The sequence below is a fragment of the Nonomuraea sp. NPDC049028 genome, assembly GCF_043197735.1.
GTDB lineage: Bacteria > Actinomycetota > Actinomycetes > Streptosporangiales > Streptosporangiaceae > Nonomuraea.
On record NZ_JBICTR010000015.1, the window covers coordinates 169,764 to 226,370 of the forward strand.

At 70.8% G+C, this 56,607-nt stretch carries 52 protein-coding genes (1 of these 52 cut by a window edge); 28 read left to right on the forward strand and 24 right to left on the reverse strand.

What is annotated here, in order from left to right; genetic code table 11:
- The 3 genes in view from ACGFJ2_RS48350 to ACGFJ2_RS48360 are tightly spaced (at most 48 nt apart) and all read left to right on the forward strand, a layout consistent with a single transcriptional unit that may run on beyond the window.
- Positions 1 to 743 carry the 3' portion of an acyl-CoA dehydrogenase family protein gene (locus ACGFJ2_RS48350; protein WP_357953076.1) on the forward strand. Its footprint begins 448 nt before the window's first position, so 743 of the gene's 1,191 nt are visible here — the last part of the coding sequence; its start codon lies off the left edge, out of view; it ends in the stop codon at positions 741 to 743.
- Positions 740 to 1,741 carry a phosphotransferase family protein gene (locus tag ACGFJ2_RS48355; protein ID WP_393480169.1) on the forward strand — a complete coding sequence of 334 codons (1,002 nt, stop codon included), beginning with the start codon at positions 740 to 742 and terminating at the stop codon, positions 1,739 to 1,741. The genes ACGFJ2_RS48350 and ACGFJ2_RS48355 overlap by 4 nt, the downstream gene beginning before the upstream one ends.
- Positions 1,742 to 1,789: 48 nt before the next feature.
- A complete protein-coding gene (locus ACGFJ2_RS48360; protein ID WP_393480171.1) occupies positions 1,790 to 2,347 on the forward strand; it encodes a hypothetical protein in 558 nt (185 codons plus the stop codon).
- 262 nt (positions 2,348 to 2,609) lie between these two features.
- Here the strand turns inward: ACGFJ2_RS48360 and ACGFJ2_RS48365 are convergent, their stop codons facing one another.
- Both ACGFJ2_RS48365 and ACGFJ2_RS48370 read right to left on the reverse strand, forming a co-directional pair.
- Positions 2,610 to 3,266: a TetR family transcriptional regulator gene (locus ACGFJ2_RS48365; protein ID WP_393480174.1), complete on the reverse strand. Its 657-nt coding sequence runs from the start codon at positions 3,264 to 3,266 to the stop codon at positions 2,610 to 2,612.
- Positions 3,263 to 3,703 (reverse strand): hypothetical protein, encoded by a 441-nt coding sequence (locus ACGFJ2_RS48370; RefSeq protein ID WP_393480177.1) that lies wholly within the window; start codon positions 3,701 to 3,703, stop codon positions 3,263 to 3,265. The genes ACGFJ2_RS48365 and ACGFJ2_RS48370 overlap by 4 nt, the downstream gene beginning before the upstream one ends.
- Before the next feature lie 75 nt (positions 3,704 to 3,778).
- Here ACGFJ2_RS48370 and ACGFJ2_RS48375 point away from each other — a divergent pair, with 75 nt between their 5' ends.
- From ACGFJ2_RS48375 to aroQ, 11 genes are all read left to right on the forward strand, one after another.
- Positions 3,779 to 4,468 (forward strand): class I SAM-dependent methyltransferase, encoded by a 690-nt coding sequence (locus ACGFJ2_RS48375; protein ID WP_357953092.1) that lies wholly within the window; start codon positions 3,779 to 3,781, stop codon positions 4,466 to 4,468.
- A 368-nt stretch (positions 4,469 to 4,836) separates the two neighbouring features.
- Positions 4,837 to 5,112, forward strand: a complete 276-nt coding sequence (locus ACGFJ2_RS48380) for a zinc ribbon domain-containing protein (RefSeq protein WP_357953094.1) — start codon at positions 4,837 to 4,839, stop codon at positions 5,110 to 5,112.
- A gap of 144 nt (positions 5,113 to 5,256) precedes the next feature.
- On the forward strand, positions 5,257 to 5,913 hold the full coding sequence (locus ACGFJ2_RS48385) for an AmiS/UreI family transporter (RefSeq protein WP_357953096.1): 657 nt from the start codon (positions 5,257 to 5,259) through the stop codon (positions 5,911 to 5,913).
- Between the two features lie 82 nt (positions 5,914 to 5,995).
- Positions 5,996 to 7,243, forward strand: a complete 1,248-nt coding sequence (gene fmdA / locus ACGFJ2_RS48390) for a formamidase (RefSeq protein WP_357953098.1) — start codon at positions 5,996 to 5,998, stop codon at positions 7,241 to 7,243.
- Between the two features lie 19 nt (positions 7,244 to 7,262).
- The gene (locus ACGFJ2_RS48395; protein WP_357953100.1) at positions 7,263 to 7,412 is read left to right on the forward strand and encodes a hypothetical protein; all 150 of its coding nucleotides are present in this window, start codon (positions 7,263 to 7,265) and stop codon (positions 7,410 to 7,412) included.
- A gap of 285 nt (positions 7,413 to 7,697) precedes the next feature.
- A complete protein-coding gene (locus ACGFJ2_RS48400) occupies positions 7,698 to 8,126 on the forward strand; it encodes a hypothetical protein (protein ID WP_357953101.1) in 429 nt (142 codons plus the stop codon).
- Between the two features lie 115 nt (positions 8,127 to 8,241).
- A complete protein-coding gene (locus ACGFJ2_RS48405; RefSeq protein WP_357953103.1) occupies positions 8,242 to 9,042 on the forward strand; it encodes a hypothetical protein in 801 nt (266 codons plus the stop codon).
- Positions 9,043 to 9,073: 31 nt separating this feature from the next.
- Positions 9,074 to 10,174, forward strand: a complete 1,101-nt coding sequence (locus ACGFJ2_RS48410) for a hypothetical protein (protein ID WP_357953104.1) — start codon at positions 9,074 to 9,076, stop codon at positions 10,172 to 10,174.
- Positions 10,171 to 11,598, forward strand: coding sequence for a hypothetical protein (locus tag ACGFJ2_RS48415; RefSeq protein WP_357953106.1), 1,428 nt, complete (start codon positions 10,171 to 10,173; stop codon positions 11,596 to 11,598). The genes ACGFJ2_RS48410 and ACGFJ2_RS48415 overlap by 4 nt, the downstream gene beginning before the upstream one ends.
- Complete coding sequence (locus ACGFJ2_RS48420) at positions 11,595 to 12,899, forward strand: AAA family ATPase (protein WP_357953108.1); 1,305 nt, start codon at positions 11,595 to 11,597, stop codon at positions 12,897 to 12,899. The genes ACGFJ2_RS48415 and ACGFJ2_RS48420 overlap by 4 nt, the downstream gene beginning before the upstream one ends.
- A 27-nt stretch (positions 12,900 to 12,926) precedes the next feature.
- Positions 12,927 to 13,379, forward strand: coding sequence for a type II 3-dehydroquinate dehydratase (gene aroQ / locus ACGFJ2_RS48425; RefSeq protein ID WP_357953110.1), 453 nt, complete (start codon positions 12,927 to 12,929; stop codon positions 13,377 to 13,379).
- A gap of 50 nt (positions 13,380 to 13,429) precedes the next feature.
- Here aroQ and ACGFJ2_RS48430 read toward each other — a convergent pair whose 3' ends face one another.
- Entirely contained in the window at positions 13,430 to 14,308 is an 879-nt protein-coding gene (locus tag ACGFJ2_RS48430) for a ThuA domain-containing protein (protein WP_357953111.1), read from the reverse strand.
- Between the two features lie 172 nt (positions 14,309 to 14,480).
- Between ACGFJ2_RS48430 and ACGFJ2_RS48435 the strand changes: the two genes are divergently transcribed.
- Entirely contained in the window at positions 14,481 to 16,598 is a 2,118-nt protein-coding gene (locus ACGFJ2_RS48435; RefSeq protein WP_393480185.1) for a PQQ-binding-like beta-propeller repeat protein, read from the forward strand.
- A 25-nt stretch (positions 16,599 to 16,623) separates the two neighbouring features.
- On the opposite strand, the gene ACGFJ2_RS48440 is transcribed toward ACGFJ2_RS48435, so the two are convergent.
- The 3 genes from ACGFJ2_RS48440 to ACGFJ2_RS48450 are packed head-to-tail and all read right to left on the reverse strand — an operon-like array spanning position 16,624 to position 19,352.
- Positions 16,624 to 17,397 carry a citryl-CoA lyase gene (locus ACGFJ2_RS48440; RefSeq protein WP_393480188.1) on the reverse strand — a complete coding sequence of 258 codons (774 nt, stop codon included), beginning with the start codon at positions 17,395 to 17,397 and terminating at the stop codon, positions 16,624 to 16,626.
- Entirely contained in the window at positions 17,390 to 18,544 is a 1,155-nt protein-coding gene (locus tag ACGFJ2_RS48445; RefSeq protein ID WP_393480190.1) for a CaiB/BaiF CoA transferase family protein, read from the reverse strand. Before ACGFJ2_RS48445 ends, ACGFJ2_RS48440 begins: the two co-directional genes overlap by 8 nt.
- A gap of 34 nt (positions 18,545 to 18,578) precedes the next feature.
- Positions 18,579 to 19,352: an IclR family transcriptional regulator gene (locus ACGFJ2_RS48450; protein WP_357953119.1), complete on the reverse strand. Its 774-nt coding sequence runs from the start codon at positions 19,350 to 19,352 to the stop codon at positions 18,579 to 18,581.
- A 185-nt stretch (positions 19,353 to 19,537) separates the two neighbouring features.
- On the opposite strand from ACGFJ2_RS48450, the gene ACGFJ2_RS48455 reads away from it, so the two are divergent.
- From ACGFJ2_RS48455 to ACGFJ2_RS48480, 6 genes are all read left to right on the forward strand, one after another.
- Positions 19,538 to 20,986, forward strand: coding sequence for an aldehyde dehydrogenase family protein (locus tag ACGFJ2_RS48455; RefSeq protein WP_357953121.1), 1,449 nt, complete (start codon positions 19,538 to 19,540; stop codon positions 20,984 to 20,986).
- Positions 20,983 to 22,746, forward strand: a complete 1,764-nt coding sequence (locus ACGFJ2_RS48460; RefSeq protein ID WP_393480194.1) for a thiamine pyrophosphate-binding protein — start codon at positions 20,983 to 20,985, stop codon at positions 22,744 to 22,746. Before ACGFJ2_RS48455 ends, ACGFJ2_RS48460 begins: the two co-directional genes overlap by 4 nt.
- Before the next feature lie 106 nt (positions 22,747 to 22,852).
- A complete protein-coding gene (locus ACGFJ2_RS48465; RefSeq protein ID WP_393480196.1) occupies positions 22,853 to 23,998 on the forward strand; it encodes an ABC transporter substrate-binding protein in 1,146 nt (381 codons plus the stop codon).
- Positions 23,999 to 24,005: 7 nt separating this feature from the next.
- Positions 24,006 to 24,875 carry a branched-chain amino acid ABC transporter permease gene (locus ACGFJ2_RS48470; RefSeq protein WP_225292901.1) on the forward strand — a complete coding sequence of 290 codons (870 nt, stop codon included), beginning with the start codon at positions 24,006 to 24,008 and terminating at the stop codon, positions 24,873 to 24,875.
- Entirely contained in the window at positions 24,872 to 26,716 is a 1,845-nt protein-coding gene (locus tag ACGFJ2_RS48475) for a branched-chain amino acid ABC transporter ATP-binding protein/permease (protein WP_358182658.1), read from the forward strand. Before ACGFJ2_RS48470 ends, ACGFJ2_RS48475 begins: the two co-directional genes overlap by 4 nt.
- Positions 26,713 to 27,414, forward strand: a complete 702-nt coding sequence (locus tag ACGFJ2_RS48480) for an ABC transporter ATP-binding protein (protein ID WP_393480200.1) — start codon at positions 26,713 to 26,715, stop codon at positions 27,412 to 27,414. Before ACGFJ2_RS48475 ends, ACGFJ2_RS48480 begins: the two co-directional genes overlap by 4 nt.
- A 12-nt stretch (positions 27,415 to 27,426) precedes the next feature.
- Here ACGFJ2_RS48480 and ACGFJ2_RS48485 read toward each other — a convergent pair whose 3' ends face one another.
- The 6 genes from ACGFJ2_RS48485 to ACGFJ2_RS48510 all read right to left on the reverse strand — a co-directional run bounded on the left by ACGFJ2_RS48485 (position 27,427) and on the right by ACGFJ2_RS48510 (position 34,432).
- Positions 27,427 to 28,293, reverse strand: a complete 867-nt coding sequence (locus ACGFJ2_RS48485) for an N-acyl homoserine lactonase family protein (protein WP_393480203.1) — start codon at positions 28,291 to 28,293, stop codon at positions 27,427 to 27,429.
- Complete coding sequence (locus ACGFJ2_RS48490; protein WP_358182649.1) at positions 28,290 to 29,627, reverse strand: MFS transporter; 1,338 nt, start codon at positions 29,625 to 29,627, stop codon at positions 28,290 to 28,292. Before ACGFJ2_RS48490 ends, ACGFJ2_RS48485 begins: the two co-directional genes overlap by 4 nt.
- Positions 29,628 to 29,826: 199 nt before the next feature.
- Positions 29,827 to 30,492, reverse strand: a complete 666-nt coding sequence (locus ACGFJ2_RS48495; protein ID WP_357953133.1) for a TetR/AcrR family transcriptional regulator — start codon at positions 30,490 to 30,492, stop codon at positions 29,827 to 29,829.
- A complete protein-coding gene (locus ACGFJ2_RS48500; protein WP_393480207.1) occupies positions 30,458 to 32,440 on the reverse strand; it encodes a bifunctional sugar phosphate isomerase/epimerase/4-hydroxyphenylpyruvate dioxygenase family protein in 1,983 nt (660 codons plus the stop codon). Before ACGFJ2_RS48500 ends, ACGFJ2_RS48495 begins: the two co-directional genes overlap by 35 nt.
- Before the next feature lie 15 nt (positions 32,441 to 32,455).
- The gene (locus ACGFJ2_RS48505) at positions 32,456 to 33,310 is read right to left on the reverse strand and encodes a shikimate dehydrogenase (protein ID WP_393480210.1); all 855 of its coding nucleotides are present in this window, start codon (positions 33,308 to 33,310) and stop codon (positions 32,456 to 32,458) included.
- 159 nt (positions 33,311 to 33,469) lie between these two features.
- Positions 33,470 to 34,432, reverse strand: coding sequence for a GNAT family N-acetyltransferase (locus ACGFJ2_RS48510; RefSeq protein WP_393480212.1), 963 nt, complete (start codon positions 34,430 to 34,432; stop codon positions 33,470 to 33,472).
- Positions 34,433 to 34,500: 68 nt separating this feature from the next.
- On the opposite strand from ACGFJ2_RS48510, the gene ACGFJ2_RS48515 reads away from it, so the two are divergent.
- Positions 34,501 to 34,821 carry an STAS domain-containing protein gene (locus ACGFJ2_RS48515; protein WP_357953140.1) on the forward strand — a complete coding sequence of 107 codons (321 nt, stop codon included), beginning with the start codon at positions 34,501 to 34,503 and terminating at the stop codon, positions 34,819 to 34,821.
- Here the strand turns inward: ACGFJ2_RS48515 and ACGFJ2_RS48520 are convergent.
- Entirely contained in the window at positions 34,802 to 36,373 is a 1,572-nt protein-coding gene (locus ACGFJ2_RS48520) for an MDR family MFS transporter (RefSeq protein WP_357953142.1), read from the reverse strand. The genes ACGFJ2_RS48515 and ACGFJ2_RS48520 overlap by 20 nt on opposite strands.
- A 109-nt stretch (positions 36,374 to 36,482) precedes the next feature.
- Between ACGFJ2_RS48520 and ACGFJ2_RS48525 the strand changes: the two genes are divergently transcribed.
- Together ACGFJ2_RS48525 and ACGFJ2_RS48530 are read left to right on the forward strand one after the other, a co-directional pair.
- Positions 36,483 to 37,028 (forward strand): helix-turn-helix domain-containing protein, encoded by a 546-nt coding sequence (locus tag ACGFJ2_RS48525; protein ID WP_357953144.1) that lies wholly within the window; start codon positions 36,483 to 36,485, stop codon positions 37,026 to 37,028.
- Positions 37,029 to 37,101: 73 nt separating this feature from the next.
- Positions 37,102 to 37,536: an ATP-binding protein gene (locus ACGFJ2_RS48530; RefSeq protein ID WP_357953146.1), complete on the forward strand. Its 435-nt coding sequence runs from the start codon at positions 37,102 to 37,104 to the stop codon at positions 37,534 to 37,536.
- Between the two features lie 28 nt (positions 37,537 to 37,564).
- Here the strand turns inward: ACGFJ2_RS48530 and ACGFJ2_RS48535 are convergent, their stop codons facing one another.
- Positions 37,565 to 37,816, reverse strand: a complete 252-nt coding sequence (locus ACGFJ2_RS48535) for a hypothetical protein (protein ID WP_393480216.1) — start codon at positions 37,814 to 37,816, stop codon at positions 37,565 to 37,567.
- A 56-nt stretch (positions 37,817 to 37,872) separates the two neighbouring features.
- Positions 37,873 to 38,823 (reverse strand): Ppx/GppA phosphatase family protein, encoded by a 951-nt coding sequence (locus ACGFJ2_RS48540; protein ID WP_357953149.1) that lies wholly within the window; start codon positions 38,821 to 38,823, stop codon positions 37,873 to 37,875.
- Between the two features lie 98 nt (positions 38,824 to 38,921).
- On the opposite strand from ACGFJ2_RS48540, the gene ACGFJ2_RS48545 reads away from it, so the two are divergent.
- Positions 38,922 to 40,052: a UDP-N-acetylglucosamine--N-acetylmuramyl-(pentapeptide) pyrophosphoryl-undecaprenol N-acetylglucosamine transferase gene (locus tag ACGFJ2_RS48545; protein WP_357953151.1), complete on the forward strand. Its 1,131-nt coding sequence runs from the start codon at positions 38,922 to 38,924 to the stop codon at positions 40,050 to 40,052.
- A gap of 13 nt (positions 40,053 to 40,065) precedes the next feature.
- Here ACGFJ2_RS48545 and ACGFJ2_RS48550 read toward each other — a convergent pair whose 3' ends face one another.
- The 4 genes from ACGFJ2_RS48550 to ACGFJ2_RS48565 form a co-directional block, all read right to left on the reverse strand.
- Positions 40,066 to 40,953, reverse strand: a complete 888-nt coding sequence (locus ACGFJ2_RS48550; protein WP_393480219.1) for a hypothetical protein — start codon at positions 40,951 to 40,953, stop codon at positions 40,066 to 40,068.
- 91 nt (positions 40,954 to 41,044) lie between these two features.
- Entirely contained in the window at positions 41,045 to 41,944 is a 900-nt protein-coding gene (locus ACGFJ2_RS48555; RefSeq protein ID WP_357953155.1) for a hypothetical protein, read from the reverse strand.
- Positions 41,945 to 42,105: 161 nt separating this feature from the next.
- The gene (locus ACGFJ2_RS48560) at positions 42,106 to 42,939 is read right to left on the reverse strand and encodes an NAD(P)H-binding protein (protein ID WP_393480222.1); all 834 of its coding nucleotides are present in this window, start codon (positions 42,937 to 42,939) and stop codon (positions 42,106 to 42,108) included.
- 26 nt (positions 42,940 to 42,965) lie between these two features.
- The gene (locus tag ACGFJ2_RS48565) at positions 42,966 to 43,370 is read right to left on the reverse strand and encodes a hypothetical protein (protein ID WP_357953159.1); all 405 of its coding nucleotides are present in this window, start codon (positions 43,368 to 43,370) and stop codon (positions 42,966 to 42,968) included.
- Between the two features lie 153 nt (positions 43,371 to 43,523).
- Here ACGFJ2_RS48565 and ACGFJ2_RS48570 point away from each other — a divergent pair, with 153 nt between their 5' ends.
- Entirely contained in the window at positions 43,524 to 45,545 is a 2,022-nt protein-coding gene (locus tag ACGFJ2_RS48570; protein ID WP_393480224.1) for a sensor histidine kinase, read from the forward strand.
- Here ACGFJ2_RS48570 and ACGFJ2_RS48575 read toward each other — a convergent pair.
- Positions 45,471 to 46,076, reverse strand: coding sequence for a DNA-binding response regulator (locus ACGFJ2_RS48575; RefSeq protein ID WP_393480227.1), 606 nt, complete (start codon positions 46,074 to 46,076; stop codon positions 45,471 to 45,473). The two genes, ACGFJ2_RS48570 and ACGFJ2_RS48575, sit on opposite strands and share 75 nt — an antisense overlap.
- Complete coding sequence (locus ACGFJ2_RS48580) at positions 46,073 to 47,494, reverse strand: hypothetical protein (protein WP_393480229.1); 1,422 nt, start codon at positions 47,492 to 47,494, stop codon at positions 46,073 to 46,075. Before ACGFJ2_RS48580 ends, ACGFJ2_RS48575 begins: the two co-directional genes overlap by 4 nt.
- 155 nt (positions 47,495 to 47,649) lie before the next feature.
- Here ACGFJ2_RS48580 and ACGFJ2_RS48585 point away from each other — a divergent pair, with 155 nt between their 5' ends.
- Positions 47,650 to 48,306 carry a response regulator transcription factor gene (locus ACGFJ2_RS48585; protein WP_357953167.1) on the forward strand — a complete coding sequence of 219 codons (657 nt, stop codon included), beginning with the start codon at positions 47,650 to 47,652 and terminating at the stop codon, positions 48,304 to 48,306.
- Positions 48,303 to 49,460 carry an ATP-binding protein gene (locus ACGFJ2_RS48590; RefSeq protein ID WP_393480232.1) on the forward strand — a complete coding sequence of 386 codons (1,158 nt, stop codon included), beginning with the start codon at positions 48,303 to 48,305 and terminating at the stop codon, positions 49,458 to 49,460. The genes ACGFJ2_RS48585 and ACGFJ2_RS48590 overlap by 4 nt, the downstream gene beginning before the upstream one ends.
- A 23-nt stretch (positions 49,461 to 49,483) precedes the next feature.
- On the opposite strand, the gene ACGFJ2_RS48595 is transcribed toward ACGFJ2_RS48590, so the two are convergent.
- From ACGFJ2_RS48595 to ACGFJ2_RS48605, 3 genes are all read right to left on the reverse strand, one after another.
- Positions 49,484 to 52,579 (reverse strand): NACHT domain-containing protein, encoded by a 3,096-nt coding sequence (locus ACGFJ2_RS48595; RefSeq protein WP_393480234.1) that lies wholly within the window; start codon positions 52,577 to 52,579, stop codon positions 49,484 to 49,486.
- 90 nt (positions 52,580 to 52,669) lie between these two features.
- Positions 52,670 to 54,526 (reverse strand): propionyl-CoA synthetase, encoded by a 1,857-nt coding sequence (locus ACGFJ2_RS48600; protein ID WP_358182618.1) that lies wholly within the window; start codon positions 54,524 to 54,526, stop codon positions 52,670 to 52,672.
- A gap of 168 nt (positions 54,527 to 54,694) precedes the next feature.
- Complete coding sequence (locus tag ACGFJ2_RS48605; protein ID WP_393480491.1) at positions 54,695 to 56,569, reverse strand: amino acid transporter; 1,875 nt, start codon at positions 56,567 to 56,569, stop codon at positions 54,695 to 54,697.
- Positions 56,570 to 56,607: the final 38 nt, after the last annotated feature.

A 56,607-nucleotide genomic window follows, 5' to 3' on the forward strand; every position in this document is an offset into this window, starting at 1 on the left:
GCGAATGGGTGATCAACGGGCACAAGTGGTTCACGACCGGCGCGTCCCGGGCCGCGTACACCACCGTGATGTGCCGGACGGAGGACGGCGCGGCGCCGCACCGGTCCTTCTCCATGATCCTCGTGCCGACCGACACACCGGGCTACGACATCATCCGCGAGACACCGGTCCTGGGGCTGGACGGCGCGCACTGCGAGGTCCGCTACGACAACGTCCGGGTGCCCGCCTCGAACCTCCTGGGGGAGCGCGGCGACGGGTTCGTGATCGCGCAGCGGCGCCTGGGACCCGGACGGATCTTCCACTGCATGCGCTGGCTCGGCCAGGCGCAGCGGGCCTTCGACCTGATGTGCCGCCGGCTGCGCGAGCGGAGCGCGTTCGGTGAGCCACTGGCCGCCAAGCAGCTCATGCGGCAGCACGTGTTCGACTCCTACACCGAGATCCAGGCCGCGCGGCTGCTCACGCTCGACGCCGCGCGGGCCATCGACGCCGGCTCGGAAGCCCGGGTCGAGATCGGCGCGATCAAGGTGGTGGGCTCGCGCATGCTGCACAACGTGATCGACCGGGCCATCCAGGTGTACGGCGCGGCGGGGCTGACTCCGGACACCCCGCTGGACCGGATGTACCGGCACGCCAGGGCCGGGCGGATCTACGACGGCCCCGACGAGGTGCACATCGACTCCGTGGGACGGCGGATACTCGGCGCCTACGCGGCGGGCGGGAACTGGGAGTTCGGGCTGCGATGACGGAGCCGGTCCACTCGATGGTCCACTCGATCGTCCGCGAGGTCTTCGGGCCCGGCGCGTCGGTGCCCTTCAGCGCGCGGCTCCCCGGCGGGGCCTCGCGTGAGACGTGGGCGCTCGACGTGCTCGACGGGGACGAACGGCACGAACTGATCCTGCGCCTCGACTCCCCCGGCGCCGCCCTGGAGGCCGGTGGCAGCCTGGCGAGCGAGGCCACGCTGATGCGGGCCGCCGCCGAGGCCGGGGTGCCGGTGCCGCGGGTCGTGGCGGCCGGTGAGCCGTACATCCTCATGACGCGGGTGGCGGGCGAGACGATCCCGCGCAGGATCCTGCGTGACGAGGCGTACGCGGGGGTCCGGCCGCGGCTGGCCGCCCAGTGCGGCGAGGCGCTCGCGGCGATCCACCGGATGCCGCTGTCCGCGCTCCCCCCTGCTGGCGCCCCGGACCCGGCCACCGCTGCCGTGCCCACGGGCCTGACTGGCGTGCCCGTGACCGACCATCCGCTGCGGCAGTGGCGGGACGTGCTCGATCAGATCGGTGAGCCGCATCCGGTGTTCGAGCTGGCCTTCCGGCGGCTGGCGGCGACTCGGCCGGCGGCGGCGCGGCGGACCGTGGTGCACGGCGACTTCCGCAACGGCAACCTGATCGTCGGGTCCGAGGGGATCCGGGCGGTGCTCGACTGGGAGCTGGCCCACGCGGGCGACCCGGTCGAGGACCTCGGCTGGCTGTGCGTGAAGGCGTGGCGGTTCGGCTCGCCGCTGCCGGTGGGCGGTTTCGGCGGTTATGACGACCTGGTGAGCGCGTACGAGAAGGCCGGCGGGCAGCCCGTCGACCGGGACGCGCTGCGCTGGTGGGAGACGTTCGGCGTGCTCAAATGGGGCGTCATCTGCATGATGCAGACGATGCGCCACCTGCGCGGCGGCGCGCGTTCGGTCGAGCTGGCCGCGATCGGGCGCAGGGTGTGCGAGAACGAGTGGGACCTGCTGCGGCTGCTCGGCTGAGAACCCGTGCCACTGCCGCTCGGCCGAAAACCCGTTGCCGTTGATCGTATGCTGTTCTCGCTGGGCAAGGTGGTCTTCGCGGTCGCCGTGATGGCGGGTCTCGCCTTGGTGCTCTACGGGTTCGGGGTGACGAGCCTGGGCGTGGGGCTGGTGCCGTTCGCCGCGTTGAGCGCGGCCTACCAGGTCCTCGGTGTCGAACATGAGCGACTGTGCGCGCGCATCCGCAACCTGAACAAGGCGCTGGCCTGGTCGGCCGCCCGCTGGGCAGTCGACCAGGCCGTGGCCGCCGGGACGACGGTCATCTACCTGGAAGACCTGGCCACCCTGGAAGCACGCGGACGCCGAGGCAACGCGAACACGCGCCTGTCGGGGCAGATACGCGGGCAGATCGTCGAGGCGATCCGGCATCTGGCCGCCAAGCACGCCATCGCCGTGGTCACCGTCCCAGCCCGCGGCACCTCCCGATACTGCCCCCGGTGCGGGGACGGCACGTCGGTGCTCAAGCATTGCCCGGCCCCCGACCGGCAGCACGCGACAGAGCCAAGAACCGCCCCACCCCAAAACGGCCCACCCGCACCTCAGCCAACTCACGAAACAACCCGATGACGTCCAGCCGTGTGCCCGACCGGCGCACGGTGCCCGCCCCACCGCCCACCAGCGGTGGACAGCGTCCGGCGGGCCATGCACCCAAGCCGGGACGGCACCAGCCATACCGGACAGGACATGTCAGGAATTCTCACCACCGGACCGGCTTCCACCACGCCAAAGCCACCCCCGTGCTCATGCTCGCCAAGCACCGGGGCAGCCCAGGCCAGGCCAGGCCACGCCCGTCCGAGTTGCCTGATTCCTTCAGGGAACTACAGGGAATTCAAGACGCTCTCCCGCTTCGGTGACTGACGGCCGCGACGATCACGTCCACCAGCCCTTCGACGACCTCCGCCCGATCCACCTCCGGATGCTCCAGCCACCAGTCGCCGGTGGTCTGCACCATGCCGACGAACGCGTGACCGAGCACCTGGGCGCGTACGGGCTCCGGCACCACCCGCTGGGCGGCCAGCACCCCGCCCAGCTCCTCGCCCAGGCTGCGCACGAGCGCGGTCATGTGGGAGCGCATCCGGGTGTCCTCGGCGCTGGCCCGGTGGAACAGGAAACGGTAGAGGTTGCGGTTGGCCGAGATCAGGTCCAGGTAGACGGTGATCGTCGTCCTGGCCCGGCCGCGCAGGTCGGAGGCTGCCTCGGCGAACCCGGGCGGCAAGTCAGCCTCGGCCTCGGCGAACCCCGGCCGGACGTCGGACGCCGCCCCGGCGAACCCCGGACGCAGCTGGGCGATGACCGTGCGCACGTGGCGGTCGGCCAGCGCCTCGTAGAGGCCACTCTTGTCGCCGAAATGGCGGTAGAGGATCGGCTTGGTGATCCCGGCCTCGGCGGCGATCGCGGCCATCGACGCCTCGGGGCCCTCGCGCAGGATGACCCGGTCCGCCGCGTCCAGCAGCGCCTTGCGCCGATCCGGGTCCCGTCCGCTCATCCGCCCAGGATAGATCGCCGTCTGCGCGGCAGCAGCGCCGACAACACCAGCAGGACGCCGATGACGGCGTACAGGCCCGTCACCCCGGCCAGGGCGCCCGGCGGCTCACCGGCCAGGGTGCCCACCGGCTGGCCGGTGGGCACCGCGAAGCTCGGCAGCCGGCCCGCCAGGTCGAGCGCGACGTCGAGGTCGAACGCGAACAGCGCGGCGGCGGCGGTCAGCGGCAGCCCGCAGGCCAGCGCGGCCAGCGGCGACAGCCACGACCAGGCGGCGAGCAGCAGCACGATGGCCGCCACGGCCGTCAGGTAGCCGAGCCCGGCGGGCGCGGGCCGGAAGGCGGCGTACGCCGCTCGCAGGGCCCTGGCGCCCGCCTCGGTCAGGTAGTAGACGAGGGGCAGCGCGGCCGACCCGGCCACCGCGCCGATCAGATGACGCACCTGAGGGGACACAGCACCTTCGTCCCCGCGAGAACGGGATCCCATGTGCGCTCGCCCGGAGTTAGATTCGAAGGCATGACGATCATCCCCCGCTCCGGGACCGGCCCCGGCTCGATCACCCCTGACGGCTCCCCCGTCGAGTACTACACGCTGCTGAAGCCCCGCGGCGAGGCGGAGCTGGTCGCGGAGGTGGTGCCGCGCGGCGGCTCCGTCCTGGAGCTGGGCGCGGGCGTCGGCCGGGTGACGCACGCGCTGCTGGAGCACGGCTTCGAGGTGGTGGCCGTGGACGAGTCGGCCGAGATGCTGGCCCACGTGCGGGGCGCGCGGACCGTACAGGCTCGGGCGCAGGATCTGCGGCTGGAGCGGCGCTTCGACGCGGTCATGCTGGGTTCGTACCTGGTGAACACCTCCGACGAGGACGGCCGGCGGGCGCTGCTGTCGGCCTGCGCCCGGCACGTGGCGCCCGGCGGAGCCGTGCTGATCGAGTGGACGCCGCCCGAGACGCACGACGCCCGGCGGCCCGGCCAGGGCAGGACGGACGGCGACATGACGGTCACGCTGGCGGCCCTGGAGGCGGCCGGGCCGGACCAGTTCAACGCGACGATGCGCTACACGCACCGGGATCGGGTGTGGACCCAGTCGTTCACGTCCTGGCGGCTGACGGACGACGACCTGCGCGCGGCACTGGCCGAGTGCGGGCTCCGCCTGGACCGCTTCCTCACCGAGGACCGCGGCTGGGCACTCGCCGTCCCCGGCCTCCCGTAGCCGCGCGTTGACACCGGACGCGCCGCGACCTGCCCGCGGCCGTCGATGGCCGTGTCTTCGTTGTTGGTCAAAATCGTGAAATCCATCAAATGTCCGGCAAATTCTCCCAGCGGGTCAGGCAATTATGGGCGTGCCGACGTTAAAAGTCTGACCACGTTTATCGCCTCCGTGGACACCCTTCCGCTACTCTTACCCCCTTTTCCGCGCAGAGCTGGTTTTCCGGGAAATTGCCGCAGCATTCGACGACCTTGACATGGGCTTGGCGGCGGAGGTTACTTGAAGTATGCCTAGATCGCCGCAGGCCGGCGATGGCTCTGCGGCGCCGAGGGCCGGAGAAGATCGAGTCGGATCTCTGCGGAGGAATGCCTATGGCGACGTATGAGTATCGCTGCCCCGACTGCGGACGATTCGACGTGCATCTACCGATCGGGACCGCCGCGGCGGCCCGCGAATGCCCCGCGTGCCACCGCCCCTCCCGTCGAGTCTTCTCCTCGCCGTACCTCAGCCGGGTGCCTTCAGTAGTCAATGCCGCGCTCACCCGCGAGGAGCAGAGCCGGGAAGCACCCGAGGTGGTCACGAGCGTGCCTCACAAGCGGCGCGAACCGCCGCCGCACCCGGCGCTGCCACGCCTGCCTCGGCCTTGATCAACACAAACCTTGATCAACACAAACAACGCGGCGCGTGCGTGTGAACCGCTCACACACGCGGCTCCGCCGGTCCGGAGGCGGTGACAGGCCGCCCGGCGTGAGTGATGCCGCCACACGACAACACCAGGAGGTGCGTCGCTCATGGGAGCCGTCGGACTTCTCTACGTCGGCGCGGTGCTCTTCATCAACGGGATGATGCTGCTGAAGAAGATCGATCCACGCGCGGCGGCGATCTTCAATCTCTTCGTCGGCACCCTGCAGGTGATCACGCCCACTGTGCTGATCATCCTCAATCCCGGGGACCCGGCCCAGGTCCTCGGCGCGTCCGGGATCTATCTGTTCGGTTTCACCTACCTGTACGTCGGGATCAACCTGCTGGGCGGTTTCGACTCCACGGGAGTCGGCTACTTCTCGCTGTTCGTGGCCATCATGGCGCTCGGATACTCCTACGCGAACTTCCGGCTCCTGGGCGATCCGGCGTTCGGCGTCATCTGGCTCTACTGGAGTTACCTGTGGTTCCTCTTCTTCGTGCTGCTGGGTTTGAAACACGAGCAGATCACCAGGTACACGGGCTGGGTGACGGCGATCCAGGGGTGGGTCACGGCGGCGATCCCCGCGTTCATGATCCTGACGGGCTACTGGCGGAACACCAACCTCATCGCCTTCATCCTCGCCGTGTTCGGCGTGGTGGTCTTCATCGGACTGTGGCCGTTGACCCGTGGACGTGAACCCACGGCGGCGGCACCGGCCGATGCGATGGGCGCCGGCGACCGGACACATCGCCCTCGGTGGACCTGACGAGAAGACCCGCGACGCCTGCAAGGAGGTGGTCGATGCGTTTCATGCCTGACGGCATCCGTATTCAAGAAAGGCATTCATCATGCCGAACGTCGTATTCAGCATCGATCAATCGAGGTCAATGCGCGACCAGAAAATCCCGGGACACAATCGATGGCACCCGGATGTTCCGGTGGCCGAGATGGTCCGCCCCGGAGATGAGTTCCGAGTCGAATGCAGGGAATGGACCGACGCCCAGATAGGCAACAACGATTCCGCGAACGACGTGCGGGACGTCGACCTGACCGTCGCGCACGTGCTGAGCGGGCCCATCGGGGTGGACGGAGCCGAGCCGGGCGATCTCCTGGTCCTCGACATCCTCGACCTCGGCGCGGTTCCCCAGCAGGTCGGGCAGGCACCGGGACAGGGATGGGGCTACACCGGCGTGTTCGCCAAAGCGAACGGCGGCGGATTCCTGACCGACTACTTCCCCGACGCCTACAAGGCGATCTGGGACTTCCACGGCCAGGTGGCCACATCCCGGCACCTGCCAGGTGTCCGGTTCACCGGCATCACCCACCCAGGGCTGTTCGGCACCGCGCCGTCAGCCGAGCTGCTCGCCTCCTGGAACCGCAGGGAGCAGGCGCTCATCGACACCGATCCGCAACGGGTCCCACCGCTCGGCCTGCCACCGCTGGCCGACAACGCCATCGCCGGTACGGCGAGCGGCGATGTGGCGCGGCGGATCGCCGAGGAGGGCGCCCGTACCGTGCCGGCGAGGGAGAACGGCGGCAATCACGACATCAAGAACTTCACCCGCGGAGCCCGGGTCTTCTACCCGGTCCAGGTGAAGGATGCGAAACTTTCCGGAGGTGACCTGCACTTCAGCCAGGGCGACGGCGAGATTACCTTCTGCGGCGCGATCGAGATGGGCGGTTTCATCGACTTCCACGTCGACCTCATCAAGGGCGGCATGGAGAAGTACGGTGTCTCCACCAACCCGGTCTTCCTGCCCGGAAACGTCGAGCCGCGCTACTCCGAGTTCATGTCGTTCATCGGGATCTCGGTGGACCATGACACCGACACCAACTATTACCTCGACGCGACGGTGGCCTACCGCAGGGCATGCCTCAATGCCGTCGAGTATCTCAAGAAGTGGGGCTACACCGGCGAACAGGCCTACCTGATCCTCGGCTCGGCTCCGATCGAAGGGCGAATCAGCGGGATCGTCGACATTCCCAACGCCTGCTGCTCGCTCTACCTGCCCACCGCGATCTTCGACTTCGACGTACGCCCGAATGCCGAAGGACCTGTCAGGAAGGAGCGCGGACAGTGCGCCGTGACGAGCTGACCGCCACGGCATGACGCGTATGACGACCCTGGAAGTGATCTTCCTGGTCGAGCGGCGCCTGAGAACGAGAACGGCCACCGCGCATCGACGACCTGTCGTGGGAGAGAGGAACACGGATCGCGCGGTGGCCATCGCGATCACGGCCCGCCCGGCGCTCGGCGCCGGGTAATATCTTCCCCTATTTATCCCCATAAGTGGTTTACCGCGCCAGAGTGCGCTCCAATGGAGCGATCCCCCTTCCACGCCAGGCTTGCCGCCATTTCGACACACCCCGCGCAAAGGCTGTTCGACCGCCGCCGTCACTCCGCCAACGGTCAACCCCGCAGCCCTAGCCCGAAACTTGCGCAAACAGATGGTTATCCTCAGGTGTAGTCGCACAAACCCCTGACATGCCTCCCGACCTAGGGCAATTCCCAAACGGGTGGGTGCGCCTGCCACTCCGAAGGATTGATCAATGAACAACGACGCCGTGTGGGTCCGAAGCGTGACCGGCATCCAACTGCATCACACCACAGACCTCCAGGACGCCGGCCGATTCCTGGGCAATGCGGTGATGGCGCTGCGGGCCGCGCACGTACGAACCGGCGATGACAGGTACGCCGACCTCGCCGCCGAACTCAAGGCCATGGTGGCGGAGACGCGAACCCTGGAGACCCAGGCCCGGGAACGCATGCACGGCCTGCACTCGGAGGACCCCGAACAGTTCGTCCGCTGCCGCGAAGGCGAAGAGCCGTGGCCCGACGAGATCCAGGCGGGGTTCGTTCCGCGCCACACCTGCAATGATCGGTGCCTGTATCACGACCAGGACGTTCTCGACGCGATCATGCAGTGCATCTGCGCACGTCCCCCGTGCCGAGCATGCGCCATCGCCGGTACGCCGTGACGTGAGCCTTGCTTGGCGGGAAACCAGGACCGCACCCTTTACAATGTAGATCACGCGAACGTCTCGATGTCCTGAAAATACTGGGAAATACTGGAACTCTTGCTACGCTCGCGCCATGAGTGACCGGCTGGACGATCTCGAGAGGCGGATCGACGAGCTCCGAGCCGGTGTGCGCAGGGCCATGCGGGCCAAGGACACGGCCACGGCCAGGACCCTGCGCGCCGAGCTGCGCGGCGCCGAGCGCACCTGGGACGCCCTGGTGAGCACGGCCCCAGCGGATGATCGGAAAGACAGCGAACCCGAGCCCCCGGCGCCGCGGCTGGTGACCGTGCGCGAGCAGGTGCATCAGGGTCTCCTCCTGCTGGGCGCCTGCGCCCAGCCACGGCTGATCGTCGCCGTGGGCGCGGCCTTCTGTGGCGGCACGCTGAGAAGCAATCAGCTCACCAGCCTGCGCCGCGACGAGGAACGCTCGTTCAAGTCCTCCCCGTACGGCCGCCCGTACTACCTGTGCGCGGCCCTGACCGACCGCCTCTCCCCCGCCCGTGGCCTGCTGGCGGCCAGTACGTGGCCACAGGCGCGCCGGATGGTCGGCCCGCTCAGCCCCCGCGTCGACTTCCTCACCTGCGCCATAGCGGTGGCCGAGCAGGTGACCGACGCCCTCATTGAGCCCGGAGGGGCGCGGCTGCTGGCCAGGATGGCGCGCAACATCCCCGGCGCCGCCGACGGCGATCTGGGGCCACCCGACCCCGGCCGGGTCATCGAGGCGGCGCGTGCAGAGCTCGCGGTGCACGTGGAGCGCGACACGCAGGACCGCGCTGAGCTGGCCGAACGTGCGGCGACGCAGCTCGGTGACACAGCGCGGCTGTTCGGCGCCGCTACGCTGAGCACTGTCGCGAAGAAAAGGATCACTGGGTGAGAGCGCGCAACAGCGAGACGAGAGGCAGCCGATGAACCGGCTTGACGCGCTGCGAGGCACGACGCCACCGAAGCCGCACGACGCCCGCGCCATCGCCGCGCTCGCGGCGAACCCCGGCTGCTCACGCCGGGCGCTCATGGACGGCGCCGGGATCGACAAGGACGCCGCGGCCCGGCATCTGGGGTTTCCCGCGCCGTTCGGCCAGTCGCCGTTCGCGATCACCCGCGGGAACGTGTTCGAGGCGCTGGTGAAGGCCGACGGCTGCGCCGAGTTGCTGCGCATGCTGCGGGAGCAGCTCGGCCTGCCGATCGCCGAGGTGGCCTACCACGACGTGGAGAACGTCGGCGCGCACCTGCGCCACGCCCACACCCGGGCGCTGTTCGACCGGGCGGTGGCCGAAGGGCACGACGCGGGGACGGTCTACGACCATCCGCTGCTCGCCCTGGAGATCGCCGGGCACGCCGCCTACCTGGAGCCGGACGTGGTGGCCTTCCAGCTCGGCGGGCGCTTTCACATCGTGGAGATCAAGTCGTTCGCGGTGATCGACGGGCAGGCGGACCCGGCCGCGGTGGCCGCGGCGGCCCGGCAGGCGGCGGTGTACGTGCTGGCGCTGCGCAGACTGCTCGACGAGCTGGGACACGACCCGCTGCGGGTCTCGCACGAGGTCGTGCTGGTCTGCCCGGAGAACTTCGCCAACCGGCCGGTCGCGACGCTGGTGGACGTGCGCAAGCAGCTGGCCGTCCTGGAACGCCAGCTCGACCGGATGACGGGGCTCGACCGGCTGCTCGACGTCCTGCCCGACGAGGTCACGTTCGACCTGCTGCCCGGCGAGGACGGGCTGCCGACCCGGTCCGCCGCCGAGCTGGCCGACGCGCTGCGCCGCTCCGACGCCCGCTACGCGCCGGACTGCCTGTCGACCTGTGACCTGTGCTTCTTCTGCCGCGACGAGGCCCGGCAGGAGGGTGCTTCCGACCTGCTCGGCCGTAACGTACGCGACGAGCTGGGCGGCGTGGCCTCCGTCAGCGAGGCGCTCGGGCTGGCCGACGGCACCCGCGACCCGGCGCCGGGCCAGGAGGAGATCGCCCGGCTCCTGCGCAACGCCGAACGCCTGCGCAGAGAGTGCCTGACGTGAGCCTGCTCACCTCGCTCGCCCGGCTGCGGGCCCTCGACGAGGGCATCGCGCAGCCCATCGCGACCGTCCGGCACTGCCATCTGTCGGCGCGGCCGATGGTGTTCATCCCGCTCAAGCTCTCCGGTGAGGCCGCCGCGCCGCTGGCCGCCATGCTCGGCACCGACCGGGCCGAGCCCCGCCTGCTGGTGGTCACCCAGCCGCGTAACCGTGATCTGCGCTTCGCCTGGGCCGCCGAGCTGGCCGGGTTGCTGCTGCCGTACATCCAGGGCTTTCTGCGCGAGACGGAGACGGTGGAGCGCAAGAACGCCGACCCCTACGAGCGGGCGCTCGACGCGCCGCAGCTGATCGTGCCGAACCAGGCGGGGGTGGCATTCACCCGGCTGCTCGGCCGGTCCACCCGATTTCGCCGGGCCGACGGGCCCTACCCGGTGCCCACGGGGGTGCCGCTGCTGGGCAGGTGGCTGACCTGGTTCGCCGAGCGGGCCGGATATCCGGGGTCGTCGCTGACCATCGCGGCGACCGACGAGCTGGGCAGGCACTGGGCGAGCGGGCAGAGCGGCCTGGAGGACGCGAACCTGGCCGCGCTGCTCGCCTGGATCACCGAGGGACCCAGTGACGACGCGGAGGACCCGCTGATCTGGCCGCCCGCGGGACCGGTCACCGATCCGGGGTTCGACGCCGAGGTGCTGGCGCCGGCGATCGAGAAGGGCTCGGCCGAACGCGTCACCGAAGCCCTCCGATCCCAGCTCGAACCCACCTGGCGGCTCATGTGGCAGGCGATCGACCTGCTCGCCGGCCTGCCCGAGGGCAACAGTGTGGCGCAGCGGTGGGAACAGGACCGCGCCTCCTTCAGCGGCCTGGCCGCGCAGATCGAGGACGGCGCGCCGCCGCAGGCCAGGCATGACGGCGCGATCGCCGCCGCCGCGCGCCTGGCGCGCATGGAGCGCGCCCAGGCCGCCTACGAGGTGCAGCGCGCCTACGACGACCCGCTGGTCATGGCCGAATACCGGCTGACCGGCGAGGCGTTCGCGGGCGAGGTCGTGGAGACCGAGCCGGAGAACTTCGAGGGCGAGGGCCGCTCGCGCAAGCTGCGCCCGCTCGTGGTGGTCAAGACCGACGATCCCGTACGCCTGGCACCCGGCACCACGCTCGGCACCCCGCAGCGGCGCGGCCAGGGCGCCCAGCTGGTCGAGGCGAGCGACGGCCTGGTCACGCTGAAGATCACCAAGGGCATGGGCCGGGGCAAGACGCCCACTCCGGGCGCGGTGCCCGAGGTGGGCGAGCGGGTCTGTTACACCTCGCTCACCGACGACTTCCAGGGCGCGCCGAGCCTGCCCGACGCGGAGGCCACGCCGTGGACGCACGGCGGCCCGCCGCGCGAATACCGCCCCACCGACGAGGACGCCCGCGAGGAGTGGTCGTGACCGGCGAGGACGCCAGCCCGGAGCAGGCCATTAGTCCGGAGCAGGTCATCAGGAACGTGCTCGCCGACCTGCCCAGGAATCGCGGCGTGGTGGTCGACTCCCCGCCGGGGGCGGGCAAGTCCACGCTCGTCGTCCGGGCCGCCGCCCACCTGGCCGAGACCGGCGAGCCGCTGATGATCGTCGCCCAGACCAACGAGCAGGTCGACGACCTGGTGACGCGGATCTCGGAGCGGCACCCGCGGCTGACGGTCGGCCGGCTGTCGGCGAGCGGCTACGTGCCGCCGCTGCGGCTGCTGGAGCTGACCGGTGTCACGGTCGGCACGCGGATCCAGGATCTCGGCGACCCCGACATCACCATCGCCACGTCGGACAAGTGGGCGTGGATCTCCGGCCGTACCTGGCCGTGGGCGATCGTGGACGAGGCGTACCAGATGCGCTCGGACAAGCTGCTGCGCATCGCCGGGCTGTTCGAGCGGGCGCTGTTCGTGGGCGATCCCGGCCAGCTCGACCCGTTCTCGATCGTGGACGGCGACCGCTGGTCCGGACTGTCGTGGGACCCGCTGCAGAGCGCGGTCTCGGTGCTGCTGCGCCACAACCCCGACCTGCCGGTGCACCGGCTGCCGGTGTCGTGGCGGCTGCCCGCCTCGGCCGCGCCGGTGGTGTCGAAGGCGTTCTACCCGTTCACCGGGTTCCGGTCGGGCACCGGGGCCGGCGAGCGGCGGCTGGAGCTGGCCACCGGCGGCATGGGCACCGTGCACGACCGGGCGCTGGAGGAGGCGGCCCGCTCCGGCTGGGCGCTGCTGGAGCTGCCCAACCGCCACACCGTGCGCACCGACGGCGAGGCCGTGCAGGCGGTGGCGCTGCTGGCCGAGCGGCTGCTGCAGCGCGGCGCGGTGGCGGGCTCCGAGCAGGGCGAACGGCCGGTGACCGCCGACCGGATCGCGGTCGGCGCGGCGCACCGCGACCAGGTGGCGGCGATCAGGGCCGCGGGGCTGCCGCCGGAGATCACCGTCGACACCGCCAACCGGCTGCAGGGCCGCGAGTACGACGTGACGATCGTGCTGCACCCGCTGTCGGGCCGCCGGGACGCCACCGCCTTCCACCTGGAGTCGGGGCGGCTGTGCGTGCTGGCCTCGCGGCACCGGCACGCGTGCGTGGTGGTGGCCAGGGCGGGCATCGCCGAGCTGCTCGACGCCCATCCGTCGGCCGAGCCGGTACGGCTGGGCGTGCCGGTGAAGTTCCCCGACGGCTGGGAGGCCAACCAGTCGGTCCTGGAGCACCTGGCCCGCCACCGGGTGTAGCGGCGACGATCACGAAGTGAGGCATGTGTGACATCCGTGTACGTTCTCAACGGCCCGAACCTCAACCTGCTCGGCACCCGCAAGCCGGAGGTGTACGGCACGACGACGCTGGCCGACGTCGAGGAGATGTGCCGCCAGGAGGCCGCCGGGCTCGGCCTCGACCTCCGGTTCCGGCAGTCGAACCACGAGGGGCAGCTGATCGACTGGATCCACGAGGCCGGGGCCGAGGTCAAGGCCGGGCGGTGCGTGGGCGCGGTGTTCAATCCCGGCGCCTACACGCACACGTCGGTGGCCCTGCACGACGCCATCGAGGGCGTGGAGCTGCCGGTGGTGGAGCTGCACATCTCCAACGTGCACGCCCGCGAGCCGTTCCGGCACCACTCCTACATCTCGCCGGTCGCGCGGAGCATCGTGGTCGGGTTCGGCGTGCACGGCTACGTGCTGGCCATGCGCGGCCTGCACCACTCCGCCCAGAAGTGATCAGCGGCAAGAAGCGTTCAGCGGAAAGAAGCGTTCAGCGAGAGAAGTGATCAGCGGCAGAAGGGCGCCATGCCCATCGCCGACCGCAGGCCGCCGGTCAGGTGGCCGAGGAAGCGCTGGTCGCCGGTCCACGCCTGCACCTCGTGGCCGAGCGTGGTGACCCACGACCTGCCGCCGTCGTAGTACTGGCACCAGGAGACCGGGTGGTCCCTGCCGTGCCCGGGATGGCCGAGGTTGCCGCGGGTGCCCTTCAGCATGGTGCTCTCGTCGACCTGGGCCAGGACGCGGACGCGGGTGGGGGCCGGGACCAGGTTGTACCACTCGTCGCTGAACGTCCAGGCCGGCGGCAGCCCCGCGGTGGAGGCGTCGCGCCGATCGACCGTGCGCACGGTGGCGGGCTGGACGGGGCCGTGGTCGTAGAAGTTGGCCTCGCCGAGCAGCCCTTCGTACCAGGGCCAGTTGTACTCGGTGCCGAAGGCGTTGTGCACGCCGACGAAGCCGCCGCCCGCCCTGACGTACTGGCGCAGCGCGGTCTGCGCCGCGTCGTCGAGCGCGTCCCTGGTCGTGCTCAGGAACATCACCGCGTTGTACTTCAGCAGGCTCTGCGCCGAGGCGAGCTGGGTGACGTCCTCGGTGTAGTCGACCGCGAAGCCGTTGTCCTGACCCAGCTTGAGCACGGCCTTCACGGCCACGTTGTCGTCATTGAGCGGCGGGTTGAGCCCCGGCCCGAGCACGGTGCCCAGGTGGGCGTGGCGGGGGCCGGCCGTGCGCGTGTAGACGAGCAGGCGGTAGCCCTTGGCCGGGTCGAAGTTGCCCCAGTCGTGGTAGCAGCGGGCGTCGGTGCCCCGGCACACGCCGCCGGCGGGCGCGGGCTCGTTGGAGGCGGCTGAGGCGGGCAGGGCGACCGCCAGCAGAAGGGCGGCGGTCACGAGCGTAGAGGGTCTCACTGGCACCTCCGAAGTCCACCAGGTGGATCGATCGTTCCACAGCGTAGCCAGCGCACCGAAGCCCGGCAAGGTCTTGTCTTCACCGCGGCACCGGCTTATTGTGCGTCCGTTAAGCGGATCTATAGGTCCATCTAGTGGACCACAAGAAGGCGTGGTGCCAGTGGAACGACGCAACTTCCTCCTCGGCGCGGCCGCGACACTGGCCGCCGTACCCGCTCGTCCGGACACCTCTATACCGGAGCAGTCCGCCGCCTTAGGTGCGGCCGGCAAGGACTTCCCCAAGGTCTGCGGCAACCTCGGCAACCACAACCACTCGCCGCTCAAGAAGATCACCGCGCGCAACCTGGACCGCCTCGGCGGCGCCTGGCACCTGAACCTGGAAGGCGGCAGCACCGCCGCGCCCCAGCAGAGCACCTGCGTCGCGGAGAACGGCATCCTGTACGTCCAGACGACCCAGCAGAACGTCTTCGCCGTGGACGGCCGGACAGGGGCGCTGAAGTGGAAGACGAACCTCGGCACCAAGCAGACGAACATGCGCGGAGTCGCGCTCGGCGAGGGCCTGGTCTTCTCCACCTCCGGCGCCAACATTGTGTACGCCCTGGCCAAGGACACCGGCAAGGTGGTGTGGCAGCGGCAGCTCATCACCGAGGACGAGGGCGGCGGCGACACCGGCGGCTGCGACCCCCAGAACGGGCAGTGCGGCGGCCTGACCGGCACCCTGGCCGGCGCGGTCGTCTACTGGGACGGCCTGATCTACGTCGGCATGCAGGGCAGCACCGGCGGCGCCCGTGGCCGCGCCTACGCCCTGAAGGCGGCCACCGGCGAGGTGGCGTGGACGTTCTGGGCGTGCCCCGGCGAGGGCCAGTTCGGCAACGACACCTGGGAGGGCGAGTCCTGGAAGACCGGCGGCGCGGTGCCGTGGATCCATCCGGCGATCGACCCGGACCTCGGGCTGGTCTACTGGACCTTCGGCGGCTCCTACCCCCGGCTGGACGGTTCGGGCAGGGGCGGCGACAACCTGTTCGCCAACTCGATCGTGGCCATCGACGCCAAGACGGGCAAGCGCAAGTGGCACTTCCAGTCGGTGCACCACGACATCTGGGACCTGGACAACGTCATGGCGCCGGTGCTGGTGGACGTACGGATCGGCCGCGGCGTGCGCAAGGTCGTCGTCTACGGCAGCAAGGCCGGCATGTTCTACTTCCTCGACCGGGCCACCGGTGAGCCGGTCCATGGAGTCACGGAGCGCCCCGTGCCCCAGGACTTACGCCAGAAGACCGCGCCGACGCAGCCGTTCCCCGGCGGCGCGCCGTTCATCACCCAGGCACCGGAGTTCGGCAAGGCGACCAGGCCGGTGCCGTTCTACGCCTGGGGCGGCCTCTACACGCCGCACTGGGATCGGGCGACCATCATCTTCCCCGGCGCGGGCGGCGGCGCCGACTGGGCGCACCTGTCGTTCAACCCCCACACGGGCTGGATCTACGTCGGCTATGGGCTGATCAACTCCGGCTTCTCCAACAGCCGGGACGGCCGGGTCAACACCTCGCGCCCGCTGGGCGAGTACTTCGCCGGGGGCATCGCGGCCGTCGATCCCCGTACGAACAAGCCGGTGTGGACCCTCGACAGGGAATGGTCGCTCGCGCACGGCAACGGCATCCTCACCACGGCCGGGCGGGTCATGTTCCAGGGCGGCCCCGATGGGGTGCTGCACGCGATGGACGACACCGACGGGAAGATCCTGTGGAGCTTCCAGTGTGGCGCCGGGGTGCACACCAGCCCGATCAGCTACGAGATCGACGGCGAGCAGTACATCGCGGTCCTGGCGGGCGGGAACGGGCTGCCGTACCCGGACATCCCGCGTGGCGACCACCTGTGGGCGTTCAAGCTCGGCGGCAAGGTGGCACCCGCGGCGGCCCCGGTCCCGCCCAAGAAGCGCAACGACATCAGGACCGCCGCCGTCGCCGGCACGACGGTCACGCTGGGCCGCGTCTGGGACGCGGCGAACCAGCGTCCGGGCCCGGCCGAGAACACCGTCGCCCAGAACGCCATGTCGCCGCAGCACCTGCGGGTGCCCAAGGGGACGACCGTCACGTTCGTCAATCCGGCGGACAACGCCTTCGCGCACGCCGCCGTGTCGTTCTTCGAGTACGAGTTCGACAGCGGTGTGCTGATGCCGGGGCAATCGTTCACGCACACGTTCGCCACGCCCGGCGAGTACTTCTACAACGACGCGATCTTCCCGCAGAACACCGGGAAGATCGTCGTCTACTGACCTGTTCGTCTACTGACCTGTTCGTCTACCGACCCGGAGTCTGCGGACCCGGAGTCTGCGGGCCGAGATAAGTCGGCCGGATCGAGGGGGGCAGGGGGCCCTTGTTGCGCCGCCCCTGCCCCGACTCCTCCCAGGCGTGCGCCAGGATGCCGACGCTGCGGCCGAGCACGAACAGCCCCCTGGCCAGCGGCGCGGGGAAGCCGAGCTCGGCGTAGACGACGGCGGTCGCGCCGTCGATGTTCATCGGGACCGGACTGATCAGTTCCTCGACCTCCTTGGCCGCCCGCAGATGCCCGCCCGGCACGACACCGTCCGCCACGGCCTCCTCCACCAGCCCGAGCAACGGATCACGGCGCGGGTCGCGGGAGTGGAAGCGGTGCCCGAACCCGGGCAGGTATTTGTCGCGGGCCCGCCAGCGGGCCACCGTGGCCGCGGTGTCGCCGCAGGCCAGCGCCTCCTCCAGCAGCTCCACGCACTGCTCCCCCGCCCCGCCGTGGACGTCCCCCAGCAGGTTGACGCCGGTGGCGACGGCGTTGTTCAGCCCGACGCCGCAGGTGATCGCCATCCGCGCGACGGCGATGGACGGCGCGTGCGGGCCGTGGTCCACCGAGGAGACGAGCGCGGCCTCCAGCAGCGCCGCCCGCCGCGGGTCGGGCAGGTCGCCGCGGAGCATGAGCCAGACCATCTCCGCGAACCCCACCCGGCCGATCAACTCCTGGACCGGCCTGCCGCGCAGCTCTATGACGTCCGGCTCGATCCTGGAGACGGCGGTGCCCCACCAGTCGGCCGCCTCACTCATGGGTGTACTCCTCGTTGTGCGCGCCGAGCCGCGGTGGGGAGGCCGGGGGACGCAGTGGTTCGTCGTCCACGAGCACGCCGTTGCCGGTCACGGTCAGGCGGCGATCGGTCCCGTCGGGGAAGCTCAGCTCGGTGAGGAAGCCGCGGTGGCGCAGCTGGTCGAGTGCCAGCGCCTGCGGGACGGTGAGGATGCGGGCCGCGGGCACGCCGTGACCGGACAGCAGCTCCTCCCACTCCAGCGCGGTCCTGGCCCGCAGCGCGGCGTTGAGCTCGGCGTTCAAGGGCTTCCGGTGGGCCTTGCGCCCCTCGGGGAGGGCGAAGCGCGGGTCGGCCGGCAGCTCGGGGCGGCCGATCAGGCGGCAGAGCGTCTCGAACTGCGTCTGCTGATTGGCCGCGATGTTGAGCGGCCCGTCGGCGGTCTCGAACGTGCCGGACGGCGCGGCGGTGGCGTTCTGGTCACCCATCGGCTCCGGCTCGACGCCGCTGACCAGGTAGTTGGACACGGTCCAGCCCATGGCCGAGATCGAGGCCTCCAGCATGGACAGGTCGAGGAAGCTGCCGCGGCCGGTGCGGTGCCGTCCGGCGAGCGCGGCGCAGATCGCCATGGCGGCCATCAGCCCGCCGATCGTGTCGCAGACCGGGAAGCCGACGCGCATCGGCACCGTCTCGGGGGTGCCGGTGACGCTCATCATGCCCGACAGGCCCTGGATGATCTGGTCGTAGGCGGGGGCCCCGCTCATCGGGCCGCTCTGCCCGAAGCCGGAGATCGCGCAGTAGATCAGCCGCGGGTTGAGCTCGCGCAGCCGGTCGCGGTCGTAGCCGAGCCTGGCCAGCACGCCGGCCCGGAAGTTCTCCAGCAGGACGTCGGCGCCGGTGACCATCGCCTCGAAGGCCACCCGCCCCGCCGGGCTCTTCAGGTCGAGCTCCACGGACTTCTTGCCCGCGTTCTGGGCCAGGAAGGAGGCGCCGATCCGGTCCCGGTTGAGCTCGTCGTCAGGGCCGAGGCGCCTGGCCAGGTCGCCGCTGCCGGGCAGCTCGACCTTGACGACCTCGGCGCCGAACAGCATCAGCTGGTAGCTGCAATAGGGTCCGGCGAGCACGCTGGTCAGATCGACGACCTTGACCCCGTCCAGTGGCAACTGCTGCATTCACGCTCTCCCCATCGCTAAGGCTCCCCATCGGTCAAGTCAGTGGATGATCGAACCCGCGCTCCGACATCCGCCCCGCCACCTCGCTCAGGTCCGCGACGAACTCCGCCACGCGCTCGTCCGTGAAGCGCACGGTCGGCCCGCTGAGGGTGAGCGCCGCCACGATCGCCTTCGTGGCGCCGGTGACGGGCACCGCGACGGCCGACAGGCCGGGCTCGCGCTCGCCGTGGCTGACCGCGTGGCCGTCGTCCGCCGCCTGGTCGATCCACTGCCGCAGCGTCTCCAGGTGCGCCTCGCCGTACGGGGAGGAGCGGGCGATCCGCGACAGGAGGCGCGCCGGCGCGTCCCTGAGCAGGACTTTCGAGGAGGCGCCCGCCCACATGGGCAGCTCGTCGCCGACCCGCACCACGTGGCGCAGCGGCTGCGGGCTCTCCTGCTGGGCGATGCAGATCCGGTGAACGTCCCTGGCGACGTAGAGGTTGACGGTCTCCCGCTGCCGGGCCGCCAGGTCGCGCATGAGCTTGATGGTCTCCGGCGGCAGCTCCCACGCGCTACGGGCCAGGTGCGCCCACCGCCACAGGGCGGGCCCCGCGGTGTAGCCCTTGGGCGTGGCCCACAGCAGGCCCATGTGCTCAAGGGTCTGCAGCAGGCGCAGCGCCGTCGTCTTCGCCAGGCCGGTCTCGTCAACGACCTCGCGGATCGTCAGGATCCGCCGGTCCTCGCCGAGCAGGGACAGGATGTCGAACGCTCGCTGAACGCTGCGCACGCCACCGGCCTCGCCGGATTCTGCCGGGAAGTTCGCGGGCACGGGTCCTCACTTGTCGGTCGAAGGTGAACTCCTGCTCACCCTCTCATGCGGTCCGTACGCTAACACTCGGTCCATTATACGGTCCAGACGTTCCACTACGCGGTTCCTCTTGCGCGGACTGAGATGTCCTCATACTTTGAGCAAGTCCACAGTGCGGTTCTGATGCACCACCTAGTGGAGTCGAGATGGATGCGATCTATCAAGCGGGCTGTCTGGTCGCCGGGACGTGGCTGACAGACGGCCCGGCGGCCGAGCGGACCGGCCCCTACCTGCGCCGGACGGTCAGCCGGGCCCGCACGGCGACCCCGGACGACATCACGCGGGCCCTGGCCTACGCCGGGCCGGCCGCCGGCGCGGTGGCGCGGCTGGCCCCGGCGACCAGGGCCGCGATCCTGGAGCGGGCCGCGGCCGAGGTCACGGCGCGCGGCGAGGAGCTGGCCCGGCTGCTGGCCGTCGAGCTCGGCAAGCCGGTCAAGGACGGGCGCGGCGAGGTGCTGCGGGTGGCCGACACGCTGTCGGTCTCGGCGGCCGAGGCCAGGGCGCTGGGCGGGGAGGTGCTGCCGGTGGCCGGCTGGGCGCGCGGCGTGGGCAACACCGCGCTGACCTGCCGCGCCCCCGCCGGTCCCGTGCTGGCGATCACCCCGTTCAACGCCCCGGCGAACCTGCTGGCGCACAAGCTCGGGGCCTCCTTCGCCGCGGGCAACACCACGATCGTCAAGCCGCCGCCGCAGGCGCCCGCGGTCTCGACGGAGCTGGTGCGGATCCTGCTCGACGCCGGGATGCCGGTCGAGGCCGTACAGGTGCTGCACGGCGGCGCCGACGTGGGCGCGCGGCTGTGCGCCGCGCCCGAGATCGCCGTGGTCAGCTTCACCGGCGGTGTGAGCGCCGGCGCCGCCGTCGCGCGCGCCGCCGGGCCCAAGCGGGTGCTGCTGGAGCTCGGCGGCAACGCCGCCACGATCGTGTGCGAGGACGCCGACGTGGCCGAGGCGGCGCGGGTCTGCGCGCGCACCGGCTACAGCAACTCGGGCCAGAGTTGCATCTCGGTGCAGCGGGTCTACGTTCAGCGCGGCAGGTTCGAGGAGTTCGTGGCCGCGCTGACCGCCGAGGTGAAGTCCCTGGTCGTGGGCGACCCGCTGGACCCGGCGACCGACGTCGGCTCGATGGTGGACGACGACGCCGCCGAACGGGTGGTCCGCTGGGCCGGTGAGGCGGCCGGCCAGGGCGCCGCGATCACGACCGGCGGCGCCCGGTCGGGGGCGGTCATGGAGCCGACCGTGGTCGCCGCGCCGCCCGCCGATGCCCGGCTGGTCCGCGAGGAGGTGTTCGGCGCGCTCGTCGCCGTTCTGCCCTACGACGGCTTCGACGAGGTCATCGAGGCGTGCAACAGCAGCCGGTACGGCCTCCAAGCCGGACTGTTCACGCATGATGTGCGGCGGATCGTCCAAGCCTGGCGGGAGCTGGAGGTCGGCGGGCTGGTGGTCAACGGGTCGTCGAACTTCCGCCTCGACCACGTCCCCTTCGGCGGCGTCAAGGACTCCGGCATCGGCCGCGAGTCGCCGCGCTGGATGATCGAGGACTTCACCGTGACCAAGACCCTCCTGCTGCGGGGCCTGAGCATCTGGGGAGAACAGTGACCACCCGCCCTGAGACCGCTACCTCTGACACCACCGCCTCCACGACCACCACCTCCGCGCACGCGCTCGTCGCGCAGCTGGAAGACCTCGGTGTCACGCACGTCTTCGGCACCTGCGGCCACACCAACATCGCCGTGCTGGACGCGCTCGCCGACAGCCGGATCCGGTTCGTGATCGCCCGGCACGAGCAGGCCGCCGCGCACGCCGCCGACGGCTACGCCCGCGTGTCGGGCAAGCCCGGCGTGCTGCTCGTCCACGTCGGCCCCGGCCTGACCAACGCCACCACCGGCGTGCTGACCGCGGCGCTCGACTCGGTGCCGATGGTGGTGATCTCCGGCGACGTCCCCTCCTACTACCACGGGCGGCACCCGCACCAGGAGATCAACCTGCACGCCGACGCCGACCAGGCGGCCGTCTTCAGGCCGTTCGTCAAGCGGGCGTGGAACGTGCATCGTGCCCAGGACCTCGGCCGGGCCGTGGAGCGCGCCTTCTGGACGGCGACGACAGGACGGCCGGGCGCGGTGCTGGTCAACGTGCCCATGGATGTCTTCTCCAGGCCCGCCGAGCCGTACCCGCCCCTCAGCGCCGCCGAACCGCCCGGCCTGCCGGCGGACGTCGCCGAGCGGATCGCGGCCGCGCTCGCCGGGGCCGAGCGGCCGCTGATCTACGCGGGCGGCGGCCTGCGCGACGCCGCCGACGCGCTGCTCCACCTGGCCGAGCACCTCGACATCCCGATCGCCCACTCGCTGATGGCCAAGGGGACCGTGCCCGACGCGCACCCCCTGGTCCTCGGCATGACCGGCTTCTGGGGGCTGGAGCTCACCAACGACTACGCCCGGGAGGCCGACGTGGTGCTGGCGCTGGGCACCCGCTTCGCCGAAACCGACTCGAGCTCCTGGGACCCGCGCTTCACCTGGACGCTCGGGGACAAGGGCAGGCTGCTCCAGATCGACCTCGACCCGGCCGAGATCGGCCGCAACTACCCGGCGGAGATCGGCGCGGTCGCCGACGCCGCGCTGGCGATCAGGGCGATCGCCGCGGCGGCCGCCTCGCACCCGGGGGTGAGCCGTCCCGTGCTGCGGGAGCGGATCCGCGCGGCCAGGTCGGAGCTGTTCGGCGCGAGCAGGGAGCGCGGGAGCAGCGACGACTTCCCGCTGCGGCCCGAGCGCATCTTGGCCGACCTGCGCGACTCGGTGCCACCGGACACGATCCTGGTCACCGACGTCGGCTGGAACAAGAACGGCGTGGCGCAGTGCTACGAGCTGCCGCCCGAGGGCCGCTTCATCACCCCCGGCGGCGCGTCCACCATGGGCTTCGGCCCCGCCGCCGCCGTCGGCGCGCAGCTCGCCGCGCCGGACCGGACCGTGGTGGCGCTGATCGGCGACGGCGGCATGGGCGCCCAGCTCCCCGCCGTGCCACTGGCCGTGGAGCTGGGCGCGCCGGTGATCTTCGTGGTGATGAACAACCGGTCGCACGGCACGATCTCCGACCTGCAGTCCGCCCACTTCGGCCGCAGTCATGGCTGCGACTTCACCGATCCCGCCGGACGGCCCTACAGCCCGGACTTCGCCGCCCTGGCGCGGGCCTGCGGGGCCGACGGGCACACGGTCGCCACGCCCGGCGATCTCCGTACGGCACTGCGCAAGGCGGTGGCGGACCGGCGACCTGCGGTGATCGACGTGCCCATGGTCAACGAGCCCGTCCCGACCCCCGGCCACTGGAACATCAAGGACATCTACCAGGGCGTCTTCCCCGCCTGAAACCGTTGCCCGTTCGATATTTCCTCTGGTCACACCCGGCCGTATAACTAACGTACTAGTTCGTGCATTACACGGCCATGTCGACTCCCCCCAAACGAGGTGAACCGTGTTTCCCGCGAGATTCCCCATCGCCGCCGTATCGCTCATCGTCACACTTACCGCCTGCTCCGCGCCGGGACAGCAGTCCGGCAAGCAGGCCGACGCCACCGGACCCATCAAGGTCGCCAACATCAACGCGCAGAGCGGCCAGCTCAGCTCGCTCGGCAAATGGGAGAACAAGGGCGTCAAACTGGCCGTCGACGAGGCCAACAAGGCCGGCGGCGTCAACGGGCGGCAGATCCAGCTCGACCTGTTCGACGACCAGGGCGACCCCACGGTCGGCACGAACCTGGCCAGGAAGATCGCCGGTGAGGGCTACGTCGCCATGCTCGGCACCGCCGAGAGCGCCGTCACCCTGGCCATGGCGCCCATCCTCAAGGACGCCGGGATCCCGAACATCACCTCGGGACAGTCGCCCAAGCTCGCCGCGCTCAAGAGCCCGTTCCTGTTCCTCAACGCGCCGACCAGCGTGACCTACGACGAGACCTTGGCCAAGTACTTGGTCGACGACAAGGGCTACAAGAAGATCGCGCTGATCAGCAACAACGGCACGTACGGCGCGGGCGAGCACGACGCGTTCCTGGCCGCGCTCAAGACCAGGAACGTCACGCCCATCGCCGACGAGGCCGTCACCCCCGACCAGAAGGACTTCAGCGCCTCCCTCACCGCCATCCGGCAGAAGAACCCCGACGTCCTGTTCGTCGGCGCCGAGGAGGTCGAGTCCGGGCTGATCGCCAAGCAGGCCCGCGAGCTGGGGCTGAAGGCGGTCCTGGCGGGCGGCGCCCCCATGGGCACCGACGTGTACGTGACCACCGCGGGCGCGGACAACGCCGAGGGCTCGGTCATCAGCTCGCCCTACCTCAGCAACGACGCGAGCGAGGCCAGCAAGACCTTCTCGGCCGCCTACCAGGCCGCCTTCGGCGAGGCCGCCGAACTGCACGGCGCCAAGGCCTACGACGGAGCCAAGATTCTCATCGAGGCGCTCAAGCAGACCAAGGGCGCCGGCGGCCGGCCGCTCGCCGACGCGATCCGCGCGGTCAAGCACGACGGCCTGCTCGGCGACTTCGCCTATGACGACTCCGGGGTGGGCATCCACGCGACCCAGATCGGCCTCATCAAGGCCGGGAAGATCGTCGCCGAGTCGGCCGGCTAGGAGAACCGTGCAGGTCTTTCTGCAGACCCTCATCGGCGGCGTGACGTTCGGCGCGGTGTACGCGCTGGTCGCCATGGGCTTCTCGATCGTCTACCGCACCATGGGCCTGGTGAACTTCGCCCACGGCAACGTGGTGATGATCGGCGCCTACGCCGCGTCCAACCTGTACATGTTCGCCAAGCTGCCCTTCCCCGTCGCGGTCGCGGTGGCGATCGCGGTGACCGCGCTGATCGGGCTGGTCATCGAGCGGGTGCTGCGCCCGCTGGAGAACAAGGACTTCGACCTCATGCTGATCGGCACGATCGGCTTCGGCACCGTGCTGGAGGCCGGGGCGATCCGCGTGTTCGGCGCGACCGGCCACGCCGTGCCGTCGCCGGTGGCGACCGCGCCGCTGGACGTCGCCGGGATCAAGATCCCGACCTACAGCCTGCTGGTCATCGCCGTGGCGGCGGCGGCCACGGTCCTGCTGGGGCTGTTCCTGCAGCGCACCAAGCGCGGCGCGGCCATGCAGGCGGTCGCGATGGACCACGAGGCGGCCACCGCCGTCGGCATCCACGTCGGCCGCAGCAACGCCATGGCCTTCGCCATCGGCGCGGGCCTGGCGGCGCTGGCCGGCGGGCTCATCGGGCCGATGCTCTACGTCAACCCCACGATGGGCGGCTCACTGGGCATCAAGGGCTTCGCCGCCGCGATCTTCGGCGGCTTCGGCAGCATGCGGGGCGCGATCGCCGGCGGCATGGCGTTCGGGCTGCTCGACTCCTTCGCGGCCGGCCATTTCCAGGAGTACTCGGAGCTGGTGACGTTCCTGGTCTTCGCCGCCATCGTGATGGTCCGTCCCACCGGCATCTTCGGAGAGACGACGGTGAACCGAGCGTGAAACGGCTGATCCCTCTCATCGCCGCCGCCGTGGCGGCCTGGCTGCTGCCGTACGGGCTGGGCGGCTACGCGATCCACGTCGTCGACGTGGCGATCATCTTCGCGGTCCTCGGCATCGGACTCGGGCTGGCCATGGGCGTGGCCGGGCAGATCAACCTGGCGCAGATCGCCTTCTTCGGCGTCGGCGCCTACGCCGTCGCCATCCTCACCACCCGGGCCGGGCTCGGCTTCTGGACCGCCGCCGCGCTGGCGCTGCTGGCCGCCGTCCTGGTCGGGCTGCTGGTGGGCCTGCCCGCGCTGCGGATGCAGTCGCACTACCTGGGCATCGTCACGCTCGGACTGGCACTGGCCTTCGTCAACTGGATCACCAACGCGACCGTCGCCGGGCGGGCCGAGGGCATCAGCGACATTCCGGTGCCGCCGCTGTTCGGGGTGGACCTGTCCAGTGAGTACCTCTTCTACTACGTCGAGCTGGTGGTGTTCGCGCTCGCGCTGGCGTTCGCGCTGTTCGTGACCCACTCGCCGCTCGGCCGCCGGCTGCGCGCCATGCGCGACGACGACCTGGCCGCCGGCGCGCTCGGCGCGGAGATCCCGCTGCTGCGCATGACCGCCTTCGTGCTGTCCGGCCTGTACGGCGGGATCGCCGGGGTGCTGTACGCCGGGCTCATCCGCTTCGTGGCGCCGGAGACGTTCAGCATCGCCAACATGTTCCTCCTGCTGGCCATGGTGATCATCGGCGGCCGGCGGAGCATCCTCGGCTGCGTCGTCGGGGCGGTGGCGCTGTCGCTGGTTCGGGAGGCGCTGCTGGACGTGTCGGCCTACGCCCAGCTCGGGTACGGCAGCGTGGTCGTCCTCGTGGTGGTCTTCGCCCCCACCGGGCTGGCCGGACTGCCCGCCCGTCTCCGGCGGCGCCGGGCCGCCGGGGCGAGAGCCACACTGGGCCCCTTCCAGCCGTACGACCGGGCGGGCGACCGAGTGGGCGTGGACCTGCTGGAGGTCGACGGGGTGACCATGCGGTTCAAGGGGCTGACCGCGCTCGACCAGGTGTCGCTCACGATCACGGCGGGCGAGATCCGCGGCGTCGTGGGGCCGAACGGGTCGGGCAAGACGACGCTGTTCAACGTCGTGAGCGGCTTCTACACGCCGACGTCCGGGCGGGTCCTCTTCCGGGAGCGGGAGGTCACCGGCGCGGCTCCGTACCGGCTGTCGCAGCTGGGGGTGGCCCGCACGTTCCAGAACCTGCGGCTGTTCGGCGACCTCACCGTCCGGGAGAACATCCTGGTCGGCCTGGATCGCACGCGGACGCGCTGGGTCTGGCGATACCTCGCGCTTCCCTGGAGCGTGCTCGGATTCGAGCGGGCACTGCGGGTGCGGGCCGATGAGCTGATCGACCGGTTCGGGCTGCGGGACTTCGCCGACGCGGCGCCGCGTGCCCTGCCGTACGGGATCCAGCGGCGGATCGAGATGGCCCGCGCGATGGCGATGGCGCCCGCGCTGCTGCTGCTCGACGAGCCGGCGGCCGGGCTCAACGGCGAGGAGGTACGGCAGCTCGCCGAGATCGTCCGCTCGATCAGGGACTCCGGCGTGACGGTCGTGGTGATCGAGCACAACATGGGCCTGGTCATGTCGCTGTGCGACCGGGTCACCGTACTGTCCGGCGGGAAGGTCATCGCCGACGGCGCCCCCGCGGACGTCGCCGTCCAGCCGGACGTGGTCGCGGCCTACCTGGGCGACTCGATGTCCGCACCGTCCCGGACCACCGCTGAGTCCGCCACCGAGTCCGATGCCGGGTCCGATGCCGAGTCTGATGCCGGATCCGCTGCCGAGGAGGCCACCAGATGAGCACGCTGATCGTCGAAGGACTGTCGGTGCACTACGACGGGGTGCGGGCCGCCCACGATGTGAGCTTCACGGTGGAGCCGGGCCAGTCGCTGGGCATCATCGGCGCCAACGGAGCGGGCAAGACCTCCACGCTCAAGGCCGTCATGGGCCTGGCGCCCCGGCAGGCCAGGCGCATCGCCTTCGGCGCGCACGACCTGCTGCGGGCGCCCGCGCACACCCTGGTCCGCCACGGCATCGGGTACGTCCCCGAGGGGCGGCACGTGTTCCCGGGGCTCTCCGTGGAGAAGAACCTGCTGCTGGGCGCCTACACCGGCAACTGGAAGCGGACCCCGATCGGCGAGGTCTGCGATCTGTTCCCGGTGCTCGGCGAGATGCGGCACCGCCTGGCCGGGGCGCTGTCCGGGGGTCAGCAGCAGATGCTGGCGATCGGCCGCGCGCTCATGTGCCGGCCCCGGGTGATGCTGCTCGACGAGCCGTCTATGGGGCTGTCGCCGATCCTGGTCGAGGAGATCGTGACCGGGCTGAAGAGGCTGAACGCCGACGGGCTGAGCATCCTGCTGGTCGAGCAGAACGCCAAGCTCACCTTCGATGTCACCTCCGCCTGCCTGGTCATGGAGAACGGGGAGATCGCGGCCACCGGCACCTCGGCCGCCCTGCGGGTCGATCCCCAGGTCCGGCGCATCTACCTCGGCCTGTGAGCCATGCGGGTGCTACGGGGCGATCACGGCGACCCGGCCGCTCAGGGGCCCGGTGAGCGGCGGGAAGCGGGTGAGCACCTCGGGGTCGTGGCCGGCCACCACCAGGTGCGGACCGTCGGCGAGCTCGTTGATCCGGTCGAAGGCCCCGTACATGCCGGTCATGCTGTGCAGGATCGGGAACGGCCGGTCGTCCTCGAGGTTCTCGTAGAAGTGGCTCGCGTCCGAGGCGATCACCACGTGGCCGCGCGCGGTCCGGATCCGTACCACCTGCATGCCCGCCGTATGCCCGCCGACTAGGTGGACACTCAGCCCGGGGACCACCTCGGCGTCGCCGTCGAGCAGGTCCATCCGGCCTTCTTTCTCCGCCGCCCGCAGCCGCGCCACGTCGTCCTCGTCCATCAGCCAGCGCTCCCTGGCGACGCGCCGGGCCCAGGGGCCGGTCCAGTAGTCGAGCTCGGCGCGCTGCAGGACGTACCGGGCGGCGCCGAAGTCGCGGGCCGTGCCGGTGTGGTCGTAGTGCAGGTGGGTGAGCACCACGTGGCCGACCGCGTCGGCGTCCACACCCAGATCGGCCATCGTCTCGGCGGGCGCGGCCAGGTAGTCGAGACCGTCGATCCGGGCGGCGCGGGCGCGGCTGATGCCGGTGTCGATGACGACGGTGTGCCGGTCGGAGACGGCCAGCCAGGTGTAGTAAGCAGTCGGATGCGGCTCGCCCGCCCGCCCGTCGTGACCGTGGAAGTGCTCACCGCGCAGGGCGTCGCGCCGCGCGTACTGGATGGCGTAGACGCGGAACGTACCGCCGCCCGCGCTGCCCCCGCCACCCCCGCTGTGCTCGTCGCTCACATCGTGCCCGCCGCTCACGCCACGCTCGTCGCTCACGTCGCTCTCGCCGTCGCAGTCGGTGCGAGGGTGGCGGGCTTGACGCCGAGCTGGTCGGTGGGGATCCGGTACGTCTCCCGCGCCGTGGCCACGGCGGCCACGTTGATCAGGCACAGCGCCGCGGTGAGCAGTGAGACGCCCAGCCAGCTGTCCCGGCCGGTACCGGCCACGGCCGTGGCGAGCGTGGGCGCGAACCCGGCGATGGCGAACCCGATCTGCGTGCCGATCGCCATCCCGGACAGCCGTACCCGGGTGCTGAACATCTCGCCGTAGAACGACGGCCAGACGCCGCTGGTCGCGCTGTGCACGACACCGAACATCAGGATCCCCGCCACGAAGATCAGCGGATAGCCACCGGCCGAGATCGCCCAGAGGTAGGCGAAGATCAGCACCGCGCACCCCAGCGAGCCGCCGATGAACACCGGCTTGCGCCCCACCCGGTCCGACAGCTTTCCCCACAGCGGGATCGTGATCACCGCCGCGACATTGGCCAGCACGCCGACCCACAGCATCGGTGCGCGGTCCAGCCCCACCGTGTTGACCGCGTACGACAGCGCGTGCACGGTGAAGATCGTGCTCACCGACGCGATCACGGCGGCCACGATCACCCGCAGGACGTCCGTCCCGTGCTCGCGGAACAGTACGACCAGCGGCAGCTTGGCGACGCCGTTCTCGGCGACCTCCCGCTCGAAGGCGGGCGTCTCCTCCAGCGTGCGGCGGATCACGAACCCGACGGCCGCCACCACGATGCTCAGCCAGAACGGCACCCGCCAGCCCCAGCTCAGCAGCTGCTCCTCGGGCAGCGCCGCGATCGGCAGGAAGATCGCGGTCGCGATGATCTGCCCCGCCTGCGTGCCGTTGAGCGTGAAGCTGGTGTAGTAGGCGCGGCGTCCCTCCGGGGCGTGTTCGAGGGTCATGGAGTTCGCGCCCGCCTGCTCACCCGAGACGGAGAAGCCCTGCATCAGCCGCAGCACCACCAGCAGCACCGGGGCCAGCACGCCGACCTGGTCGTAGGTGGGCAGGCAGCCGACCAGGAACGTCGACAGCCCCATCAGCACCAGCGTGGAGACCAGCACCTTCTTGCGCCCGAACTTGTCCCCCACGTGCCCGAGCACGAACGCGCCGACGGGCCTGGCCAGGTAGCCGACGCCGAACGTGGCCAGGGCCAGCAGCGTTCCGGTGCCCGGGGCGGACGAAGGGAAGAAGACCTTGCCGAAGACCAGGGCGGCGGCGGTGCCGTAGATGAAGAAGTCGTAGTACTCCAGGGCGCTGCCGATCCAGGCGGCGATCGCGGCCTTGCGCGGCTTTCCCTGGGGAGTGGGGATGTCGGTCACGGGGCTCCTCCCGGATGAGAATAGCCCCGAAACTAACTCACTGGTTCGTACATTACAAGGGTGTGAACAAACCCTCTCCCGAGCGGCCGAGATCGGGTGCGGCCACCCGGCCGCAGGTGGGCGGCACCACGCGCGGCGCCGGCACTGTGCGGGGCGCGGGCGCTACGTGGCGGGCGGGCGCTACGCGAGGGCACCGACGCTACGCGGGGGCGCCGGCGCCACGCAGGTAGGCGACGGTCAGTTCGCCGACCATCGTGCGCAGCCGGGCGCGGTGCTCCGGCGCGGTCATGTCGCGGCCGAACAGCGCCCCGAACGTGTGCTGGTTGGCGACCCGGAAGAAGCAGAACGCGCTGATCATCATGTGCACGTCTATGGCATCGGCCTCGGTGACGAAGTCGCCGGACTCCTGCCCCGCGTCGAGGATGCGGGAGATGATGTCGAGCACGGGCGCGCCCAGGTTGGCCAGCACCTCGGACTTGCGGATGTGCTCGGCCTCGTGGATGTTCTCGATGCCGACCAGTTTGATGAAGTCGCGGTGCGCGTCGTGGTGGTCGAACGTCAGCTCCGCCAGCGTGCGGATGGCCTCCACCGGCGCCAGGTGCGCCACGTCGACGGTCCGCTCGGCGGCCCGCACCTCGGTGTACGCCTTCTCCAGGACCGCGATGTAAAGCTGCTCCTTGCCGCCGAAATAGTAGTAGATCATGCGCTTGGTGGTGCGCGTCCGCTCGGCGATCTCGTCCACCCTGGCGCCGGCGTACCCGTGCCGCGCGAACTCCCGCTGCGCGACCTGAAGGATCTCCGCCTTGGTCCGGTCGGCGTCACGCTGACGTTCACCGGCGGCGCGAGCGAGTGGCTGCGAGGTCATGGGGCTCCACGGTCGGGCCGACAGGGGTCGCGCTAATCCTAGATGACCGTTGTCCCCACCGCTGGGCCCCGGCGTGCTGAACGGCCAGGCGGACTGGCGCGTTGGCGGCGCCGTACCCGTGATAGTCGCCGACACGCTGGACGAGCTCGAAGAACACCCGCCCGGCCGTGATCGTGTACAGGTGGAGGAACTCCCCGTGCTCGTCCCTGTCGTACAGCAGGCCGAGCTCCCGCAGCTCGGGTGGCACGTCATAGCGGGCGGCGAGGTCGTCGTAGTAGTTGGCGGGGACGGCGAGCAGCAGGTCGGGGTGTACGGCGCGCAGCCTGCGGGCGGTGGCCACGATGTCGTCGCAGGCCAGGGCGATGTGCTGCCAGGGGATGTGCTGGGCGCCGACCTGGTTGATGTTGAGCACCATCCGTACGGCGCCATCCGCCGTAGACATCGCCTTGCTGCGCAGCAGGCCGTAGGGGTCGGGGACCTCCAGGCTCTCCTGGGGGCGCAGGCCGAGGACGGTGCGGTAGAACAGCGCGGCCTCGTCGAAGTGGTGCCTGGGCTGGGTGAGCGCCACGTGGTCGATGTGCGTGATGCCCCCGGCGGCCGGTTCACCCTCCGCGCGGGGCTCGAAGTCGTCGGTCCAGCTGGAATGGTCGGGATGTCCGGTGCGGCAGAAGAAGAGCTCGGTCCCGTCCGGTGCGGCGATCGCGTCCAGCCTGGCGTCCCGAGGGGGGCGGTGGCGGGGCAGGACCGGTGACAGCAGCGACTCGGCGCGCCGCACGGAACCAGCGGGGTCCGGGCTCTCCAGCCCGATCGCCGCGAGCGCGGGTCCGTCGCCGGTGGAGTTGAGCAGGATCCGGGCCTCTCCCTGCTCCCAGAGTTCGACCGGCTTGTGGGCATGCGTCCCGGTGCGGACGAACCCGAGCGCCGCCAGCAGCCCGCCCAGCTCGTACGCATGACCGGACCGCCCACGCGACCCCCCCGGTCCGGCCAGCTCGCCAGACGCTCCGGGCAGGTCGGCGGGAGGGACGGAGAGCTCGGCGAACGCGAAGCCGGACGGGATGACCGGGGGCGGGATGACCGGGGCCGGGCGGACGGGAGCCGGGCTGATCGGGGACGGTATCGGCGGGGTCGCGGCGCGTCGCAGGGCGGTGGCCTCCTCCAGGGCGATGAGCGACCGCATGGCGTCCAAGGCCGTCCGGCCGGCGTCGGCCTGCCGGAAGCCGTCGTTGAACACCTCCAGCGACAGCGGCCCCGCGTACCCGGCGTCCAGCACGTGGCTCACCAGTCCGGCCAGGTCAAAGGTGCCCTGGCCGGGAAAACACCGGTAGTGCCTGCTCCACTGCAACACGTCCATCGCCAGCAGCGGCGCGTCGGCCAGCTGGAGGAAGAACACCCGGTCGCCCGGGATCGCCTCGATGCCGATCGGGTCGGAGCCGCGCGACAGGATGTGGAAGCTGTCGAGGCAGGTGCCGAGGTTCGGGTGGCCGGCCATGCGTACGATCCGCCAGGCGTGCAGGTATTCGTTGACGTGCCTGCCCCAGGCCAGCGCCTCGTAGGCGATCCTGATGCCGTGTCCGGCGGCGCGTTCGGCGAGCAGGCGCAGCTGCTCGGCGGCCAGCTCGTCGTCGTCGGCCGCGTCGGGAGACACGCTGGAGCAGACCAGCAGCGTGGTGGCGCCGAGGCGTTCCATCAGCTCGAACTTGCGCTCGGCCCGGCGCAGGTTGCGGGCCAGTACGTCGCCGGGCACCGCCTCGAAGTCGCGGAACGGCTGGTACAGGTCGATGCCGAGACCCAGATCCGCGGCCCTGGCGCGTACCTCCTCCGGGCTCAGCGGGGAGACAAGGAGGTCGTTCTCGAAGATCTCCACGCCGTCGAAGCCCGCGGCGGAGATGGCGGTCAGCTTCTCCGCCAGCGTCCCGCTGACCGAGACGGTGGCGATGGACTTGCGCATGAGAGGACCTCCCGGTCAGGCGTCGATCAGGTCGGTGAGGTGTGTGAGCATCCGTTCGGCGTCGGGCTCGCGGCCCGTGAACAGGCGGAACGCGTGCGCGGCCTGGAAGACCACCATGCCGCCGCCGTGCATGGTCCGGCAGCCGAGCGCCCTGGCCCTGCGCAGCAGTTCGGTCTCCAGGGGCCGGTAGACGATGTCGGCCACCCACAGCTCCGGCCGCAGCAGCTCAGCGGGGAGCGGCAGCCCGGGGTGCTGCGCCATCCCGGTGGGGGTCGCGTGCACCAGCCCGTCCGCCGTCGCGAGCAGCCCGCCCAGCTCGGCCGTGGCCGCGGTGCGGACCCGGTCCGGCCCGAACCGGCCGGCCAGGTCGGCGGCGAGCGAGGCCGCCCGGCTTTCGGCGGCGTCGACCAGTACGACCTGATCCGCGCCGAGGGTCAGCAGGGCGTGCGCCACCGCGGCCCCCGCCCCGCCCGCGCCCAGCTGCACCACCCGCCGGGTCGGCGCGTCGGGCAGTCCCCGGGCGAACGACTCCGCGAACCCGGCCCAGTCGGTGTTGTGGCCCACGGCCCGCCGCCTCTCGAACACGACGGTGTTGACCGCGCCGAGCATCGCCGCGTCCGGCGACAGCTCGTCCAGGAAGGGGATCACGGTCTGCTTGCACGGGTGGGTGATGTTGAGGCCGTCGTACCCGAGCCGCCGCGCCGTCCGGACCAGCTCTCCCACGGCGTCCGCCCCCAGTCCCAGCTCGCCGATGTCGAGCAGCCGGTAGACATAGCGCACGCCGTGCGCGTCGGCTTCGCGCTCGTGCAGCGCGGGGCTGAACGACGGGCCGATCCCGGCACCGATCAGGCCGATCAGATAGGAGCTCATCCGCTCTCACTCTCCTCCAGTCCCATCAAATGTACGAACTAGTACGTTCGTACGCTAGACCGGAAGGACCACCACCCGTGAGACCCACCCGTCAGACGGGCCGGGTGGCTCGGACAGACCAGGCGGATGGACCGGACGGAGCGGGTCGGGCGGGGCGGATCAGGAGGCGCGGGTGGGGCGGATCAGGCGGCGCCAGACGTCGATCACCAGGACCGGTCGCATGCCCGCCGACAGATAGAGGTCGAGCGCGGGCGAGGTGTTGTTGGAGTCCACATGCAGCAGCGTCCCCCGTCGCCCGCGCGCCGCGTCGGCGGCGAAGGCGTGCCGCAGCAGGAAGCGGCCCAGCCCCTTCCCCCGGTGCTCGGGCAGGACGGCCAGCGTGGCGACGTAGCCGCAGTCCTCGTCCGGCACGAACTGGTTGTTGCCGATCACCACCGCCGCCGGCCGCCCGTCGATCCTGGCGACGGCGAGCTGGGTCCAGTCGGTGATGCTCTGCGCCTGCCTGCGTTCGAGCCAATGGTCGTAGTCGTTCTTGACGAAGCCGAAGTGGTCGGCGAACGCCTCCTGGTAGATCTGGTGCGCCTCCCGGCGGACGGCGTCGGTCTCCCCGCTGTGGAGGGTCAGCCCGGGGATCGGGGCGGGCGGCTCGACCGGGCCCTCGTGGTCGACGCGCATGCGGTGGAAGCTGGTGCCGGGCTCGAAGCCGCGCTCCTTGGCCAGCGCCTGCTTGTCGGTGTCGGCCCGGTAGATGCCGATGTCGACCGTGGCGGCGTCGTGGCCCCGCTCCAGCGCCAGCTCCCCGGCGCGGTCGAGGACGAGGCGCCAGAGCTCGTCCGCGAGCCCCTCGACGCCGGGGCGCACGAGGACCTCGATGTCGAGCATGTCGCTGTCGCCCTTGGCGCCCGCCCAGGCCCAGCCGACCAGCGTGCCGTCGGCGTCGTGGACGAGCCAGCCGTCGGTGTCGAGGTTGAAGTCCGGCTCGGCCAGCTCGTCGGCGATGTCGGCCGGCGTGGCGTCGGGAACACCGATGACGGCCAGGTCGCAGGCCGCGACGAGCTCGTGGATGGCGGGGGCGTCCGCCGCCCGTGGGCGGCTGAACCGATGGGCACCAGAGGGCTTCATAGCGGCGATTTTCCCGAACCCGGGCGCCCCACGCCTCCCATTATCCGCGCTGTGGATAAGCTGAGACGGTGCTCGACAAGACGCCGTTGCGCATCGATGTCGCCGCGCTGGACGGAATGACGATCCGGCTGGCGCTCAGCGGCGACCTCGACTTCGACACCGCCGCCGAGCTGGCGGGGCTGACGTTCGACGCCGGTTATCGCCGGCTCGACCTCGATCTGTCGGAGCTGGCCTTCATCGACTCCTCTGGTCTGGCCGCTCTCGTACGCCTCCAGCGGCAGGTCGAGGGCGCCGACGCCGAGTTGCGCGTGGTGGCGTTGACGCCCTATTTGCGTAACCTGATGCGGATGACCGGGCTCGACAAGCTGTTCAGCCTGCCGCCGGGCTGACCACCTCGTGCTGGGAGGCGTCGGCCGACGGGCCCCCGCGCAGGGGGATCTCCTTGATGAAGACCGCCAGCACCGGCACGGCCACGGCGAACAGGATGGCCCACCAGAAGACGCCGGAGATCGACGCGGCGAGTGACTCCAGCAGGCCGGTGCGCATCTGCGGCGGCATCTGGCCGAGTGCCGCCGGGTCCAACCGGCCGCCGCCCTTGGCGATCTTGTCCGCCGCCTGCGGGCCGAACCGGCCGGTCAGCTCCGACAGGAGGTGGTTGTTGAAGATGGCGCCGAACATCGAGACGCCGAACGAGCCGCCGATCGAGCGGAAGAACGTGGCGGCGCTGCTGGAGACGCCGAGGTCCTTCTGCTCGACGCTGTTCTGCGCGATGAGCATCGTGGTCTGCATGAGGAAGCCCATGCCGAGGCCGAGGACGGCGATGTAGACGCCCGTCCGCCAGCTGGGCGTGGCGACGTCCATGGTCGACAGCAGCCACATGGCCACGGCCATGCCGACGCCGCCGAGCACCGGGTAGATCTTGTACTTGCCCGTGGCGGTGATGGCCCGGCCGACGAACAGCGAGACGACCATGGCCGAGGCCATCATCGGCAGCAGCAGCAGGCCCGAGTTGGTCGCCGAGGCGCCCTGAACCGTCTGCTGGAACAGCGGCAGGAAGTTGATGGCGCCGAACATGGCGAAGCCGAGCAGGAAGCCGATGCCCGAGATCAGGGCGAAGTTGCGGTTGCGGAACAGCTGGAGCGGCATGATCGGCTCGGCCGCCCTGCCTTCGGCGAAGATGAACACCGCCAGCGTGACCACGGCGACCGCGGCCAGGGTGAGGATCTGCCAGGAGCCCCAGCCGTACTGGTTGCCGCCCCAGGTGGTGATGAGGACCATCGCGGTGATGCTGACGGACAGCAGGATCGCGCCCAGCCAGTCGATCCGCACCCGGTTGTGCAGCTTGGGGAGCTTCAGCCGCAGCGCCAGCACGACCAGGGCGATGGCGCCGACCGGCAGGTTCACGTAGAAGGCCCAGCGCCAGTCGAGGTTGTCGGTGATGAAGCCGCCCACCAGCGGGCCCGCGATCATGGCCAGCGACATGACGCCCGCCATGATGCCCTGGTACTGGCCTCGCTCGCGAGGCGGCACCAGGTCGCCGATGATGGCCATCACGTTGACCACGAGGCCGCCGGCGCCCAGACCCTGCAGCGCGCGGAACCCGATCAGCTCGGCCATGCCGCCGTCGGGGCCGCCGAGCAGGGAGGAGCCCGCCATCCCGCAGAGCATGGAGCCGATCATGAAGATCACGATCGAGATCATGAAGATGGTCTTACGGCCGTACAGGTCGCCGATCTTTCCCCAGATGGGTGTGGAGACCGTCGTACCGAGAACGTAGGCTGTGACGACCCATGACAGATGGGTCAGTCCCCCGAGTTCGCCGACGATGCGCGGCATCGCCGTACCCATGATCATGTTGTCGAGCATGGCGAGGAGCATCGCGAGCATCAGCCCGGGCAGGACCACCATGACTTCACGCCGTCGTGCGACCGTTTCCGCCATACACACCCCCACTGGACGTCCTTGCTTACCTGCCGACCGGCAAGCATAGAATAAGCTAGAAACCTTACTTGCCGACGGTCAAGTCGATACAAGTCGAAATAGGTGCACATTGCGGGAAGACACGCGGAGCCGGATCCAAGAGATCGCGCTCAAGCTCTTCATCGAGCAGGGTTACGAAGCGACCTCGCTGCGAGAGATCGCGGAGGAGCTCGGCGTGACGAAGGCGGCGCTCTACTACCACTTCAAGACCAAGGAAGACATCGTCGCCAGCCTGGCCGACCTGCGGGTGGCGGACATGGAGGAGCTCCTGGCCTGGTTCAGGAGCCGGTCGAACACGCCGGAGACGCGCCGCGAGCTGCTCCTGCGCTACGCCGACAAGCTGACGAACGAGCGCTACCTCGAGGTCGCCCGCTTCATGGAGCGCAACCAGACGGCGCTGCGCGATCACCCGAAGATCCTTCGGATGCGCGAAGTGATGCTGGAGCTGACTTCCGAGATCACCGATCCCGGCGACCCGCTGGCCGTGCGCATCAGCCGCTCGATGGCGCTGTTCACGCTGCACGCCGGCAAGTGGATGGCGCAGGACGAGAAGCTGACCGAAGAGGAGATCAGCGAGGCCGCGATGGAGGTGGCGCTCCGCCTCATGGAACCGTAGGGACGATTGGGGCGGGTCTGAATGGGCAGAGGAGTGGCCACTGACGCATCCGAAGGACTACGGAGGAGGTGCGGTGGAGGCCACGATAGCGCTCCGGCTGCCCAGGGATGCGGCCAGCGTCCCCCTGATCAGACAGATGTTCGACGGCACACTGAGGTCATTGGGGGTGGAGCCGCAGATCCGCGACGACATCGAGCTCATGCTCACCGAGGCGTGTTCCAATGTCGTCAGGCACGCGGGCCCCAGCGACGAGTACGTGGTGAGCGCGGGGGTCTACGACAAGCTCTGCGTCATCAGAGTGATCGACATGGGCGGCGGCTTCGACCCGCCACCCAACAACGGCGAGGCGGCGCCCAACGCCGAGTCCGGCCGCGGGATCCAGATCATGCGGGCACTGGCCGACGACATCCGCTTCACCAACCGGCACGAGGACGGGTCTGTGGTGTGCCTGGAGAAGCGCCTGCGCTTCGCGCCGGGCGCGGCGGGGCCGCACTTCATCGCCAACTGAACGGGCTTCCGAAGCGCGGCCCCCACGCTCAGGCGGACGGTCGTACCTGCTCACCCTTTCTGCCCAATCGTGTTCTCCCAATCGTCGTTCTCCCAATCGTCGTCCCCCGCAACCGTGCCTCGAGCCCTCCCATGACCGGCCGTACCTCGGACTTGTGGGCCGTCGATCCCGCCATCAGCGCGAGCGCGAGCAGGACGGCCACGGAAATGAGGAAGACGGCCAGGAACGCCAGGATGAGGACGATCACCAGCGAGGCGATCGTGCTGAGCACTGCCAACATCAGCCGGAGATGCCCCGAGAACCGGCACTTATGCGCGAGATTCGGGTAGATCGCGGTTACCTCGACGTCACATCCGGCCGACTGGGCAGCATGTCGAGGCGGCGCAGGATGACCCCCTCGCGCAGCGCCCAGGGACAGACGTCCAGCCGGTCGACCTCGAAGAGGTCCATGGTCGCGTGGGCCACGATGGCCCCCGCGGCCAGCTGCGCGGCCCGCCCGTCGGACACACCGGACAGCGCGGCCCGCTCGGCGGAGCTCATGGTGGTCAGCTTGACGGCCCACTCGGCCATGTCCTGCCGCGACAGCGACCGGGAGACATAGAGACCGTCGCTGGTGGGCGCGGCCCCGGCGATCCTGGCCAGCTGTTTGAAGGTCTTGGAGGTGGCCACGGCCCGGTTGGGCTCGCCGTATCGGACGATGTCACCGACCGTGCGGGCGATCTGGGCGCGTACGTGCCTGCGCAGGTTGCGGACCTCGTCGGCGGACGGCGGGTCGGAGGCGAACCAGCCGCGGGTGAGCCGCCCCGCGCCGAGCGGCAGCGAGACGGCGACGTCGGGCTCCTCGTCGACCCCGGCGGCGATCTCCAGCGAGCCGCCCCCGATGTCGAAGGCGAGCAGCCGCCCCGACGACCAGCCGAACCAGCGCCGCACGGCCAGGAACGTCAGCCTGGCCTCGTCGCTGCCGGACAGGACCTCGATGTGCACGCCGCAGCGGTCGTTGATCTGGGCGAGCACGTGCTCGCCGTTGGCGGCCTCGCGCACGGCCGAGGTGGCGAAGGCCAGGAAGTTTTCCACGCCTTTGTCCTCGGCGATGCGCAGGGCCTCCTCGACGAACTCGCCGAGCCGCTCGATGCCCTCGGCAGACAGCTCGTTGCGCTCGTCGAGGTGCTCGGTCAGCCGCAGCTCCTCCTTGTGCGAGTAGGCGGGCAGTGGCCGCGCGCCGCGGTGCGCATCCACGACGAGTAGGTGGACGGTGTTCGAGCCGATGTCCAGCACGCCGAGTCGCATGAGGAAACGCTACCGGTCAACCGCCTGTACGGCGAAGCCGAGCCCTAAGTGACCGTGCGGCGCGACGACCTTTCCCGCCGGGGCCCTAGTCTGATCGCATGTCACGAACCCTGCGACTGTTGATCACCGGCGGCGGCACCGGCGGTCACACCTATCCGGCCCTGACGACCCTGTCGGCCGTTCAGCGACGTCAGGTGCCGTACGATGTGCTCTGGGTGGGGACGGCCAACGGCCTGGAGGCCAGGATCACCACCGAGCACGGCATCCCGTTCAAGGCCATCACCACCGGAAAGCTGCGGCGCCGGCCCAACCTCAAGGAGCTCGGCACCAACGTCGCCGACGTGTTCCGCATCCCGGTGGGCGTGGTCCAGGCGATCGGGCACGCCGCCCGCTACCTGCCCGACGTGGTGCTGTCGACCGGGGGTTACGTGGCGGTGCCGATCGGTGTGGCGGCCAAGCTGATCCGCCGCCCGCTGGTGATGCACGAGCAGACCACGGTGGTGGGGCTGGCCAACCGGATCCTGGCCAGGCTGGCGACGCGGATCGCGCTGTCCCACGAGTCGTCGCTCGAATACCTGCCGCCGTCGGCGCGCGCGAAGGCCGTGGTGACCGGCAATCCGATCAGGCCGGAGCTGCTGCAGGGCAACCGGGCCGCGGCGTACGACCTGTTCGGGCTGACGTTCGAGGTGCCGCTGATCTACGTGACGGGCGGCGCGCAGGGCAGCAAGCAGATCAACACGTTGATCGCGGAGATCCTGCCGCGGCTGCTGCCGCACGCCCAGATCGTGCACCAGTGCGGGCCCGCGTGGATCGACCAGATGCGCGCCACCGCGCTGCCGCCGGATTTGGCCGACCGCTACCACCCGGTGCCGTACGTGGGCTCGGAGCTGCCCGATCTGTTCGCCGCGGCCGACGTGGTGATCGCGCGCAGCGGCGCCGGCACGGTGTCGGAGCTGACCGCCATCGGCCGGCCGTCGGTGCTGATCCCGCTGATCCCGACCGGCGGCGACGAGCAGCGCAAGAACGCCGGCTACCTGGCCTCCGCGGGCGCGGGCCGCGCGCTGCTGGAGCCGCACCCGACGGGCGAGCAGCTGCTGGCCGAGCTGATGCCGCTGCTGGCCGATCCGGGCCTGCGCGCGACGATGGCCGAGGCGGCGCGCAAGCTGGGCCGGGTCGACGCGGCCGAGGCTCTGTGCGACGTGCTGATGGAGGCCGCGCACGTCCAGTAGCTTTGGATAGCTCTCAGGGGTCCAGGTAGCGAAACGCCTCGTGGGCGGAGCGCACGCTCCGCCGCAGCGCCCGCTCCAGCTGGTCGGCGTCCTCCGCGAGCCGGGTGATCTCCGGTACGGCGAAGCCGTCCGCGCCCGACTCGGAGACCAGCTCCTCATACTGGTGGATCCGGCTCCGCAGCTCCTCGATCTGATGGTGGGCCCGGTAGGCGCGCTCGGCGTCGGCCACGTTGGCGGCGTACCGTTCCAACGCCTCCACCCGGGCCACGACGGCCTCCTCGCTGCTGTCGAGCGCCCGGGCGAGCGGTTCGGCCACGGCGGCGACCTCCGGCGAGTTCACCTCCGACATGGTCTCGCGATGCTTGGTCCGCAGCGCCGACAGCTTGGCCAGCAGCCGGGCGATCTCCCACTCCTGGGCGGGCAGCATCACGGCGTTGCGCACGTCGTCCAGCAGTCCTTCGACGTTGACCGCCGAGTGCGTCACCGTGGCGACGGCCCGCCTTGCCCGGGCGAGCAGCCTGCGGGAGGACTCGTCGAGGTCGGCGGCGAGCACGTACCGGCCCTCGTACCAGCGCAGTTGTTCGTAGGTCTCCCGGTCGACGGCCGTCTCCTCGTCCTCGTCGAGGTCCTTGCGCAGGAAGATCACGAGCAGGACGGGAATGGCGATGAGGCTGAGCAGCAGCAGGCCGCCCGCCCGGTAGGTGTGCGGCCCGGACAGCAGAAGGGACAGCACCATCAACGTGATCGCCGCGAGGGCCACGCGCCCGGCCTTGCCGGATGCCCTGGACGGCAGGGGGTCGGGCGCCCAGCCGCGCCGCATGCGGATCAGGAGATGCTCGCTCTCCGTGATCAGCTGGGCGTCATCCTCCGGGACATCTGGATCGACCACCACATCCGCCACAAAAACGGATTTTATGGGATTGTCACCGGGATAGGTGCTGGAACGTGTCATACGACAAGACGTAACCGCCTGCTCACGCGCTGTTCCGGGGTCAGCCTTCCAGGTGGCGGAACGCCTCGTGCGCCGAGCTCACGCTCCTGCGCAGCAGCCGCTCCAGGTCGTCGGCGTCCTCGGCGAGCTTCTCGATCTCGGGTACGGCCAGCGCGTCGGCGCCCGACTCGGCCAGCAGCTCCTCGTAGCGCGGCAGCCGGGCCCGCAGCTCCTCGATCTGGCCGCGGGCGTGGTAGGCGCGCTCGGCCTCGGCGACGTGCCCGGCGTAACGTTCCAGCGCTTCGACACGCGCCACGACCGCGGCCTCGCTGGTGACCAGGGCGCGGTCCAGCGGCTCGATCACCGCCGCGACCTCCGGCGCGATGCCGCGGGCCAGCAGCTCCTTGTGCTCGCCGCGCAGTGCCGAGAGCTTGGCCAGCAGCCGGGCGATCTCCCACTCCTGCTCCGGCAGCATCACGGCGTTACGCGCGTCGTCCAGCAGTCCTTCGGCGTTGACGTGGGAACGCAGCACGGCGCCGATCGCCCGCTGCGCCCTGGCCAGCACCACCTTGGCCTCCGCGTCGAAGTCGTCGGCCAGCAGGTAGCGCCCGTCGTACCAGCGGGCCCGCTCGTAGACGCCACGCTCGTAGACGCCGCGCTCGTAGGGGCGGTCGTGTAACGGCACCTCGTTGATGGAGGCGATCTTGACGAGCACGACGAAGACGAAGCCGCCCAGCAGCACGAAGCCGATCGGCTTCACCGGGGAGGCCAGCAGCGCGGACATCAGCGCGACGACCAGGGGCGTGGCGGCCAGCAGCGCCAGGCTCGACGGCCAGCGCCGCTCGACCGGCTGCACGGCAGGAGGCACCCAGCCTGCTCGGATCCTGGACAGGAGCGGGGCGTTCGCACGCAGCATTCCGGCGACCTCCGGGGGTACTCCCGGATCGACGACCACACCCACGCTCTGTCCCGGCACCCTGGCGCCCCCAACGCTCGTGATGTCCGGATACTACGTAACATTTCGCGGGAGCGGCAGCCTCGCATGGGGGACAGTCGAGGAAACCGCCGGTCGCGCCCACCGATCACTTCCATGATCGACAGCACCCGGACGAGGGGGCGGGGTCAGTGGAAGGCGTCGGCGTGGGCCCGCGCCCACTGTTCGAAGGTGCGGGGCGGGTGTCCCGTCACCTCCTGAACGGTCGGCAGGACCTGGGACTCGTCGAGTGTGCCGTCGGCGTAGAAGCTGAAGAAGGCGTCGACGTACTCGACCGGCATGGTCGCCTCCATCTGCGCCCGCGCCTCCTCGTCCGGCAGGCCCTCGCAGCGCAGGTCCCTGCCCAGTACCTTGGCCAGCACGGCGACCTGGTCGGCGGGCAGCAGCGAGTCCGGGCCGGTCAGCTCGTAGATCCGGCCCTCATGCCCGTCGCCCGTCAGCGCCAGGGCCGCGACCGCCGCGATGTCGGCGGGGTCGATGGCGGCGGCCGCCACCCCGGCGAACGGTACGCGCACCACGTCGCCGGCCTGAAGCTGCGGCAGCCAGCGCAGCGCGTTGGACATGAACGCCCTGGGCCGCAGGAAGGTCCAGGGCACACCCGCCTCCCGCGTGGCCTGCTCGGACAGCGCCATGTAGCGGGAGACCGCGTTGCTCATGTCCGCCTGCCCGGCCGAGCCGCCCGACAGCAGCACGACCCGTTCCACCCCCGCCCGCCGTATCTGGGCCAGCAGTCCTGACATGTCCGCGTATCCCGGCAGCAGGAACACCCCTCGCACGCCGTTCAGGGCATCGGTCAGGCTGCTGGGCTCGTTCAGGTCGCCGGTGACGGGCTGGACGCCGGGCGGCAGCGTGGCGGCCCGCGGATCGCGTACGAGCGCGCGTACCCGCTGCCCGCCCTGAGCCAGAGCGGACACCAGTGCCGATCCGACATTGCCGGTGGCGCCGGTCACTAAGATCATCATGTCTCCCATCAGGTCATCGACTTGTGCTACGCCCCACCGGCGAGGCCTACGGCCAGGGTGATCAGCGCGGCGGCGAGAAGCAGGCCCCCGGCTCGGGTGACCATCGTGCCGGACGAGCGGGCACCCTGCTCGCCGACGGCCAGATGCAGGAAGAATCCACCCGATTGCGCCAGCACCCCGGCCAGCAGGACACCGCCGGCCAGCCACTCCAGCCCGTCGGAGAAACCGGCGCGGGGCAGGTACAGCAGGTACACCAGGGAGAGCAGCAGCAGCACTCCGGCGTGCGCGTGGCCGGCGCGGAAGAACCGCTCGCGGAACTCGCCCAGCTTGTCGCGATCGGTGGTGATGAAGCGCAGCAGCGCGTGCCCGCCGAACTCGACCGTGACCAGCGAGGCGATCGCGATGATCGGCAAGACTTTGGTGGGCTCCATCAGGCTCCCCGCCCTTGTACGGCCATGACCCAGGTCATGGCGACCGTAATGTCTGGTGATCTCCCCCATAGAGTGACAGCGGCCGAGAAAGCGCCGATAGTGTCCCTGTAATCAGGCGGTTATGCATTTTGCATAGTTCATCGGGAGATCGGGTTGGCACGGACCGCTGACGACCTCCCGCTGCGGGTCGCCCAGGGCATGCTGTGGGCCTCGGTCGGCATCCTGGTCTACATCCGCACGATCAGCGGCGTGTCGCGCGACGCCGCCCCGCTCGCGTCGCTGCTCACGATGGCGTCGTATCCGCCGCTGATCGCGCTCCTCGCACGGCATCGGCGCCCGGCCGGTCGGTACGGGCTGCTGGCGGCAGTGGTGCTGCTCTACCTGCTGCCCTTCCTCGTGATCGGCTCGGCGTGGGACTGGATGCCGTGGACGGTGGCCGCCGCAGTGCTCTGCGTGCTCCCGCCGCGGCCGGCCTGGCCGCTGTTCGCCCTTGTCCTGGCCGCCACCGGCACGACGGCCGCGCTGCTCGGGTACGGGGTCTACGACTCGATCTGGTTCGTGATCGTCACGGCGGACGACGCCCTCATCGTGTTCAGCCTCGCCGCGCTCGTCGGGACGGCACGGCGGCTGCACGACACCCAAGGAGAGCTGGCTCGGCCGGCCCTGGTCAGGGAGCGCCTGCGGCTGGACGGCGAGTTGCGGAACGTCCTGGGCGGGAAACTGCGGGCGATCGCGTTTCGCATGCGGAAGGCGGCCGCGTTCCCGATGGGGGAAGCGGCCGCGTTCCGGGTGGGCAATGCGGCCGGGGAAGAGCCGGTGGAGGCCCGGCAGGACATCCGCGAGGGTATGGAGCTCGCCCGGCGGGACATCCGTGAGGGCGTTGCCCTCGCCCGGCGTACCTTGGCGGAGGTGCGGGCGACGGCCGGTGCCTATCGTGCCGAGCCGATCGCCGAGCCCGCGGCGCGGATCGAGTCACCCCGGTTAGCGCGGTTCGTCCTGCTCGCGGTGCTGCTCCTCCAGTGCGTGCTGGTGCTGATCAACCTCTACTACTGGGAGCACGCCGCCCCGCCGACCGTCGCCTGGGCGCTGCTCGGGCTCATCGGGATCGTGGTCCTGCAGGTGCTTCCGCAGACCCGGGTCACGTTCGTCGTGCAGGGCCTGCTGTTCCTGCTGCCCCTCGCGGTCATTCCCGGCTCCTGGGACCGCGTGCTGAGCTTCTTCACCGGCAAGGTACTGCTCACCGTACGACCGCCTCGATCGTGGGCGATCGCCGGTGCCGTCCTGGCCGGGCATCTGGCCTGGCTCCTGTACGACAGCATCACCGCCGGCACCGGCATCCTGAACGCGCTGGCCAACTTCGGTGGTCACGTCATGCTCGCGTGGCTGGCGTACAGCCTGGGGCGCCTCACCGGGCTGATCACCGTGCTGGACCGCGCCCGGCACGAGCTCGCCGAGGCCGCGGTACGGCGGGAACGGACCCGGGTCGCGCGGGACCTGCACGACGTCCTGGGGTTCAGCCTGTCGGCGGTCGCACTCAAGGGCGAGCTGGCCGAGCGGCTGCTGGACACGGACCCCGGACGGGCCAGGACCGAGCTCGCCTCGCTCGTGTCGCTGGTCGAACAGGCGCTGGTGGAGCTGGGGTCCATCGCCGGCGACCGGGTCGAGCTGCGGCTGGCGGCCGAGCTGGACGCGGCGCGCGAGGTGCTGACGGCCGCCGGGATCGAGGCGACGGCACGGGTCACGACGGGCCCGCTGCCGGCCGAGGTCGACACGGCGGTGGCCACCGCGCTCCGCGAGACCGTCACCAACGTCCTGCGGCACAGCCGGGCCCGGACGTGTGAGCTGACCATCTCCGGCGCGGACGGGCTCGTACGACTGCGCGTCGTCAACGACGGCGCCCGGCCCGTCGCGCGGACCGAACCGTCCACGTCGCCGGAGCCGGAGCCGGAGCCGGGGCGGCACGGCTCCGGACTCGGCAGCCTGGCGCAGCGCACCGGCGGGCGGTTGACGGCGGTGCGCCTGCCCGGCGGCAGGTTCGAGGTGGTCGCCGAGTTCGGGTCAGATGCGGCCGGACTCGGCTCAGGCCCAGCCGGACTCAGCTCAGATCCAGCCGGACTCGGTGGCGATCCGGATGGCGTCCACCCGGTTGCGAGCACCCAGCTTGGTGACGGCTGAGGTGAGGTAGTTGCGGATCGTGCCGTAGGTCAGGAAGAGCCGCTCGGCGATCTCGGTGGGCTGGGCCCCGCTGGCCGACAGGCGCAGCACCTCGGTCTCCCGCTGGCTGAGCGGGCTCTCCGGCGCCTCCAGCGCCACCAGGGCCAGGGCCGGGTCCACCACCCGTCCCCCGGCGGCGACAGTCCTGATCGCCGCGGCCAGCTCGGCCGGGCGGATGTCTTTCTGGACGAATCCGGCGACCTGCGCACCGAGCGCCCGGCGCAGGACGCCCGGCTTGGCCAGCGCCGTCAAGATCAGCACCCGGCAGCCGGGCAGCCGGCCACGTAGCTCGGCAGCCGCCGAGATGCCGTCCAGCCCCGGCAGATCGATGTCGATCACGGCCACGTCGGGCCGGTGCTCCAGCGCGGCGGAGACGATCTGCAGACCCGAGGCGACCCCCGCCACCACCGTGATGTCGTCCTCGAGCGACAGCAGCTCGACCAGCGCTTCGCGAAGGATGTGCATGTCCTCCGCGATCAGAATCCGGATCACACCGGTACGGTAATCCGCTCACTCCCCGCCGCGCGATTCCGCCGCCGCCGAGGTAGCCCGTGTACGGCCAGCCCGGCGGCCACGCAGGCGATCGGAATGGCGGGCAGCACGTAGCGGTGGTCGAAGTCCAGCGCCGCCACCGGCGCGACGAGCAGGAACATCGCGAACGCCCACGGCAGCAGGGCCGGACGGCGGCGGCCGATCGCCCCGGCCGCCCCCGCCAGGAGGATCACGCCGAACAGCGTGCCGTGCAGGAACCACGGGTAGGGGTAGGCGGCGAGGATGGACCCGAACGGCTCGACCGAGCTCATGCCGCGGATGGCCGGGTCATACTCCTTGCGTACCTGCCCGATGAGGGCGTGCTCCTCCGGCAGCCCCCACGAGCCGTGCGGGAAGTTCGACATGGCGCCCACCCGCTTGGGATGAGCCACCGGCTCCCAGGTGAAGGCCAGCGAGGTGTCCTTGACGATCTCGCGCAGATAGTCGAGCGGCTGCGCGGCGATGGCCTTCAGGGCGAACGACCTGGCCAGGTCGTTGTAGGCGAACCGGTCGCCGGGCAGCCGGTTGAGCGCGGCGCCGGGTGCCCAGACGTACTCGGAGGCGGCGTCGACGACGGTGCCGTTCGGGCAGAGCCTGGCCTCCGCCGCGGGCGGCTTGATGATCGAGCAGTCGGCGAACGTCATCGTGCGGGCCCAGAGGGCGACGCCGTCGGAGCCGCTCAGCGCGAACCTGCCGTGATACTGGGCGTACCAGCCCGCGTAGGCGAGCAGCGGCAGCGCCCCGGCGACCACCAGGACGACGACCTTCCGCCACGGGGTGCGGCGCAGCAGCAGGTAGAGCGCGGCCAGGGCGAGCAGCGGCACCGCGGCGGTCCGGGTCAGTCCGGCCAGCGCGAGCAGCGCCCCCGCCAGCGCGGCGGCCCGCGACGACACCTCCTGACGCCACATCAGCACCGTGAGCGCGGACATGACGAGGAAGATCACCTGCAGGTCCGAGAGCACGGCGTGCTCCAGCCGCAGGAACGCCGGGTCGAACAGCACCGGCACCGCGGCCAGCGCGGCCCCCCAGCCGGGCAGCGACCAGCGGCGCAGCAGCACGTAGATCAGCACGCCGACGCCCAGGCCCATCGCGTGCTGTACGCCGACGACCAGCTCGACGCTGTGGAAGGGGCGCAGCAGCCACAGGAACCACGAGTAGCCCGCCGGGTGGAAGGCGCCCTGCGGCTTCATGTGCACGGCCGTGTTCAGATAGGTGAACGAGTCGTACCAGTAGACCTGCGCGGTGTCGTACCCGAGCATGACCAGCACGCGCAGCGCCGCGGCCAGCACCAGGACGACCCCGAACAGGCGGTGACCTGTCTTGCCCGAGACGGGATCGGCCAGGCGGGGCCGCGCGGGCGCCACAAGAGCGGCAACCATGACATCTCTCCCCCGTGAGAGGCCGGGCGAGTCCCGGCCGTAGGGAGGGCAGTCCACCGAGTCGGCGCTAACCTGAGCGTCACCAAAAGTGGTTATGTCCGCGTTATGCAGGCTGGAGCAGACTGTCGGGACTTTCGATCTTCATGGGGGCGACATTGCGTGTTCTGGTCGCGGAGGACGAGCGCATGCTCGCCGATTCGATCGCCGAGGGGCTGCGGGGGGAGGCGCTGGCCGTCGATGTGGCCTACGACGGTGACGGGGCGCTGGAGCGGCTCGGCGTGCACGACTACGACGTGCTGATCCTGGACCGGGACCTGCCGCTGGTGCACGGCGACGAGGTGTGCCGGGCGGTGGTCGAGCGGGGGTGGCCGGTCAGAGTCCTGATGCTGACCGCCGCCGGGGATGTACGGGCGAGGGTGGCGGGGCTGTCGCTGGGGGCCGACGACTACCTGCCCAAGCCGTTCGCGTTCGAGGAGTTGGTGGCGCGGGTGCACGCGCTCGGCCGCCGGGCCAGGCGGGCCGACCCGCCCATGCTGGAACGCGCCGGGGTGCGGCTGGACTGGGCGCACCGGCAGGTGTTCCGCGAGGGGCGTTATGTGCCGCTGGCGCGCAAGGAATTCGGGGTGCTGGCCGAGCTGCTGCGGGCGCAGGGCGCGGTGGTCTCGGCCGAGGAACTGCTGGAGAAGGTGTGGGACGAGCACATCGATCCGTTCACGAACACGGTGCGGACCACGATGATGAAATTACGCAAGAAGCTTGGCGAGCCGCAGGTCATCGAGACCGTGCCGGGATCGGGGTATCGCATTCCATGAGCGTCCGTCTGCGTTTCGCCCTGGCCTGCGCGGGGGTGTTCCTCATCGGCGGCGGCCTGCTGCTGACGGCCGTCTACTTCCTCGTACGGTCGAACCTCTCCTACCGCGCCGATCTCATCACCCCCAACTCCATCACCGTGCGCAACGGCTGTTGCTACGACAGATACGAGATCCACTACGAGGTGGCACGAGACCGGGTCCTCCAGGTCCAGGCGGCCTACCAGCGCGACACGTTGACCAGCGTGCGCAACATCGGCGCGCTGGCGGTGCTGGCCGTCACGGGCGGCGCGTTCGGTCTGGGCTGGCGCGCGGCCGGATGGGTACTGAACCCGGTCAAGTCGGTCACCGAGACCGCGCGCCGAGTCGCTCAGAGCCACGACCTGACCGGCCGGATCGACTACGAGGGGCCGAGCGACGAGCTCAAGGAGCTGACCCTCATCTTCGACACCATGCTCGGCCGCCTCGCCCGCTCCTTCGACGGTCAGCGGCGCTTCGTCGCCAACGCCTCACACGAGCTGCGCACCCCGTTGACGATCAACCGGACGCTGGTCGACGTGGCGGTGCGGCGGCCCGACGCCACCGACGACGTCAAGCGGCTCGGCGAGTCGCTGCTGCTGGTCAACGCCCGGCACGAGCGGCTCATCGACGGGCTGCTGGCGCTGACCGAGGGCGAGCAGGCGGTGCTGGACAAGCGCCCGTTCGACCTGACGGACGTGGCCGAGCACGTGCTGGACCAGGCGGCGGAGGAGGCGGCCGAGCGGGAGGTGACGATCCACCAGCTGCTGGACGCGGCGCCGACGACCGGCGAGGCGGTGCTGGTGGAGCGGCTGGTCCAGAACCTGGTGGAGAACGCGATCCGGCACAACCAGCCCAAGGGCGAGGTGTGGGTGACGACGCGGCGGCGCACCGAGCAGGTGGAGCTGGTCGTGGCCAACACCGGCCTGCACGTGCCGTCGTACGAGATCGAGACGATCTTCGAGCCGTTCCGGCGGCTGCACGGCGACCGGCTGCGCTCCGACCGGGGCAGCGGCCTCGGCCTGTCGATCGTGCGCGTCATCACCGAGGCCCACGGCGGCACGGTCGTCGCCCGGCCGCGCGAGGAGGGCGGCCTGACGATCACGGTCGAGCTGCCCCTGGACCGGTCAGCCGGTTAGGGCGGTTAGGGCGGTTAGGGCGGTTAGGGCGAGCGCACCTCGCGCATGACCGCCTCCGGGACGCCCGCCCGGAGGAGGAGCTCCCAGCTGTCGGACCGCTCGAAGAACATCGACTCCAGCAGCGGCCGCCACAGCGCCGGGTCGACGCCGTCGCCGGCCAGCCCGCTGAGCAGGCCGGCCCGGTCCTGGAAGGGCATGGCCGATCCCTCCAGGGCGAGCGCCCGCAGCACCAGGTCGAGCAGCCGCCGGTTCTCGAGCGTGTGGAACGCGGTGACCGCCGCGATCGCGTCGGCGTACAGCGCGACGCGGGCCTCGACGCTCGACGGCCGGTTCATCAGCACCTCCTCGACCAGGCGGGTGCAGCTGACCACCTGACCGGACCCCCGCTGCACGACGATCAGGCTCGGGTGCGTCTCGTCGTCGGCGCGCAGCGAGTCGGTCAGCAGGTCGGCGTCGACGTTGAGCAGGTAGGGACGTTCCAGCAGGGCGTAGGACTTGTAGCGGCCCAGCGCCCTGGTGCGCGCCGCGGGCCGCGGGCGGCCGAACCACCAGCCCGCGCCCTCGAACTCCCACGACTCGCCGCTCCCGCCGAGCCGGATGTCACGCTTGCCGCCGTCCATGACGCGGCGGGCGGGCATGGCGCCGATGAGGCCGGTCCAGCCCTCCCCGCCCAGCTGGCTCTTCCAGAGATGCGCGTACGAGGTCCACCGGGCGAAGTCCCCCGAGTCGCCGAGCAGCTCCGCGACGCTGACCGGTTTGTCCGACGCGGCCACCACCAGGAGGGTGAGGTTGGCCGAATAGGCAGCCAGGCGGCGCGGCACGGGATGGCGTACCGGGCGGAAGGCGAGGAAGGAGCGGCGCGGGCGCTCGTGGAGCGACTCACGCAGCAGCGCGCTGAGCAGCGTCACGCTCCTGGCCCGGACCTCGGCCGGCAGCGCGCCGATGAGCTCCATGGCGAAGCCGACCGTCGGCCCCCGTTCGGCCAGGCAGGAGAACGACGTGATCGCGTAGAGCAGGTCGTCGTCGACCAGCTGGCCCGCCAGCTCCTCGTCGTGGCCGTGCCGCCTGATCAGGTCGCGCAGCGCGTACACGGCCAGCCAGGCCACCAGGAACTCACCGAACGTGGCGTGCAGGAACTCATAACCCTGAGTGCCGCCTGTCTCGTTCCCATGCGCTGGGCCTGTGGAGTTCGCGTGCGCCAAGCCTGGGTCGTTCACGTGCACGAAGAAGAACCGCTCGGTCGCCCGCCGCGCCCAGCCGCCCTCGTCGTCCCGCTCCTCCCCCGGCGCCCCGCACAAGGCGGGCAGGTCCCGGTCGAGGGCGCTCTCCGAGACGACCGCCCGGCCGCGGACGAACATCGACAGCGCCACGGCCCCGAGCCGCACCAGCTCCCGGTCCACCAGCCCGCCGCGCCGGGCGGCCGGCAGCTCCCGCACCTCGGGGTCCTTGAGGAGCTCACGGTAGGCGAAGTCCCTGATCAGCGACTCGTAGAGGCGGCCACGGCCGAGGACCGCCTCATCGCGTTGCAACGCGTTCTCGGTGGCGTCGTGGATGGCCAGGAGCAGCAGGAGCAGCGGCTGCCTGGCCAGCTCGCCCTGGGCCAGCGCGACGTCGGCCGGCAGCGGTGTCCTGCCGCGCCTGGACAGGACCGCGCGGTTGGTCTCCGCCCAGATCTCCAGCCACTGGCGGACCTGCTCCTTCTCGAACGGCTGGAGCTCGATCGTGAGCACGCCCTCGGGGAAGCGGACCCGGTCGGCCACGACGGTCCGGCTGGTCACGATCACCGCGACGGGACGGCCGTGCCTGGACTGCTCGTCCTGGAACTCCTGGACCTGCTCCAGGTAGTCGTAGCGATTGGTGCCGGCGGCCTGCAGCAGCTCGTCGAACCCGTCGAGCATGACGACGGGCAGCATCCCCTCCGCCGCCTCCACCAAGTCCCGATATTTCACCTTCTCGCGGAGTAAGGGGGAAACGCTCTGCTCGATCTGCGAGATCACGGACGACTCGGCGGCGACATCGCGCAACTCCACCTTGATCGGCAGGAACTCCGAGGCGGCCAGCCGGGCGGCGAGCACCTCGGTCAGCTTGGTCTTGCCCGAGCCCGGCTCGCCCAGCACGACCAGGGGCGCCTGGGTGGCGTGTGGCGAGGTGAGGTGTCCCACCAGGAACGCCTCCGCGTCGGGCAGCTCCAACCGGCCCTTCCACCAGCTCTTCGCCGCGGGCTCGGACTCGCGCGTCATCTCCGCGACCTTGCACCGGGGGCTGATGTACCCCTCACCGAGCAGCGGCAGCGTGACGTCGTCCGGCGCCCTGCCGACGGCCATGAGCGACTGGTCGAGCGCGGCGGCGGCCATCCTGACCAGGTGGATCATCGGCCGGTCGCCCACGCGCGGCGGCGCCAGTTCCGCCAGCAGCCGCGCCACGCGCGACAGCCCGGGGGCGAACGCCTGCCTCTCGGTGACCAGGCTCCACATCCGGAACTCGGGGCTGTCGAGCGTGAGCGAGCGGTAGTCCTCGTCATAGATCCGCAGGGCGTGCGCCGACGGTCCCTCCACGAGCATGAGAGGGACGCGGGCGCGCTCGTCGGCCGAGAGCTCCTCCCAGGCCGCCACCTCGCGCACATATTCGGCCACGGCCTCCGACATCCGCCCGTAGTGGCGTTCGACGGCCTCACGGGTCTCCGCGTAGGGGCGGTACGGCTCCGGCATGGGCAGCGGCCGCGTGAGCAGCTTCTCCACCAGCTCGGCGAACGCCGCCGCGCGGGTACCGCCGGCCGCGCGGTCCCGGTCGAGCCGGTCCAGCCCGAACGGCAGGCTGGCCCGGCCGAGCGCCTCGAAGTACGCCGAGACGATCACCACGGCGTGCACGGCGGCCAGCCGCTGGGTTCGGGCGAACCGGCCGGCGCCGCCGCGCCACTCGGGCACCCGCCGCACCACGTCGTTGCCGTAACGGACGGCGTCCTCCTGCAGGTCGCGCAGGCCCAGCGCCAGGTCGGCGCCGCCGGCGAGCGCCCATCCGGTCAGCGCGGCCGTCGCGGCGAAGTCGATCACCTTGACGAGCCTGCTGTCCTTGCAGCCGAGGATCTTCAGAGCGTCGGCGTAGCTCAAGGTCTCCGTCATCACGGTCTCCGTCATCAGGTTTCTGAAGAGCAGAGGAATTCCCATGATGGCGCGTTCCATCGCCTTGAGGGAGCGTTTAGGCGGATTGAGTTAGAGGGCGTCGGCGATCTCCGACAGGGCCGCCGGGTCCTCGATCGTCGAGGGGGCGCGGTAGTCGCGGCCGGCCGCGATGTCGCGCATGGTGGCGCGCAGGATCTTCCCGGACCGGGTCTTGGGCAGGCGGGCCACCACGACGGCGCGGCGGAAGGCGGCGACCGGGCCGATGCGCTCGCGGACCAGGGCCACCAGCTCGCGCTCGACCTCGTCCGGATCACGGTCGGCGCCCGCCTTGAGCACCACGAAGCCGAGCGGGAGCTGACCCTTCAGCGCGTCGTCCACGCCGATCACCGCGCACTCGGCCACGTCGGGGTGGGCCGCGATGACCTCCTCCATCGCGCCCGTGGACAGCCGGTGGCCGGCGATGTTGATGACGTCGTCGATGCGTCCCATGACGTACAGGTAGCCGTCGTCGTCGAGGAAGCCGCCGTCGCCGGTCAGGTAGTGGCCGGGGTAGCGGGACAGGTACGACTCGGCGAAGCGGGCGTCGTCCCGGTAGAGCGTCGGCAGCGCGCCGGGCGGCAGGGGCAGCCTGATCGCGACCGCGCCCTCCACTCCGGGCGGGCACTCCTTTCCCTCCGGGTCCAGGACGCGTACGTCCCAGCCGGGCACGGCCTTGGTCGGCGAGCCCGGCTTGATCGGCAGCGGCTCGAGGCCGACGCAGTTGGCCGCGATCGGCCAGCCGGTCTCGGTCTGCCACCAGTGGTCGATGACCGGGATCCCGAGGAGGTCGGACGCCCAGTGGTAGGTGTCGGGGTCGAGCCGCTCCCCGGCCATGAACAGATACCGCAGACCCGACAAATCCCACTTTTGCGCGAAATTTCCTGAGGGGTCGTCTTTTTTGATGGCTCGGAGCGCGGTCGGCGCGGTGAACAGCGTCCGTACCCCGTGCGTGGCCACGACCCGCCAGAACGCGCCCGGATCAGGTGTCCCGACCGGCTTGCCCTCGTACAGCACGGTCGTGCACCCGGCCAGCAGCGGCGCGTAGACGATGTAGGAATGGCCGACGACCCACCCCACGTCGGAGGCCGCCCAGTAGACCTCGCCCGGCGCGGCGCCATAGACGTTGGCCATGCTCCAGTGCAGCGCCACGGCGTGCCCGCCATTGTCGCGGACGACGCCCTTGGGCACGCCGGTGGTGCCGGAGGTGTAGAGGATGTAGAGCGGATCGGTGGCCGCCACGCTCACACAGCCGGCGGGCGCGGCGTCGCGTACGGTCTCGGCCCAGTCCAGGTCCCGCCCTTCGGCGAGGTCGGCGGGCGATTCGGGCCGCTGGAGGATCACGCAGCGCGCCGGCCGATGCCCGGCCTGCTCCAGGGCGGCGTCGAGCAGCGGCTTGTACGGCACGATCCGAGTCGGCTCGATCCCGCAGGAGGCGGAGAGCACGACCTTGGGCTTGGCGTGGTCGATGCGTACGGCCAGCTCATTGGCGGCGAAGCCGCCGAACACCACGGAGTGCACGGCGCCGAGCCGGGCGCAGGCCAGCATCCCGATCACCGCCTCGGGCACCATCGGCATGTAGATCACCACGGTGTCCCCGGCGACGACGCCGAGGTCACGCAGCATCCCGGCGGTCCGGGACACCGCGTCGAGCAGCTCGGCGTAGCTGAAGCTCCGCACCACCCCGGTCACGGGGCTGTCGTAGATCAACGCGGCCTGCTCGCCCCGTCCGCCGGCGACGTGCCGGTCGACGGCGTTGTGGCAGGTGTTCAGGCGCCCGTCGACGAACCAGCGCCCCTTGTCGAAGACGATCGTGGGGGCCACATCCCACTCGATGTCCCGGGCGGCCTCTCCCCAGAACGCCTCTGGCTCCACGATGCTCCGCTGGTAGACCGCATCATAAGCACTCATAATCCGATCAGATCAGCGCCTCACCCCCGATGGCAAGCGCAAACGGAAGCCACGGCCAAGAAGACGCGCGTAACGGCGCCCGGCCCCGTGCGGGTTCAGCGGCCGTATTCCTGGAGGCCACCCGCCCAGCGCGGCGGGTGGCGGTGGGTGCGGCTGTGCCGTAACAGATCAGCCGACGTGCACCTGAGGGCGGCGGCCGGGCTCCTCCTCGGCCTGGCGCAGGACCTCACGCGTGAGCGGCGGCACGTCACCCCCGCCGAACAGCAGGTATCTCAGCAGCGCCAGCACCGGATTGCCCTCCGCCCAGTGGAAGTACACGTGCGGACGGCGGGCGGACGTGTCGCGCAGATGCAGCAGGATCGCGGCGATCGTGTTGGGCACCGCCGCGCTCGTCGCGGTCAGCACCCCGTAGCCGTGCCGCACCTCGCCGCGCACCAGCACCTCGGACTCGAACTCCGACGTGTCGCCGAGCGTGACCTCCAGGAACAGCATCGGCTCGTCGTCGGGCAGGTGATGGTACTGGCGCGTCTCGTGGTCCTTCTCGGCGTACTCGGCCTCGTCGCGGGCGTCGGGCTCGTTGGCGATGATGCGCAGCTCGCCCGGCGGCAGCCCGTCGATGAGCCGCTTGGCCTCCTCGTCGAGCGCCACCCCCGTCACCCGCAGCTCGGTGGAGCGCGTGGCGCGGGAGATGATCGAGGTGACGATGATCGCCACGACGAAGAACACCGCGATCGACAGGCCGTCGGGGCGTTCGATCACGTTGGCGGCGAAGGTGTAGGTGAGGATCAGCGAGATGAGGCCGAACGCCGCCGCCGCGCCCCGCCGCCCGGCGCGCGCGACCGAGATGGTGACGGCGACCGCGGCCGACAGGATCAGCGCGAGCACGCCGGTGGCGTAGGCGCCGCCCTGCGACTCGACGTTCGCGCCGAACAGGATCGTGATGACGAACGAGATCGCGGTGAACACCAGCACCAGCGGTCGTACGGCCCGCGCCCAGTCGGGCGCCATGCCGTAGCGGGGCAGGTAGCGCGGCACGATGTTGAGCAGGCCCGTCAGCGCCGAGGCGCCCGCGAACCAGAGGATGGCGATGGTGCTGATGTCGTAGAGGGTGCCGAACCAGTCGCCCAGGTACTCGTGCGCCAGATACGCCAGGGCGCGCCCGGCCGCACGGCCGCCCTCCTCGAACTCCTTGTGCGGGATGAGCACGGCCGTGGCGAACCCGCTGAACACCAGGAACACGCTCATGATCAACGCGGCCGTGGTGAGCAGCCGCTTGGCGCCCTTGACGCGCTGCTCCAGGTCGCCCTCGATCTGCGGCATCACGGCGACGCCCGTCTCGAACCCGGACAGGCCGAGGGCGAGCTTGGGCAGCGCGAAGGCGGACAGCGCGATCATCGCGAGCGGGCTGGAGTGCCCCGCGGTGAGCGCGTCCTGCCAGTCGCCCACCAGCTCCGGGCGGGACAGCACCTGGGCTATGGCGGTGCCGACGACGACCAGGTTCAGGGCCAGATAGACGGCCACGAGCGCGATGGCCAGCCCGATGGCCTCGCTGAACCCGCGCAGGAAGATCGCGCCGAGCGCGGCGATGAGCAGCAGCGTGATGGGCACCTGCTGACCGGCGAGCGCGTCGGGGAAGAACGGGTTCTGCAGGATGTGGGCGGTCGCGTCGGAGGCCGACAGCGTGATCGTGAAGATGAACGCCGTCGCCACGAACCCGAGCAGCACCAGCACCAGCAGCTTGCCCCACCAGCTCGGCAGCAGGCGTTCGAGCATGGCGATGGAGCCCATGCCGTTGGGGCTCTCGGCCGCCACCACGCGGTAGGTGGGCAGCGCGCCGAACAGCGTCAGCGCCACCAGCATCAGTGTGGCGATCGGCGACAGCGCGCCCGCGGCCAGCGCGGCGATGCCCGGCTGGTAGCCGAGGGTGGAGAAGTAGTCGACACCTGTGAGGCACATGACCTGCCACCAGGAGTGACGCTTGCCGGGATGTTCGTCGTGCATCCCGGACGTCGGCTGCAGCCCGTGTAGCAGCCAGCTCCGCATGGTCACCGGTCGGCCCTTCTCTCCTGGACTCTGTCCTC

What these genes read in the sequence shown, in the direction of transcription:
- ACGFJ2_RS48355 (WP_393480169.1), top strand. Translation starts at nt 740, where the DNA reads ATGACGGAGCCGGTCCACTCGATGGTCCACTCGATCGTCCGCGAGGTC.
- ACGFJ2_RS48360 (WP_393480171.1), top strand. Translation starts at nt 1,790, where the DNA reads ATGCTGTTCTCGCTGGGCAAGGTGGTCTTCGCGGTCGCCGTGATGGCG.
- ACGFJ2_RS48365 (WP_393480174.1), bottom strand. Translation starts at nt 3,266, where the DNA reads ATGAGCGGACGGGACCCGGATCGGCGCAAGGCGCTGCTGGACGCGGCG.
- ACGFJ2_RS48375 (WP_357953092.1), top strand. Translation starts at nt 3,779, where the DNA reads ATGACGATCATCCCCCGCTCCGGGACCGGCCCCGGCTCGATCACCCCT.
- ACGFJ2_RS48380 (WP_357953094.1), top strand. Translation starts at nt 4,837, where the DNA reads ATGGCGACGTATGAGTATCGCTGCCCCGACTGCGGACGATTCGACGTG.
- ACGFJ2_RS48385 (WP_357953096.1), top strand. Translation starts at nt 5,257, where the DNA reads ATGGGAGCCGTCGGACTTCTCTACGTCGGCGCGGTGCTCTTCATCAAC.
- fmdA (WP_357953098.1), top strand. Translation starts at nt 5,996, where the DNA reads ATGCCGAACGTCGTATTCAGCATCGATCAATCGAGGTCAATGCGCGAC.
- ACGFJ2_RS48395 (WP_357953100.1), top strand. Translation starts at nt 7,263, where the DNA reads ATGACGACCCTGGAAGTGATCTTCCTGGTCGAGCGGCGCCTGAGAACG.
- ACGFJ2_RS48400 (WP_357953101.1), top strand. Translation starts at nt 7,698, where the DNA reads ATGAACAACGACGCCGTGTGGGTCCGAAGCGTGACCGGCATCCAACTG.
- ACGFJ2_RS48405 (WP_357953103.1), top strand. Translation starts at nt 8,242, where the DNA reads ATGAGTGACCGGCTGGACGATCTCGAGAGGCGGATCGACGAGCTCCGA.
- ACGFJ2_RS48410 (WP_357953104.1), top strand. Translation starts at nt 9,074, where the DNA reads ATGAACCGGCTTGACGCGCTGCGAGGCACGACGCCACCGAAGCCGCAC.
- ACGFJ2_RS48440 (WP_393480188.1), bottom strand. Translation starts at nt 17,397, where the DNA reads ATGAGTGAGGCGGCCGACTGGTGGGGCACCGCCGTCTCCAGGATCGAG.
- ACGFJ2_RS48445 (WP_393480190.1), bottom strand. Translation starts at nt 18,544, where the DNA reads ATGCAGCAGTTGCCACTGGACGGGGTCAAGGTCGTCGATCTGACCAGC.
- ACGFJ2_RS48455 (WP_357953121.1), top strand. Translation starts at nt 19,538, where the DNA reads ATGGATGCGATCTATCAAGCGGGCTGTCTGGTCGCCGGGACGTGGCTG.
- ACGFJ2_RS48480 (WP_393480200.1), top strand. Translation starts at nt 26,713, where the DNA reads ATGAGCACGCTGATCGTCGAAGGACTGTCGGTGCACTACGACGGGGTG.
- ACGFJ2_RS48495 (WP_357953133.1), bottom strand. Translation starts at nt 30,492, where the DNA reads ATGACCTCGCAGCCACTCGCTCGCGCCGCCGGTGAACGTCAGCGTGAC.
- ACGFJ2_RS48500 (WP_393480207.1), bottom strand. Translation starts at nt 32,440, where the DNA reads ATGCGCAAGTCCATCGCCACCGTCTCGGTCAGCGGGACGCTGGCGGAG.
- ACGFJ2_RS48505 (WP_393480210.1), bottom strand. Translation starts at nt 33,310, where the DNA reads ATGAGCTCCTATCTGATCGGCCTGATCGGTGCCGGGATCGGCCCGTCG.
- ACGFJ2_RS48510 (WP_393480212.1), bottom strand. Translation starts at nt 34,432, where the DNA reads ATGAAGCCCTCTGGTGCCCATCGGTTCAGCCGCCCACGGGCGGCGGAC.
- ACGFJ2_RS48520 (WP_357953142.1), bottom strand. Translation starts at nt 36,373, where the DNA reads ATGGCGGAAACGGTCGCACGACGGCGTGAAGTCATGGTGGTCCTGCCC.
- ACGFJ2_RS48535 (WP_393480216.1), bottom strand. Translation starts at nt 37,816, where the DNA reads ATGTTGGCAGTGCTCAGCACGATCGCCTCGCTGGTGATCGTCCTCATC.
- ACGFJ2_RS48540 (WP_357953149.1), bottom strand. Translation starts at nt 38,823, where the DNA reads ATGCGACTCGGCGTGCTGGACATCGGCTCGAACACCGTCCACCTACTC.
- ACGFJ2_RS48545 (WP_357953151.1), top strand. Translation starts at nt 38,922, where the DNA reads ATGTCACGAACCCTGCGACTGTTGATCACCGGCGGCGGCACCGGCGGT.
- ACGFJ2_RS48560 (WP_393480222.1), bottom strand. Translation starts at nt 42,939, where the DNA reads ATGATGATCTTAGTGACCGGCGCCACCGGCAATGTCGGATCGGCACTG.
- ACGFJ2_RS48565 (WP_357953159.1), bottom strand. Translation starts at nt 43,370, where the DNA reads ATGGAGCCCACCAAAGTCTTGCCGATCATCGCGATCGCCTCGCTGGTC.
- ACGFJ2_RS48580 (WP_393480229.1), bottom strand. Translation starts at nt 47,494, where the DNA reads ATGGTTGCCGCTCTTGTGGCGCCCGCGCGGCCCCGCCTGGCCGATCCC.
- ACGFJ2_RS48590 (WP_393480232.1), top strand. Translation starts at nt 48,303, where the DNA reads ATGAGCGTCCGTCTGCGTTTCGCCCTGGCCTGCGCGGGGGTGTTCCTC.
- ACGFJ2_RS48595 (WP_393480234.1), bottom strand. Translation starts at nt 52,579, where the DNA reads ATGACGGAGACCTTGAGCTACGCCGACGCTCTGAAGATCCTCGGCTGC.
- ACGFJ2_RS48600 (WP_358182618.1), bottom strand. Translation starts at nt 54,526, where the DNA reads ATGAGTGCTTATGATGCGGTCTACCAGCGGAGCATCGTGGAGCCAGAG.
- ACGFJ2_RS48605 (WP_393480491.1), bottom strand. Translation starts at nt 56,569, where the DNA reads ATGCGGAGCTGGCTGCTACACGGGCTGCAGCCGACGTCCGGGATGCAC.